The organism is Citrobacter sp. wls829 (genome assembly GCF_005280825.1).
Lineage (GTDB): Bacteria > Pseudomonadota > Gammaproteobacteria > Enterobacterales > Enterobacteriaceae > Citrobacter > Citrobacter gillenii.
Genome location: NZ_SZWP01000042.1, coordinates 1 through 56,665 on the forward strand (window position 1 = coordinate 1; position 56,665 = coordinate 56,665).

General features: G+C 52.9%; 57 protein-coding genes, 1 tRNA gene and 1 pseudogene (1 of these 59 cut by a window edge). 29 read left to right on the forward strand and 30 right to left on the reverse strand.

What is annotated here, in order from left to right; genetic code table 11:
• The 10 genes from FDW88_RS05580 to FDW88_RS05625 all read left to right on the forward strand — a co-directional run.
• On the forward strand, positions 1-323 hold a 323-nt coding region (locus FDW88_RS05580), incomplete at its 5' end, for a type VI secretion system contractile sheath small subunit (protein WP_137362181.1).
• Positions 324-388: 65 nt separating this feature from the next.
• Positions 389-1,921 carry a type VI secretion system contractile sheath large subunit gene (tssC, locus tag FDW88_RS05585; RefSeq protein WP_096755688.1) on the forward strand — a complete coding sequence of 511 codons (1,533 nt, stop codon included), beginning with the start codon at positions 389-391 and terminating at the stop codon, positions 1,919-1,921.
• A gap of 23 nt (positions 1,922-1,944) precedes the next feature.
• Positions 1,945-3,282 (forward strand): type VI secretion system baseplate subunit TssK, encoded by a 1,338-nt coding sequence (tssK, locus tag FDW88_RS05590; RefSeq protein WP_137362182.1) that lies wholly within the window; start codon positions 1,945-1,947, stop codon positions 3,280-3,282.
• 5 nt (positions 3,283-3,287) lie between these two features.
• A complete protein-coding gene (tssL, locus tag FDW88_RS05595) occupies positions 3,288-3,929 on the forward strand; it encodes a type VI secretion system protein TssL, short form (RefSeq protein WP_137362183.1) in 642 nt (213 codons plus the stop codon).
• A 3-nt stretch (positions 3,930-3,932) separates the two neighbouring features.
• Positions 3,933-5,597, forward strand: coding sequence for an OmpA family protein (locus FDW88_RS05600; RefSeq protein WP_137362184.1), 1,665 nt, complete (start codon positions 3,933-3,935; stop codon positions 5,595-5,597).
• Positions 5,598-5,614: 17 nt separating this feature from the next.
• Positions 5,615-6,106 carry a type VI secretion system tube protein TssD gene (tssD, locus tag FDW88_RS05605; protein WP_117342662.1) on the forward strand — a complete coding sequence of 164 codons (492 nt, stop codon included), beginning with the start codon at positions 5,615-5,617 and terminating at the stop codon, positions 6,104-6,106.
• 161 nt (positions 6,107-6,267) lie between these two features.
• On the forward strand, positions 6,268-6,738 hold the full coding sequence (locus FDW88_RS05610; protein WP_137362185.1) for a type VI secretion system baseplate subunit TssG: 471 nt from the start codon (positions 6,268-6,270) through the stop codon (positions 6,736-6,738).
• Positions 6,713-7,246, forward strand: coding sequence for a type VI secretion system lipoprotein TssJ (tssJ, locus tag FDW88_RS05615; RefSeq protein WP_096755711.1), 534 nt, complete (start codon positions 6,713-6,715; stop codon positions 7,244-7,246). The genes FDW88_RS05610 and tssJ overlap by 26 nt, the downstream gene beginning before the upstream one ends.
• Complete coding sequence (gene tssE, locus FDW88_RS05620; protein ID WP_137362186.1) at positions 7,246-7,689, forward strand: type VI secretion system baseplate subunit TssE; 444 nt, start codon at positions 7,246-7,248, stop codon at positions 7,687-7,689. Before tssJ ends, tssE begins: the two co-directional genes overlap by 1 nt.
• A 1-nt stretch (position 7,690) precedes the next feature.
• Positions 7,691-9,061, forward strand: coding sequence for a VasL domain-containing protein (locus FDW88_RS05625; protein WP_137362187.1), 1,371 nt, complete (start codon positions 7,691-7,693; stop codon positions 9,059-9,061).
• 75 nt (positions 9,062-9,136) lie between these two features.
• Here the strand turns inward: FDW88_RS05625 and FDW88_RS05630 are convergent.
• A tRNA-Phe gene (locus FDW88_RS05630) sits at positions 9,137-9,212 on the reverse strand.
• Between the two features lie 105 nt (positions 9,213-9,317).
• The gene (locus tag FDW88_RS05635; protein WP_096755730.1) at positions 9,318-10,025 is read right to left on the reverse strand and encodes a DUF554 domain-containing protein; all 708 of its coding nucleotides are present in this window, start codon (positions 10,023-10,025) and stop codon (positions 9,318-9,320) included.
• Between the two features lie 468 nt (positions 10,026-10,493).
• On the opposite strand from FDW88_RS05635, the gene FDW88_RS05640 reads away from it, so the two are divergent.
• Positions 10,494-12,629: an ornithine decarboxylase gene (locus FDW88_RS05640; protein ID WP_117342646.1), complete on the forward strand. Its 2,136-nt coding sequence runs from the start codon at positions 10,494-10,496 to the stop codon at positions 12,627-12,629.
• Positions 12,630-12,705: 76 nt separating this feature from the next.
• Here FDW88_RS05640 and FDW88_RS05645 read toward each other — a convergent pair whose 3' ends face one another.
• The 4 genes from FDW88_RS05645 to mutY all read right to left on the reverse strand — a co-directional run bounded on the left by FDW88_RS05645 (position 12,706) and on the right by mutY (position 16,696).
• On the reverse strand, positions 12,706-13,962 hold the full coding sequence (locus FDW88_RS05645) for a nucleoside permease (RefSeq protein WP_096755733.1): 1,257 nt from the start codon (positions 13,960-13,962) through the stop codon (positions 12,706-12,708).
• A gap of 212 nt (positions 13,963-14,174) precedes the next feature.
• Complete coding sequence (gene mltC, locus FDW88_RS05650) at positions 14,175-15,260, reverse strand: membrane-bound lytic murein transglycosylase MltC (RefSeq protein ID WP_137362188.1); 1,086 nt, start codon at positions 15,258-15,260, stop codon at positions 14,175-14,177.
• Between the two features lie 86 nt (positions 15,261-15,346).
• Positions 15,347-15,616 carry an oxidative damage protection protein gene (locus FDW88_RS05655; protein ID WP_003027126.1) on the reverse strand — a complete coding sequence of 90 codons (270 nt, stop codon included), beginning with the start codon at positions 15,614-15,616 and terminating at the stop codon, positions 15,347-15,349.
• Between the two features lie 27 nt (positions 15,617-15,643).
• Complete coding sequence (mutY, locus tag FDW88_RS05660; RefSeq protein ID WP_096755735.1) at positions 15,644-16,696, reverse strand: A/G-specific adenine glycosylase; 1,053 nt, start codon at positions 16,694-16,696, stop codon at positions 15,644-15,646.
• 160 nt (positions 16,697-16,856) lie between these two features.
• Here mutY and trmB point away from each other — a divergent pair, with 160 nt between their 5' ends.
• The 4 genes from trmB (at position 16,857) to ansB (ending at position 19,906) form a co-directional block, all read left to right on the forward strand.
• Complete coding sequence (trmB, locus tag FDW88_RS05665; RefSeq protein WP_096755736.1) at positions 16,857-17,576, forward strand: tRNA (guanosine(46)-N7)-methyltransferase TrmB; 720 nt, start codon at positions 16,857-16,859, stop codon at positions 17,574-17,576.
• On the forward strand, positions 17,576-17,902 hold the full coding sequence (locus tag FDW88_RS05670; protein WP_096755737.1) for a YggL family protein: 327 nt from the start codon (positions 17,576-17,578) through the stop codon (positions 17,900-17,902). Before trmB ends, FDW88_RS05670 begins: the two co-directional genes overlap by 1 nt.
• A gap of 49 nt (positions 17,903-17,951) precedes the next feature.
• Positions 17,952-18,671 (forward strand): DUF2884 domain-containing protein, encoded by a 720-nt coding sequence (locus FDW88_RS05675; RefSeq protein WP_096755738.1) that lies wholly within the window; start codon positions 17,952-17,954, stop codon positions 18,669-18,671.
• Between the two features lie 188 nt (positions 18,672-18,859).
• Positions 18,860-19,906 (forward strand): L-asparaginase 2, encoded by a 1,047-nt coding sequence (gene ansB / locus FDW88_RS05680; protein WP_096755739.1) that lies wholly within the window; start codon positions 18,860-18,862, stop codon positions 19,904-19,906.
• Between the two features lie 121 nt (positions 19,907-20,027).
• Here ansB and hemW read toward each other — a convergent pair whose 3' ends face one another.
• The 5 genes from hemW to FDW88_RS05705 are packed head-to-tail and all read right to left on the reverse strand — an operon-like array spanning position 20,028 to position 23,334.
• Positions 20,028-21,164: a radical SAM family heme chaperone HemW gene (hemW, locus tag FDW88_RS05685; RefSeq protein WP_137362189.1), complete on the reverse strand. Its 1,137-nt coding sequence runs from the start codon at positions 21,162-21,164 to the stop codon at positions 20,028-20,030.
• Positions 21,157-21,750 carry an XTP/dITP diphosphatase gene (locus FDW88_RS05690; protein WP_137362190.1) on the reverse strand — a complete coding sequence of 198 codons (594 nt, stop codon included), beginning with the start codon at positions 21,748-21,750 and terminating at the stop codon, positions 21,157-21,159. Before FDW88_RS05690 ends, hemW begins: the two co-directional genes overlap by 8 nt.
• 7 nt (positions 21,751-21,757) lie before the next feature.
• Complete coding sequence (gene yggU / locus FDW88_RS05695) at positions 21,758-22,048, reverse strand: DUF167 family protein YggU (protein ID WP_003027101.1); 291 nt, start codon at positions 22,046-22,048, stop codon at positions 21,758-21,760.
• On the reverse strand, positions 22,045-22,611 hold the full coding sequence (locus FDW88_RS05700; RefSeq protein ID WP_096755742.1) for a YggT family protein: 567 nt from the start codon (positions 22,609-22,611) through the stop codon (positions 22,045-22,047). The genes yggU and FDW88_RS05700 overlap by 4 nt, the downstream gene beginning before the upstream one ends.
• An 18-nt stretch (positions 22,612-22,629) precedes the next feature.
• The gene (locus tag FDW88_RS05705) at positions 22,630-23,334 is read right to left on the reverse strand and encodes a YggS family pyridoxal phosphate-dependent enzyme (RefSeq protein ID WP_137362191.1); all 705 of its coding nucleotides are present in this window, start codon (positions 23,332-23,334) and stop codon (positions 22,630-22,632) included.
• A 17-nt stretch (positions 23,335-23,351) separates the two neighbouring features.
• Between FDW88_RS05705 and FDW88_RS05710 the strand changes: the two genes are divergently transcribed.
• Positions 23,352-24,332 carry a type IV pilus twitching motility protein PilT gene (locus tag FDW88_RS05710; protein ID WP_137362192.1) on the forward strand — a complete coding sequence of 327 codons (981 nt, stop codon included), beginning with the start codon at positions 23,352-23,354 and terminating at the stop codon, positions 24,330-24,332.
• Between the two features lie 9 nt (positions 24,333-24,341).
• Here the strand turns inward: FDW88_RS05710 and ruvX are convergent, their stop codons facing one another.
• The 5 genes from ruvX to endA form a co-directional block, all read right to left on the reverse strand.
• Positions 24,342-24,758 (reverse strand): Holliday junction resolvase RuvX, encoded by a 417-nt coding sequence (gene ruvX / locus FDW88_RS05715; RefSeq protein WP_096755745.1) that lies wholly within the window; start codon positions 24,756-24,758, stop codon positions 24,342-24,344.
• On the reverse strand, positions 24,758-25,321 hold the full coding sequence (locus FDW88_RS05720) for a YqgE/AlgH family protein (protein WP_096755746.1): 564 nt from the start codon (positions 25,319-25,321) through the stop codon (positions 24,758-24,760). The genes ruvX and FDW88_RS05720 overlap by 1 nt, the downstream gene beginning before the upstream one ends.
• Positions 25,322-25,496: 175 nt before the next feature.
• Positions 25,497-26,444 carry a glutathione synthase gene (gene gshB / locus FDW88_RS05725; RefSeq protein ID WP_117342642.1) on the reverse strand — a complete coding sequence of 316 codons (948 nt, stop codon included), beginning with the start codon at positions 26,442-26,444 and terminating at the stop codon, positions 25,497-25,499.
• Between the two features lie 12 nt (positions 26,445-26,456).
• Positions 26,457-27,188: a 16S rRNA (uracil(1498)-N(3))-methyltransferase gene (gene rsmE, locus FDW88_RS05730; protein WP_135911436.1), complete on the reverse strand. Its 732-nt coding sequence runs from the start codon at positions 27,186-27,188 to the stop codon at positions 26,457-26,459.
• Between the two features lie 74 nt (positions 27,189-27,262).
• On the reverse strand, positions 27,263-27,970 hold the full coding sequence (endA, locus tag FDW88_RS05735; RefSeq protein ID WP_115257516.1) for a deoxyribonuclease I: 708 nt from the start codon (positions 27,968-27,970) through the stop codon (positions 27,263-27,265).
• Positions 27,971-28,207: 237 nt separating this feature from the next.
• On the opposite strand from endA, the gene FDW88_RS05740 reads away from it, so the two are divergent.
• Complete coding sequence (locus tag FDW88_RS05740; protein WP_137362193.1) at positions 28,208-29,083, forward strand: dihydrodipicolinate synthase family protein; 876 nt, start codon at positions 28,208-28,210, stop codon at positions 29,081-29,083.
• A 12-nt stretch (positions 29,084-29,095) separates the two neighbouring features.
• On the opposite strand, the gene FDW88_RS05745 is transcribed toward FDW88_RS05740, so the two are convergent.
• The 3 genes from FDW88_RS05745 to metK form a co-directional block, all read right to left on the reverse strand.
• A complete protein-coding gene (locus FDW88_RS05745) occupies positions 29,096-29,617 on the reverse strand; it encodes a SprT family zinc-dependent metalloprotease (protein ID WP_137362194.1) in 522 nt (173 codons plus the stop codon).
• A gap of 78 nt (positions 29,618-29,695) precedes the next feature.
• Complete coding sequence (galP, locus tag FDW88_RS05750; protein WP_096755752.1) at positions 29,696-31,090, reverse strand: galactose/proton symporter; 1,395 nt, start codon at positions 31,088-31,090, stop codon at positions 29,696-29,698.
• 380 nt (positions 31,091-31,470) lie between these two features.
• Entirely contained in the window at positions 31,471-32,625 is a 1,155-nt protein-coding gene (gene metK, locus FDW88_RS05755) for a methionine adenosyltransferase (protein WP_115257519.1), read from the reverse strand.
• Between the two features lie 425 nt (positions 32,626-33,050).
• Here metK and FDW88_RS22775 point away from each other — a divergent pair.
• The 4 genes and pseudogenes from FDW88_RS22775 to speB form a co-directional block, all read left to right on the forward strand.
• Positions 33,051-33,152, forward strand: a pseudogene (locus FDW88_RS22775) (hypothetical protein); the annotation flags it as partial.
• Between the two features lie 185 nt (positions 33,153-33,337).
• Positions 33,338-33,469, forward strand: a complete 132-nt coding sequence (gene yqgB / locus FDW88_RS05760) for an acid stress response protein YqgB (RefSeq protein ID WP_115257520.1) — start codon at positions 33,338-33,340, stop codon at positions 33,467-33,469.
• Between the two features lie 8 nt (positions 33,470-33,477).
• Complete coding sequence (speA, locus tag FDW88_RS05765) at positions 33,478-35,454, forward strand: biosynthetic arginine decarboxylase (protein WP_096755755.1); 1,977 nt, start codon at positions 33,478-33,480, stop codon at positions 35,452-35,454.
• Between the two features lie 142 nt (positions 35,455-35,596).
• Positions 35,597-36,517 carry an agmatinase gene (gene speB / locus FDW88_RS05770; protein WP_096755756.1) on the forward strand — a complete coding sequence of 307 codons (921 nt, stop codon included), beginning with the start codon at positions 35,597-35,599 and terminating at the stop codon, positions 36,515-36,517.
• 110 nt (positions 36,518-36,627) lie between these two features.
• Here speB and FDW88_RS05775 read toward each other — a convergent pair whose 3' ends face one another.
• A complete protein-coding gene (locus FDW88_RS05775) occupies positions 36,628-37,386 on the reverse strand; it encodes a M48 family metallopeptidase (RefSeq protein ID WP_096755757.1) in 759 nt (252 codons plus the stop codon).
• 279 nt (positions 37,387-37,665) lie between these two features.
• On the opposite strand from FDW88_RS05775, the gene tkt reads away from it, so the two are divergent.
• Positions 37,666-39,657, forward strand: coding sequence for a transketolase (gene tkt, locus FDW88_RS05780; RefSeq protein WP_137362195.1), 1,992 nt, complete (start codon positions 37,666-37,668; stop codon positions 39,655-39,657).
• 53 nt (positions 39,658-39,710) lie between these two features.
• Here the strand turns inward: tkt and FDW88_RS05785 are convergent, their stop codons facing one another.
• Genes FDW88_RS05785 through FDW88_RS05805 form a run of 5 tightly spaced genes read right to left on the reverse strand, consistent with a single transcriptional unit; the run spans position 39,711 to position 42,765 of the window.
• Positions 39,711-40,370, reverse strand: coding sequence for an ABC transporter ATP-binding protein (locus FDW88_RS05785; protein WP_137362196.1), 660 nt, complete (start codon positions 40,368-40,370; stop codon positions 39,711-39,713).
• Positions 40,364-41,041, reverse strand: a complete 678-nt coding sequence (locus FDW88_RS05790) for an ABC transporter ATP-binding protein (RefSeq protein ID WP_135911439.1) — start codon at positions 41,039-41,041, stop codon at positions 40,364-40,366. Before FDW88_RS05790 ends, FDW88_RS05785 begins: the two co-directional genes overlap by 7 nt.
• On the reverse strand, positions 41,029-41,736 hold the full coding sequence (locus FDW88_RS05795; RefSeq protein WP_137362197.1) for an energy-coupling factor transporter transmembrane component T: 708 nt from the start codon (positions 41,734-41,736) through the stop codon (positions 41,029-41,031). Before FDW88_RS05795 ends, FDW88_RS05790 begins: the two co-directional genes overlap by 13 nt.
• Entirely contained in the window at positions 41,737-42,315 is a 579-nt protein-coding gene (locus FDW88_RS05800) for an ECF transporter S component (protein ID WP_137362198.1), read from the reverse strand. It lies immediately after the preceding gene.
• Positions 42,316-42,339: 24 nt separating this feature from the next.
• Entirely contained in the window at positions 42,340-42,765 is a 426-nt protein-coding gene (locus FDW88_RS05805; RefSeq protein ID WP_137362199.1) for a PPC domain-containing DNA-binding protein, read from the reverse strand.
• A gap of 375 nt (positions 42,766-43,140) precedes the next feature.
• On the opposite strand from FDW88_RS05805, the gene epd reads away from it, so the two are divergent.
• The 7 genes from epd (at position 43,141) to FDW88_RS05840 (ending at position 50,285) form a co-directional block, all read left to right on the forward strand.
• Complete coding sequence (gene epd, locus FDW88_RS05810; protein ID WP_096755770.1) at positions 43,141-44,160, forward strand: erythrose-4-phosphate dehydrogenase; 1,020 nt, start codon at positions 43,141-43,143, stop codon at positions 44,158-44,160.
• 48 nt (positions 44,161-44,208) lie between these two features.
• Positions 44,209-45,372, forward strand: coding sequence for a phosphoglycerate kinase (gene pgk, locus FDW88_RS05815; RefSeq protein ID WP_096755771.1), 1,164 nt, complete (start codon positions 44,209-44,211; stop codon positions 45,370-45,372).
• Between the two features lie 97 nt (positions 45,373-45,469).
• The gene (fbaA, locus tag FDW88_RS05820) at positions 45,470-46,549 is read left to right on the forward strand and encodes a class II fructose-bisphosphate aldolase (RefSeq protein ID WP_096755772.1); all 1,080 of its coding nucleotides are present in this window, start codon (positions 45,470-45,472) and stop codon (positions 46,547-46,549) included.
• A 191-nt stretch (positions 46,550-46,740) separates the two neighbouring features.
• Positions 46,741-47,601, forward strand: coding sequence for a small-conductance mechanosensitive channel MscS (locus tag FDW88_RS05825; protein WP_096755773.1), 861 nt, complete (start codon positions 46,741-46,743; stop codon positions 47,599-47,601).
• A gap of 190 nt (positions 47,602-47,791) precedes the next feature.
• Positions 47,792-48,427, forward strand: coding sequence for an arginine exporter ArgO (gene argO, locus FDW88_RS05830; protein WP_096755774.1), 636 nt, complete (start codon positions 47,792-47,794; stop codon positions 48,425-48,427).
• A 93-nt stretch (positions 48,428-48,520) separates the two neighbouring features.
• Positions 48,521-49,267, forward strand: coding sequence for an oxidative stress defense protein (locus FDW88_RS05835; protein ID WP_115257527.1), 747 nt, complete (start codon positions 48,521-48,523; stop codon positions 49,265-49,267).
• A 121-nt stretch (positions 49,268-49,388) separates the two neighbouring features.
• Positions 49,389-50,285, forward strand: coding sequence for a LysR family transcriptional regulator (locus FDW88_RS05840; RefSeq protein ID WP_137362200.1), 897 nt, complete (start codon positions 49,389-49,391; stop codon positions 50,283-50,285).
• Here FDW88_RS05840 and FDW88_RS05845 read toward each other — a convergent pair.
• The 5 genes from FDW88_RS05845 to argP all read right to left on the reverse strand — a co-directional run.
• Positions 50,282-51,748 (reverse strand): acetyl-CoA hydrolase/transferase family protein, encoded by a 1,467-nt coding sequence (locus tag FDW88_RS05845; RefSeq protein ID WP_137362201.1) that lies wholly within the window; start codon positions 51,746-51,748, stop codon positions 50,282-50,284. The genes FDW88_RS05840 and FDW88_RS05845 overlap by 4 nt on opposite strands.
• 24 nt (positions 51,749-51,772) lie before the next feature.
• Entirely contained in the window at positions 51,773-52,558 is a 786-nt protein-coding gene (gene scpB / locus FDW88_RS05850) for a methylmalonyl-CoA decarboxylase (RefSeq protein ID WP_096755778.1), read from the reverse strand.
• A gap of 10 nt (positions 52,559-52,568) precedes the next feature.
• The gene (gene meaB / locus FDW88_RS05855) at positions 52,569-53,564 is read right to left on the reverse strand and encodes a methylmalonyl Co-A mutase-associated GTPase MeaB (RefSeq protein WP_135911443.1); all 996 of its coding nucleotides are present in this window, start codon (positions 53,562-53,564) and stop codon (positions 52,569-52,571) included.
• A complete protein-coding gene (gene scpA / locus FDW88_RS05860; protein ID WP_096755780.1) occupies positions 53,557-55,701 on the reverse strand; it encodes a methylmalonyl-CoA mutase in 2,145 nt (714 codons plus the stop codon). The genes meaB and scpA overlap by 8 nt, the downstream gene beginning before the upstream one ends.
• Before the next feature lie 232 nt (positions 55,702-55,933).
• Positions 55,934-56,665, reverse strand: partial view of a DNA-binding transcriptional regulator ArgP gene (argP, locus tag FDW88_RS05865; RefSeq protein ID WP_003825477.1) — the 3' portion only. The gene runs 162 nt beyond the window's last position; only the last 732 of its 894 coding nucleotides appear in the window; its start codon lies off the right edge, out of view — the gene reads right to left on this strand; the stop codon is at positions 55,934-55,936.

Here is a 56,665-nt window from a genome sequence, read left to right on the forward strand (position 1 = left end):
TGACCTGCTTATTCGCACCTTCCTTAGCAAAGTTCTCTCCAACCGTGAACCTGAGTGTGGAAAATACGTTAGCGGGTGACGGTTTAAATGAAGAGATTAATCTTACTTTTAAGAATATCCGTGACTTTGAACCGGAGCAGGTAGCGAGAAATATCCCACAACTCCGCGTGCTATTGGCAATGCGTAATTTACTGCGCGATTTGAAATCTAATTTACTTGATAACGCCGCTTTTCGCCGTGAGCTGGAAATCGTCCTTAAAGATCCTGCCCTGAGTCAGGAGTTGCGTGATGAGTTGGCAACAATGATGCCAGAAGAGATTTAACGCTATACAGGGTTTCCTCCGCTTAAGCGGCTGGAATAGTAAAGGATCATTAAAGGAATATGTTGATGTCTGTTCAGGAACATACCTCTTCAGCTGCGGCTACCACCACGACGGGTGAGCGCAGTGTTTATCAGTCCCTCTTTGACAAAATTAATCTTGCTCCGGTTTCTTCATTGAAAAATGTCGATGCGTGGCAGAGTGATGAAGCGCTTTCCGATGCGGCTCCGGCTGAACGTGTGACCGCTGCCATTCAGGTTTTAGTCTCATGTCTGGCAGATGCGACACAACCACTGGAGCGTCTGGATAAAACGCTACTTGATGACCAAATTGCGCGTCTGGACAAACAGATTAGCGATCAGGTCAATGAAGTTATGCACCATGCTGAATTCCAAAAGCAGGAATCGCTCTGGCGCGGTTTGCATTCGATGATTATGGGTATCGATTTTCGCCGTAACGTTCGCGTCGAAATGATGGATATCAGTAAAGACGCATTACGCGATGACTTTGACGATGCGCCGGAGCTCATCCAGAGTGGGTTGTATCGTCATGTTTATATTGAAGAATACGATCAGCCTGGCGGTGAGCCTATTGCTGCAATGATCTCCGCGTATGAATTCGACAACAGCCCGCAAGATATTGCGCTTCTGCGCAATATTTCTGGTGTCTCAGCGGCTTGTCATATGCCATTCATTGGCGCAGTCGGTCCGAAATTCTTCCTGAAAGATAATATGGAAGACGTCGCCGCGATTAAAGATATCAACGATTATTTTGAACGTGCTGAATACATCAAGTGGAAAGCATTTCGTGATAGTGATGATTCCCGCTATATCGGGCTGACAATGCCGCGGGTACTTGGCCGCCTGCCGTATGGCCCTGATACCGTGCCGGTACGTAGCTTTAACTATGTCGAAGAGGTTAAAGGTCCCGATCACGAAAAATACCTGTGGACCAGTGCATCTTTCTCTTTTGCTGTGAACATGGTGAAAAGTTTTATCAAGAATGGCTGGTGCGTACAGATTCGTGGCCCACAGGCAGGCGGTGCGGTTAAAGACTTACCGATCCATTTGTACGATTTGGGTACCGGTAATCAGGTGAAGATTCCGTCTGAAGTGATGATCCCTGAAACCCGTGAATTTGAGTTTGCTAATCTTGGCTTTATTCCTCTTTCTTATTATAAGAATCGAGATTACGCCTGTTTCTTTTCTGCTAACTCGGCGCAAAAACCGGCTCAGTTTGATACTCCAGAAGCGACAGCGAACAGCCGAATTAACTCACGCCTACCGTATATCTTCCTGCTTTCCCGCATTGCGCATTACCTGAAAATTCTGCAGCGCGAGAATATTGGTACGACAAAAGATCGTCGCTTGCTCGAACTTGAACTCAACAACTGGCTACGCAGTCTGGTAACCGAAATGACGGATCCAGGTGATGATTTGCAGGCCTCACATCCGCTTCGTGATGGGCGAGTTGTGGTGGAGGACATTGAGGATAATCCAGGGTTCTTCCGTGTGCGCCTGTATGCCATTCCTCACTTCCAGGTTGAGGGGATGGACGTCAGCTTGTCGTTGGTTTCACAGATGCCGAAGTCGAAATCTTAACGATACCGAGCACAGGAGGTGCGATGAAGATTTATCGTCCATTATGGAGCGAAGGGGCCTTTCTGGCCCCCCAACAGTTTCAGCAACAAACACGCTGGGATGCTTATGTGGCTGACGTTGTTGCCCGTATGTCACTGTCATCTCCGTGGGGAGTCATCAGCGCAGAGTTTGACGAAAGTGCACTGGCTGTTTTTCGCTTAAATCCGGTCAATCTGGTCGTGCGTTTCCCTGACGGTACGTTAGTGGACACGAGTGTTTCAGACAACCTGCCTCCGGCGTGTGATTTATCTCATCTCACTGGCTACAACAACGTTGATGTCGTGCTGGCATTGCCGCTGCTTTCTGCAAACGGCGGCAATTTGTCATTAGGGGGCGGTGTCAGTCGCCCTTGTCGCTGGCAACAGGAGTGGTTACCCGTCCAGGACTTATCCGGCCAGGAACGGACTGATATGGCGGTATTACGGAATGCTATTACGCTGCGGTATGCCCATGATGATAACAGTGCTTATCTGACCTGTCCGGTCGCTTGTCTTATTCGAAATGCCCAAGGGCAATGGGAGTTAGGGGGGGATTTTTTACCGCCTTCACTTTCACTCACGGCAAGCCCCTTATTGATGAATTTACTGAGCGATTTGGTGCACCGCATCCGGGCCAGATGCCGCCGTTTGATGGCGTTGCGACGCGAAAGTAACGAACGAATGGCAGATTTTGCCGTAGCAGATGTATCGCTTTTTTGGTTGCTAAATGCGCTCAATAGCGCGGAGCCCGTGCTGAGTGAAATGCTAGAAAATCCCGGACGACATCCTGAACTACTGTGGCGAGAACTGGCGCGACTGGCAGGCAGTCTCCTGACGTTTTCATTGGATCATGATGTCAATGCTGTACCGCCTTATCAGCATACCCATCCAGATCGCGTATTCCCGCCATTGTTTGCCCTGCTGGTAGAACTGCTGGAAGCCAGCCTGCCTTCTCGTGTTGTCTCTATTGAACTGATACAGGAGCGACAGTTCTGGTATGGCGTTCTGGCGGATGCCCGATTGCGTGAAGGGGCTGATTTTTACCTTTCTGTCCGTTCGGATCTTCCTGCGCATTTACTCCTGACGCAGTTTCCACAGCTTTGCAAAGCAGGGAGCCGAGCCGATGTGTCTGATGTCGTCAATGTGGCGCTCAGTGGTGTGCCTTTAAAACCGTTGACTCATGTACCTGCGGCTATCCCGTTACGACTGGAAAACCAATATTTTGCGCTTGAGATTAATCATCCTGCTGCCCAGGCAATGCTGGAGGCGGGTAATTGCGCCTTCTATGTCCCAGGAACGCTAGGAGACATTCAACTTGAGCTGTTCGCAGTATTAAGGGATTAAACGACATGAAGAAGGACATCGATCAGGTTTTCTGGCCGGCCTGGCTTGCCGTAAGCCAGCTACGTAGTGGCGCCGACGTAGACGATGGGGCCGCGCTCTATCGGCGCGCCTGTCAGTGGGTTGATTCTGCGCGTGAAGCCTTACGTGAAATGGGATACAGCGATCATAGCGTTGAACACATGCTGTATGCGCAATGTGCATTACTGGATGAAAGCGTATTGAACCGTAATCGGCAGGACAGTGGTTATATCACTTGGCTGGCCACACCATTGCAAGCCCGCTATTTCAATACCACCAACGCCGGAGAAGAGCTTTGGGAACGTATCCGTACGGTACTTCGGGAGCCCGTTCCCGATATCGCGGTATTAACCTGTTTTTATCGTGCGGTCACGCTCGGTTTTGTTGGCCGTTATCGTGAGCAGGGAGATGAACGTCGTGAGGATGTGCTTGAAGCGCTGGCGGCTCAGGCTATGCCTTTTAAATTAAAGCACGATGCTCCTGTGGTCATTCGGGCCTCAGGTTTTTCTGGTGGGCAGCGTCGCTGGTGGTCGGCCTGGGTTGTGGGGGCGGTGACGTTAGGCGCCATGTGGCTGGTATTTTCTCACGTCCTGCAGGAGCAGGTTACTCTGCTTATTGGACAAGGTTAAGACATGATCCAGTTGCGAGGGATCGTGAACTACGTGCTGGCAACCGTGTTGGCATTGTTGTTGATCTGGGGATTCAGCCCGGTAAGTACCGGTGTGCGAGGCGGTCTTAGCGTTCTGATTTTGGTGTTGGCCATTCCAGGGATCGTTTATGGCTGGCGTCACTATAGCCAACTTGCATCTGATCATTCGGGTATTGACGTGCCTCTACCCCCTGAAAGTTTTCAAGGGCCGGTGGTATTGGTGTGTGGTGATAGTGAGCGATTGTTTGTCGCACGGGGGGCTTCTTGTGAAAGCTCACAGGGCTGGTATCTATGCGTCCAGACACCGGAACATTTTGCGGTTCTGGTTCGCCAAATAGCGGTACAACGTCCGGGTCTTCTGATGCGGGTTTCCGTTATGTTGGCGTTGACCCCGGAACAGCATAACGATGAAGACGCGCTTAAGCACATGCTGCTCAGTTGGCGGCGTGTGGTAATGCAGAGTCGGCGTTGGCTATCAGGAATACCACCGTTATGGTTGTGCTGTTGGTTGAATTATCCTGAGTGTAAAGAAACTGCGCGCTGGTTTATTCGTACGCCTCAGGATGCGGAGGTGCAGTCTGCCACGGGCTTAGACGATTTTTCCCCATTCTCTTCGGAAGAGCGTCCGGCTCGCCATTTTCATCTTACCCATGCCATATGGCTGGATAACTTATTGAATTGGCTAGAAATCGTGCAGGATGATGCCGGGCGTAATGTTCCGTCTCTTTTTTCAGCTTTGCGCGTGGTGTGCTTCACTTCTTTAAGCGGCAGAGAAAATAATCTGTGGCAGCAGCATATTGCCAGTCAGACAACGCTTTCTCCTGCAGTGTCTTCTGAATCCGTTTTACTGCCATTTCCGGATCTGGCTTTGTCTTTTTTATCTCGTCGCCGGGCATTAACGGCATTTCAACGCACAGTAGGCGTGAGTGGCTTGCTGTGTGGTGTTTTTGTTGGTCTGGCGATGCTGTTCAGTTTTATCAATAACCAGCATCTGATCAGAGTCACAAACGATCATCTGACTTTATATAGCCGTCTGACTGGCAATCCCGTCGAACCTAAAATTCAGGCTCAGGACCAACTGCGGCGTGATGTCGAGCGACTTGATCGTTGGTACCAGCGTGGTGAACCGCTTTCTCTTTCAATGGGCCTATATCAGGGTATGAGACTGATTCCTCCGCTTCGGGCGGCTATCAGTGACTGGGTGCCTCCTGCAAAACCGAAGATCGCAGCACCGCAAACCGTCCGTCTCGACAGTATGTCGCTGTTTGATACCGGCAAATGGGCCTTAAAAGCGGATTCAACAAAAATTCTCATCGCCGCACTGGTCAATATCAAAGCCAAACCGGGTTGGCTGATTGTTGTCGCTGGGCATACCGATGATGTTGGCGATGAGAAATCAAATCAGCAACTTTCTCTCAAACGCGCGGAGTCCGTTCGTGACTGGATGCGTGACACCGGCGATGTACCTGAGAGTTGCTTTGCCGTTCAGGGCTACGGTGAATCGCGCCCTGATAAAACAAACGATACGCCGGAAGGCCGGGCTGCCAACCGTCGTGTAGAAATCAGTCTGGTGCCGCAGGCTGATGCCTGTCGGACGCCGGGTATGAAGGAACCGTCACCGGAAGGCGGTGACGCATTAGCGAAGTAAAAAATGGAGAAAGAATTATGGCTATTCCAGTCTACTTATGGCTGAAGGACGACGGCGGCGCGGACATCAAAGGTTCTGTTGATGTGAAAGATCGTGAGGGCAGTATCGAAGTGGTGGCTCAGGAACATAACCTGTACATCCCTACCGATAATAACACCGGTAAGCTGACCGGGACGCGTATTCATACGCCGTTCATGTTCACCAAGGAAATCGATGCATCCAGCCCGTATCTGTACAAGGCTGTTACCACGGGTCAGACCTTGCGCCAGGCGGAATTTAAATGGTATCGCATCAATGATGCGGGTCAGGAAGTGGAGTACTTCAATACGACTTTGCATAACGTCAAAGTCGTGAAAGTAAACCCAGTGATGCACGACATCAAGGACCCTGCCAAGGAGAAGCACAACCACCTGGAGCAGCTTGAGCTGCGCTACGAGAAGATCGTCTGGACATACAAGGATGGCAATATCATCCATTCAGACGCCTGGAACGAGCGTACTACCGCGTAATACCCAAACGGATGAGGATTTCCTCATCCGTTTTTTTTTGCTCTCTGCTGAGCGCTTGGAAAGCACGTTCAGCAGAGAGTGACAACGTCAATATTACCTTATGGGCATTGGATTACGGCCAGGGGCGGTAGCGTGTCTGGATACAGGGAGTCAGGAAGCAAATGGAACATCAGTCAGCAGTGTTATTACGGCGCCTCAAGGCGTTAACAATGCGCTCACGACAACCTGTTAGCCTCTATTCCCGCCCAGTGATGGGACAAAGCGCCGTGGATGTTAACAGTCAGGTGCTGATTACGCTGACCACGGATAACCGCGAGGAGATACGTGACTGGCTACCTGGTGGTCAGCTAAACGGTGATTTTTTAGCGCTAATGCATGTTTATTTAGGTGCCAGAGTAAACGCGAGGCTGCAATTACGCATTCCTCGCTCGGCACTTGCGGATGCTCAACTGACCAGTAGCAAAAGTGAACGAGCCGTACAACTCGGTCGTACAGCGGTGATGCGGCTGGATAATACGAATAACGCAGAAGCAATGAATCAACTTATAACCATTAAACTTGGACTCTGGCAGAGTCTTAAACAAAATATTCAGCGGAGGGAAGCCGATGAGACTGGCGATTATCGCTATTAACGTTGCCGTAATAACCGGAATAGCCAGTTTACTAACCGGATGTGGTTTGACGCAAACGGTATCTGAAAGCACGGTATCATTAACTAAGTCAATTTTTTATAAGGAAATAAAAACGCTGCATTTAGATTTTCTGGCAAGAGAAGCGGTAAATAAAAATGCGCAGGGTATCGCACTTTCAACGGTTGTACGTATTTATCAACTAAAGGATCGTAAGGCATTTGATTCTGCAAATTATCAGTCATTATTTGCAGAGGATAGCACTGTGGTGAAAGCAGATTTAGTGGCACAAAAAGATATCAGAGTCCGTCCGGGTGAAAGCGTTACGCTCGATATTCCATTAGAAACAGAAGCACAATATATCGCTGTAGCAGGCATGTTTATTTCCCCCGAACAATCTGAAGATTCATGGCGAGTAGTATTAAGCCGTGAGGACCTTGATCCTGATAAGGCGCGGATTATTGAATTGAAAACTCAGGGACTGGCGCTCATGCCACTGGAGGACGAATAATGGTCAGACAACCTTCTCTGTATGACATTTTACTCGGGAATTTCGAGGGGGGGCTGCCTTTGCAGGCGGTCAGCGAAAACACACAGGTCATTCTGTCTGTTCTGGACAATATGCAACGCATTCTGAACACTCGCGCTGGCAGCCTCAAGCATCTCCCCGACTACGGCCTGCCAGATATGACGAAGATCCTCCAGGGTATGCCGGGGACAGCCCACCAACTTATCGGCACGCTTTCTCAGGTATTACTGAAGTATGAGCCACGACTCAAAGGTATTCAGGTCACGATGCAGGAACAGGAAGCGCCGGGGCATTTACGTTATTCCATCGATGCTGAACTTCATGATCTTGGCGTTGTTCGCTATGGCACAGATTTTACCCCTGAGGGGCGGGTACTGATTCGTCACTTAAAAAGGCAGGGTTGGCTTGATTCTGGAGTTTATTAACATGGATAAAAACCGAATCAGTACGGGCAGCGATCCGCGTACTTTCGCAGAGTATGGGTTGCTGCGGGATGAAATCAACAAGCTGACGCACCCTGCGCGTCCGGATGTTGACTGGCAAAAGGTTGAGCAGTTAAGCCTGGCGTTGTTCCGTAACAATGGGATCGAACTACAAACCCTTGCCTGGTATACCGTCGCCAGAATACGTAATGCGGATCTTATAGGGCTTGCTGAAGGTTGCGAACTCCTTGAAGCTTTACTCACGTATCACTGGACTACAATATGGCCGCAACAAACCCATGCGCGCATTGACATACTGGCCTGGCTGTCGACCCGACTACAGCAAGAATTGCGTACATTGACGCTGTCATATGCTGATCTCGCGACGGTGTATCGGGTTGAAAAAAGTTTGAAACAGGCCTGTGAAGTATTGCAACGCCTTGAATTGAAGGCGCTAAGCAAACTGGAAACCGTTGTTGCCTGGATGCACAATGCGGCTTTGCGACTGGAGACGTCTGAAGCAGAGTCGGGAGCCGCAGTCGTGATGGCATCCGCACCTGCCTCTGGCGAGCATAAAGAAATGTGCGCTGTTACGGTAAATAATATCTCGACTTCCTTACCTCAACTGGTATTTGTGGTCAATGAAACTGCACCATCCGAGCAAGTGAATACCGCAGGTTTTACCACTCATGTTTCTTCCGGGCGCCGACAGATGTTGCAGGGTTTTGCGACTGGCGTGCTGTTCGCCGCTGTGGTGAGTGTTGGTATTGTTTGGGGGATCAACGCTATGCAGGCTTCGCAGTATGACGTGGTGCAACCGTTACCGATGTCACTGACGCCTGCACAGTTGTCGGTCTTGAAGCAATCTTCAGACCTGGATGAGAAAAAACAGAATGTTTTGGCTTCTACGCAGAAGCAGCTCGATGTTTTACATCACCAGCAACCTTTGTGGTCAAGGGAATATGCCTCAGCGATCGCGCAGCAGGCAGCTACTCTGTGGCCAGAAGAAGCACAGGCTGCTGAGCTCGTCAGCGGATTATATAAACAGTGGGCTACCGAAGCGTTGCCGGATGGCGCATTACAGAACTGGCATCATGCACAGCTGGGGCTGGAGACGTTAACTGCCCAGCTAAATGCGCTTGATGAGCGTAAGGGGAAATATTTAACCGGTTCGGAATTGAAGTCCGCGATTTTTGCTATTCGCCGTCAACTGGATGAAACGCCACCGCCAGAAGAATTACTGCGTAAAATGGACGTAGAATTGAAAACACAAGGGAGTATATCGCCAGCTTTATATCAGCAGCTTGATATGCGCCTGAATCAGCTTCTCAATCGTTATGCGTTGTTGAAACAAAGCGTTAAACGGAGCGAATAATCGCACGACGTTTAATGAATAGCCTGTAGTCCCAGAAAGCAAAAAACCAGCCCGTAGGCTGGTTTTTCTAAATACTGGTGCCCGGACTCGGAATCGAACCAAGGACACGGGGATTTTCAATCCCCTGCTCTACCGACTGAGCTATCCGGGCAACGAGGCGCATTAAAACCGATTCGCTTCTTTTCGTCAACGAAATTTCTTCAAATCAATGCAGACTGCACAATCTATCACCACATTGCTGGTATTGCACGCATTCTCAGGCAAAAAATGCCGTCCACGCGGCGGAAAGCGGCATGGCCAATAGCAGGGCAGGTAGCATATTCACGACGGCAAACATTTTAATTCCGCAGATGCGCAAGCCGGTTGCCAGCAACAGCAAGCCACCTACGGCGCTAAAGTCAGCCATCATGGCAGGCGTCGTCAAAGGCAAGATCAGCGCGGCGCAGGCAGCGAGCGTCAGCTGGATTGCCAGCATCGGCACACAAATGGCGGATACCGCAATCCCCAGCGAACAGGCGAAGATGATAGCGGTGAAGAAATCGAGAAACGACTTCGCGATTAAAATATTCGGATCGCCGGTCATTCCTTCATGTATCGCCCCAAAGATCCCGGTTCCGCTGGCACAAAACAGCACAATGATGGCGACAAAGCTTTGAATAAACGATTCGTGCGTTGCATTGGCATCTGACTTTGAGAAAAGCTGCTGCGCTTTGGCGACCGCCGCATTAATCCCTTTTTCCAGATGGCACAATTCGCCAATCAGTGCGCCGACCAGCGTTGCCAGCACCATAACCGGCAGGTTGGCGCATTTGATTACCAGCAAGATACCAATGCCCAGAGAAGCCAGTCCGAAAATAGAGGTCATTGAGACCCGAATGCGTTCGGGTAAATGCTGGCTGAGCAGCGTGCCGAGAACGCCACCAAGTAAAATAGCGCTGGCATTAATAAAAGGTCCGATTACCACATGAGCTCCTGCATACCCGTTATCGTCTTGATGACGAAGGCAATTTTCGGGGTATATTTATGTTTTCAGATTGCATTATTATGACGCTATTGTCCGGCAAAATGCTTGTTTATCTGTGGGGATATGCATAGGATTTTGTCTTGCGCCTGGTAGTGAAAGGTGCCATGATTGCGCGAATTTTCTCCTGTCTGAATGGGGTTGCCTGGGATGAATCAATTCCCCCTACATCACCTTCAACATCGCCTTTTTGCGCGACGTTCTCCCCTTTCTACGACACATCCTCATTCTCCCTCCATGCGGTGACGGCGGCGTACGCTCACTGCAGGATAACAGTAAGATCAGAGGCTATCTGCTTTTACTGATGTCTGGCGGTCGGGGCTGGTAACCAGTTTGACCAAACATTTCGTGGGATAACGCCGTGTGGCATTGTCCGGGACTTTGACTTTCCCGAAACGGGTTTTTGCGCTTATGAAATCAATGAAAATTGCCGCCAGTGGTGAACTGGTCTCTTGTCTGTCTACCCATCGTCAGGTGGTGTCACTGGACGGTACCGATTTTACTGATGTTGCGGCAGTCGTCATTACCGTTGCGGACAGCCGCAGCGGGATCCTCGCGTTGCTTAAACGCACAGGTTTTCATTTACCGGTGTTTATTTTCTCAGAGGTTACTGTCGAATTGCCTGCGGGTGCAGAGGCGGTTATTGGCGGTAACGCACAGGACTGGTTGGAGCTGGAGTCTGCCGCATGTCGTTATGAGGACGATCTGTTGCCACCATTTTATGACACGCTGACGCAGTATGTCGAAATGGGCAACAGTACTTTTGCCTGCCCAGGCCATCAGCACGGTGAATTTTTTAAGAAACATCCTGCCGGACGGCATTTTTATGAGTTCTTTGGCGAGAATTTGTTTCGCGCGGATATGTGCAATGCTGACGTCAAGTTGGGCGATTTGCTCATTCATGAGGGGTCGGCAAAGCATGCGCAGAAGTTTGCGGCAAAAGTGTTTAATGCAGATAAAACATACTTTGTGCTGAACGGCACCTCTGCTGCCAATAAAGTCGTGACCAACGCGTTACTGACGCGTGGCGATCTGGTGCTGTTTGACCGTAACAATCATAAATCAAACCACCATGGTGCGCTGATCCAGGCCGGCGCTACACCAGTCTATCTGGAGGCGGCGCGTAACCCGTTTGGCTTTATTGGCGGCATTGATGAGCACTGCTTTAATGAAGCGTATCTGCGCGGGCAGATACGCGACGTCGCACCACATAAAGCCGACCAGCCGCGCCCGTTCCGTCTGGCGATTATCCAGTTGGGAACCTATGATGGGACCATTTATAACGCGCGACAGGTGATCGACAAGATCGGCAGTTTGTGCGATTACATTTTGTTTGACTCTGCCTGGGTTGGTTACGAACAATTTATCCCGATGATGGCGGATGGTTCGCCATTGCTACTGGATCTCAAACCCAACGATCCCGGGATTTTTGTCACCCAGTCGGTGCACAAACAGCAGGCCGGGTTCTCACAAACCTCGCAGATCCACAAAAAAGATAACCATATTCGCGGCCAGGCGCGTTTTTGCCCGCACAAACGGTTGAACAATGCCTTTATGCTGCACGCCTCCACCAGCCCGTTTTACCCGCTATTTGCCGCGCTGGACGTTAACGCAAAAATCCATGAAGGTGAGAGCGGACGCCGGTTATGGGCGGAATGCGTGGCGTTAGGAATTGAGGCACGTAAAGCCATTATCGATCGCTGTAAGCTGATTCAGCCCTTTATTCCCCCGATGGTGGGGGGGAAGCCCTGGCAGACATACCCGACGCAGGTTATTGCCAGCGAGCGTCGCTTCTTTAGCTTTGAGCCGGGAGCAAAATGGCATGGTTTTGACGGCTATGCGAGCGATCAGTATTTTGTCGATCCGTGCAAACTGCTGCTGACCACGCCGGGAATTGATGCGCAAACTGGGCAGTATACTGACTTTGGTATACCAGCGACGATCCTCGCACACTACCTGCGAGAGAATGGTATTGTGCCGGAAAAATGCGACCTCAATTCAATCCTGTTCCTGCTGACGCCAGCAGAAAGCGCAGAGAAAATGGCGCAGCTGGTGGCGATGCTGGCTCAGTTTGAACAGCACATTGAGAACGATACGCCGCTGGCAGATGTGCTGCCCACAATCTTCAACAAATACCCGATGCGCTATCGGGATTACACGCTGCGTGAACTGTGTCAGGAAATGCATGACCTGTACGTGAGCTTTGATGTGAAGGATCTGCAAAAAGCGATGTTCCGTCAGGAGAGCTTACCCGCTGTTGCCATGAACCCGCAGGATGCCAACAGTGCTTATATCCGGGGAGATGTTGAGCTGGTGCGCATTAGTGATGCTGCCGGTCGTATCGCGGCAGAAGGTGCGTTGCCTTATCCTCCCGGCGTGTTGTGCGTAGTACCCGGTGAAGTGTGGGGCGGAGCGGTACAGCGTTACTTCCTGGCGCTGGAAGAGGGCGTTAATCTGCTGCCGGGCTTCTCACCTGAACTGCAAGGGGTTTACAGTGAAACGGACGCCGACGGCATTAAGCGTCTGTATGGATATGTTCTGAAATAAAAAACGGATCGCGCGGCCGATACATTTCCGGCAAAAAAAGGGTCACCGTCAGGGGACCCTTTTTAATCAATGAAGATTAGTGTGCGATAGTCTGTGTGCCAGCCGGAGTGCGAACGTGTTTGTACTTAAACAGTGCGACGAAGGCAAAGGCCAGGAACAGTGAGTAGCCCGCGAAGATCAGCCATACGCTCTGCCAGTCAGTAATGCCGTTCAGTGTGAAGTGTTCCACCACTTTACCGCTCACCAGACCACCCAGAATACAGCCAAAGCCGTTGGTCATCATCAGGAACATACCCTGTGCACTGGCGCGAATTTCCGGACGAACTTCTTTTTCCACGAACACCGAACCCGAGATGTTGAAGAAATCGAAGGCGCAGCCGTAAACAATCATCGACAGAACCAGCAGCACGGTACCGAACGGAGTCGGGTCGCCGTAGGCAAACAGACCAAAACGCAGCATCCACGCCACAATACTGATCAGCATAACGTTCTTAATACCGTAACGGCTTAAGAAGAACGGGATGGTCAGGATAAACAGGGTTTCTGAAATCTGCGAGATGGACATCATTACTGACGCATGCTCGACGATGAAGCTACCAGAGAACAGCGGGTTATTATCGAAGCTGTGCAGGAAGGTATTACCGAACATGTTGGTAATTTGCAGTTCTGCGCCCAGCATCATCGAGAAGATGAAGAAAATTGCCATACGCTTGTTTTTAAACAGGGCGAAGGCATCCAAACCCATCATTGATGTCCAGCTCTGATTTTTCTGCTGATTAGCAACCGGAATATGCGGCAGCGTCAGGGTGAACAGTGCCAGCACCACGGACAGAATTGCGCCGATATACAGCTGCATATGGCTCAGTTCAAAGCCTGAGAAGCTTACCGCCCACATGGCCAGAATAAACCCGATGGTGCCCCAGATACGGATTGGCGGGAAGTCGGTGACAATATCCATCCCGGCAGACTGCAGGCGATAGTAAGAAATAGTGTTGATTAACCCCAGCGTTGGCATATAGGCCAGGGAGTTAAGCAGGATCACAAAGAACATGGCTCCAGGCGTGGTGACCTCGGCGGCAGCGAACAGCGTACCCGCACCCACCAGGTGGCAAAGAGCATAAACCCACTTCGCACTGATCCATTTGTCGGCGACGATACCTAACAGCGTAGGCATAAATACGGCGGCAATCCCCAGCGAGCTATAGACTGCGCCAATAGAGGCACCGTCGAATTTAAGGGTGACAAACATATAAGAGCCGAGGGTCGTGAGCCAACTACCCCACAGGCAGAACTGCAGAAAGGAAAGGACTTTCAGCTGCAGCTTAAGATTCATGTTAATTTCCTCACATCGTAATGCGGATGGATGTTTTAAAAAGCACATTTGCCGTTTCAATATGATGTGATTCTATCAATGAGAAGGGGTGTTTTTTTGTTAGCTGTGACAAATATTTGCAAACAATTTCCAATTGCAAAGCAAAATAGTGACGGAGTTAACACTTTTACCCTCTTCTGCCACCAGCTTCACGCGGCCGAAGAGGGTAAACATTACCGACGTCGATAGGATTTTTGTGCAGAATTGACCTTATAAAGGTAGCGGCGTGATTCCGCCGACGGATGTCGGGTGGTTAATGTTTGATAAACGTCTCCCGGCGACATGCTGTTGATGATATTTGCTGCCTGAACTTTATCGCTGGAGAACACGCGCAGCACGCTGCCTGCCCCACCGTTATACGCGGTAATGACGGCGTAACGACGTGAGGTTGGGTTATCGATTCCGCCCAGGTAGACATTGTTGAGCATCGCCAGATAGGCGGTACCGGTATCAATGTTGTTGGCCGGGTCAAACAAGAAGCTACGGCTTGGCGTACCGGAACGGCCCTGTGAGCGGAATACATCCTTCCCGGCACTGTGCTGCACGACCTGCATCAGGCCCAATGCATCAGCATGGCTGACCGCATACGGGTTAAAGGAGGACTCGGTTTGCATGATGGCGAGGATCAGCGCCTCGTCGACGCCATACTTACGCGATGCCTGACGAACCATGCCGATATACTTATGCGCACGCTTATCAAGGTGGTTTGGCACCAGGTTAATTGTCACGCTGTATATAATGCGCAGGCCGTTACTCCGGCTCTTCAGTCGCGTTTGCAGCAGGTAGTTGGCGAAGTTTGTCGCGCGCCCCTCCCAGCGAATAGGCTGACTGGTATTATCAACGACCTGCCCGTAGAGGAACGGCTCTTTGGAAATCTTGATATCGTCGACATCGGAATAGAGATCGATGGAACCCGGATCGTCTCCCATCAGCAAGGTCTTGATTATTGCCCGTCGTAAATGCCCGGCAGGATCTGTCCCGGCGATGGTCTCCACGGTTATGGTACCGTCATCAAAGTTGATGTGGCTGCGGGTTTGATACTGATCGGTATACTTGACGTAGTCCTTCGGACCCGCGATCAGCACTTCTTTAAATCCCCACAAATTCTCAATATTATGGGCAAATTGCCCCATCAGAATATCAAAACCGTTGGTATCCTTGACCCAGGCTTCGTTATAGGAATCGCCTTTTTTGGTCGAACTGGAACAGGAGATGAGCAACGGCGCAATAACGGCAAGCGCGAGAAATTTTTTCATCATTCCGGGGGTGCGTGTTGTGTTGGTTATTTGCAAGGACCAGATTAAATCGTCGGCCGGATAAGCGCAGTGCCATCCGGCAACGGTTCTTATGACTCTGGCGTATAGCCTTCAATGTGCACGTCCTTGCCTTCAAACAGGAAGTTGATCATCTCCTGTTCCAACAGCTTGCGGTGCTCGACGTTCATCATGTTGAGTTTCTTCTCGTTAATCAGCATGGTTTGCTTGTGCTGCCACTGTGCCCATGCTTCTTTCGAAATCTCGTTATAAATGCGTTTTCCCAGATCGCCTGGGTACAGCTGAAAATCCTGACCTTCTGCTTCACGTTGCAGGAAAGTACAAAAAATCGTTCTGCTCATAAAAAATCCTCTTTATCGACCGGCACGTTAAACCTGCGCACCGACGCGTAATTGCTGTAACAAACGCTCCACAGGAGCCGCCAGTCCGACCGACGGCGGTTGCGCTAAGTTATACCAGAGCGCGTTGCCTTCATCCATGCAGGTGGTGAATGAGGACACGGGAAGCCACATAGGCACAATATCTAAGTGGAAATGACTAAAGGTATGGCGAAATGCAGTAAGCTGGGTCAGATTATCTGCGTTAATTTGCCGTTGCGCCAGCCACTGATGCAGTCCATCTTCATCTTCAAACTGCGGAAAACAGTATAATCCGCCCCATAAGCCGCTAGGTGGACGCTGCGCGAGTAACACCTCATCGTTATGCTGCATCAGTAAAAAATAGCCTGTGCGCTCCGGTAACGTCTGCTTGGGCTTTTTACCCGGGTATTGTGCCCAACTTGCATTGGCGGTAGCCACACAGCCATTTTGTAATGGGCACAGGGCGCACTTAGGTTTTGAACGCGTACAGACTAGCGCGCCTAAATCCATCATCGCCTGATTAAATCGTTCAACGCCGTGGGCGGGTGTAACCTGCTCACTCAACGCCCACAGTTTTTTCTCGACCTCTTTTTTCCCCGGCCAGCCGCTGACAGCATAACAGCGTGCCAGCACGCGTTTGACGTTGCCGTCGAGAATCGGAAAATGCTGACCCAAAGAGAGCGAAAGGATCGCGCCTGCGGTAGAGCGTCCAACGCCGGGCAGGGCGGCAACTTCATCAAAGGTTTGCGGGAAGGTGCCGCCATGCAGCGTCGCCACCTGCTGAGCGGCTTTATGCAGATTGCGCGCACGCGCGTAATACCCCAGCCCGGTCCACAAATGCAGGACTTCATCAAGCGGGGCATGGGCTAAATCGGTTATCGTTGGAAAGCGCGCCATAAAGCGTTCAAAATAAGGAATAACGGTCGCAACCTGAGTTTGTTGCAGCATGACTTCAGAAAGCCATACTTTGTAAGGCGTCTTGTCAATTTGCCAGGGCAGCGTTTTCCGCCCGTATTTGTCGTACCAGCTCAACACCTGAGCTGAAAATTGAGACGCTTGCATGATTACCGTTTCATTATTGCTGGGGGCAAGATTGCAGCACAGAGGTCGAAGGGTGTAAACCGGAACTTTCCGCAGCTGACTCTCTTCCTTTACTTGCATCCGGCAACTAACTTTGGATAATGCCCGTTTTCAGAACTCAAACACAGCAGACTAAACTTTTATGAAGAACGACGTCATTTCACCGGAATTTGATGAAAACGGTCGCCCGCTGCGCCGGATTCGTAGTTTTGTTCGTCGCCAGGGGCGACTGACTAAAGGGCAGGAACACGCACTGGAAAACTACTGGCCGGTGATGGGCGTTGAGTTCAGCGAGGCGCCGGTCGATTTTGCTGCGCTGTTTGGCCGTGACGCACCGGTGACGCTTGAAATAGGTTTCGGTATGGGCGCTTCGCTGGTGGCGATGGCCAAAGCGCGTCCGGAACAAAACTTCCTCGGTATTGAGGTTCACTCTCCGGGCGTTGGCGCCTGCCTGGCTTCGGCGCATGAAGAGGGCGTCGAAAACCTGCGCGTGATGTGTCATGACGCCGTTGAAGTGCTGCACAAAATGATTCCTGACAATTCTTTATCGATGGTTCAGCTCTTTTTCCCTGACCCGTGGCATAAAGCACGTCATAATAAACGCCGTATCGTTCAGGTACCGTTTGCTGAGCTGGTGAAGAGTAAGCTGAAGTTGGGCGGTGTTTTCCACATGGCTACCGACTGGGAAGCTTATGCGGAGCACATGCTTGAAGTGATGTCCTCCATTGACGGGTATAAAAACCAGTCTGAGAGTAACGATTATGTACCGCGCCCACCATCGCGCCCGGTAACCAAATTTGAACAACGTGGCCATCGTCTTGGCCACGGCGTATGGGACTTAATGTTCGAGAGGGTGAAATAATGGCAAAGAACCGTAGCCGTCGTCTGCGTAAAAAAATGCATATCGACGAATTCCAGGAAGTCGGATTTTCGGTTGCATGGCGTTTTCCGGAAGGCACATCTGAAGAGCAGGTCGATAAAATCGTTGATGACTTTATCAATGAGGTTATTGAGCCGAACAAGCTGGCCTATGACGGCAGTGGCTATCTGGCCTGGGAAGGTCTGATCTGCCTGCAGGAAATCGGCAAATGCACTGAAGAACATCAGGCAATCGTGCGTAAGTGGCTGGAAGAGCACAAACTTGAAGATGTGCGCACCAGCGAACTTTTCGATATTTGGTGGGACTAAGTAGCACAGGGTCGGCAAATGCCGGCCCGATTTGTATTGAGGGATAGATATGATGCGTAAAACGCTGCTGGCGGCAGTTCTGACGTTCACGGCGATGGCCGCACATGCTGATTATAAGTGCAGCGTCACCCCGCGTGACGATGTGATTGTGACTCCGCAAACGGTGCAGGTGAAGGGTGAAAACGGCGATCTGGTGATCACGCCAGCCGGGAATGTTACCTTCAACGGTAAGCAGTACACCTTAAGCGCCGCACAGCGTGAGCAGGCGAAAGATTATCAGGCGGCGTTGCGTAGCAGCCTGCCGTGGATTGACGACGGCGCCAGAGCGCGCGTCGAGAAAGGTCGCATCGCGCTGGACAAAATTATCGCCAAAGAAGTCGGTGAAAGCAGCAACATGCGCGGTCGTTTAACCAAGCTTGACGCCCAATTGAAAGAGCAGATGAACCGGATCATCGAGCATCGTACTGACGGTCTGACCTTCCATTATAAGGCAATTGATCAGGTCCGTGCTGACGGGCAGCAGTTGGTGAATCAGGCGATGGGTGGCATTCTGCAGGACAGCATCAACGAAATGGGTGCCAAAGCGGTGCTCAAAGGTGGCGGTAACCCACTGCAGGGTGTGCTCGGTAGCCTCGGCGGTTTGCAAACCTCCATCCAGAATGAATGGAAGAACCAAGAGAAAGACTTCCAGCAGTTTGGCAAAGATGTTTGCGCGCGCGTCGTGACGCTGGAAGATGACCGTAAGGCATTGGTTAACGGTCTAAAATAGCATTTACCTCTCTTTAACGGCACAGAAACATTCTGTGCCGTTTTGCTTTGCATTTTCCTTGTTTTTTGATATCCATCTCTAAAAATAACAAATTTATAAATATATAAGTCTGGTTAATTGGAAGAGGTCACATTATTCATCTGTCAGGTTGACATAATGCGGCAAATTCAAATAACCGGAGTAATAACATGGATTTTTTCAGAAAAACGGCACTGGCAGCACTGGTTATGGGGTTCAGCGGCGCAGCGCTCGCATTACCCAATATCACCATTCTGGCTACCGGCGGGACGATTGCTGGTGGCGGTGATTCCGCAACAAAATCCAACTACACGGCGGGTAAAGTTGGCGTAGAAAATCTGGTCGATGCGGTGCCGCAACTGAAAGATATTGCCGTCGTTAAAGGCGAGCAGGTGGTGAATATTGGCTCGCAGGACATGAATGACGACGTCTGGTTAACGCTGGCGAAGAAGATCAACACCGAATGTGATAAAACCGACGGCTTCGTGGTGACCCATGGTACGGATACTATGGAAGAAACCGCGTATTTCCTCGATCTGACCGTCAAGTGCAACAAGCCAGTGGTGTTGGTCGGCGCAATGCGTCCGTCTACGGGTATGAGCGCCGATGGCCCGTTCAACCTGTATAACGCCGTGGTGACCGCGGCGGATAAAGCGTCTGCTAACCGCGGTGTGCTGGTGGTGATGAACGACACTGTCCTGGATGGCCGTGATGTGACCAAGACCAACACCACGGATGTCGCGACCTTCAAAGCCGTCAACTATGGCCCGCTGGGCTATATCCATAACGGTAAAATTGATTACCAGCGTACGCCTGCGCGCAAGCATACTTCCGCAACGCCATTCGATGTCTCTAAGCTGACCGAGCTGCCGAAGGTAGGCATTATCTATAACTACGCTAACGCCTCCGATCTGCCGGCAAAAGCGCTGGTCGATGCCGGATACGCCGGGATTGTGAGTGCTGGTGTGGGTAATGGTAACCTGTATAAAACCATTTTCGATACGCTGGCAACCGCTGCGCACAAAGGCACCGTGGTCGTGCGTTCTTCCCGCGTACCTACTGGCTCCACCACGCAGGATGCTGAAATCGATGATGCGAAGTACGGATTTGTGGCGTCTGGCTCGCTGAACCCACAAAAAGCTCGCGTGCTGCTGCAATTGGCGCTGACACAGACCAAAGATCCTAAACAGATCCAGGAAATGTTTAATCAGTACTAATCGATGAAGGTGGCTGCGCTTATCGACCTAACCCTGTAGGCCTGATAAGCGCAGCGCCATCAGGCAATCCGAATGGTGGCTCAAAGCCTTATCAGGCCAACATTCATTACGGTTTTCCGCGTTACTCCGCCAGAAACAGCTCCAGCAGTGAGTTTAAAAACAGCTTACCGTGCTGGGTAATCTGCCAGTACTCATCGCTCTGCGTCAGATATCCCTGGGCGATAGCCTCATCAATCTGTGCCCGAATCACCTCTTCGGCAAGCCCGGTATAGTGGGTGAATTCCACACGCGGTGCGACCTCCAGCAAGCGGAAGCGGTTCATAAAGAACTCAAATGGCTTATCAGCCTCGGCGACATCACGCTCGCTTTCGAGATAACGTCCCTGCATGTAACCGCGCGGATGTCGGGTTTTGGTGGTGCGCAGGATACGTCCGTCCGGGAAGGTGACCTTGCCGTGAGCCCCGCAGCCAATGCCAAGATAGTCGCCAAAACGCCAGTAGTTCAGGTTGTGCTGGCACTGATATCCCGGTTTTGCATAGGCCGAGGTTTCATATTGCTGATACCCGGCGGCGGTCAGCAACCGGTGGCCTTGCTCAAAAATATCCCACAGGGCGTCATCATCCGGTAGCACCGGCGGGCGCGAACCAAACAACGTGTTGGGCTCAATAGTGAGCTGATACCAGGAGAGATGCGGGGGGTTAAGCTCAATGGCCTGCTGTAAATCGCCCAGCGCTTCTTCCAGCGTTTGATCCGGCAGGCCGTGCATCAAATCGAGGTTAAAGCTGCGCAATCCCAGACCGTCAGCCAGATTCGCCGCGCGTTTGGCTTCTTCTGGCCCGTGAATACGCCCCAGTCGCTCAAGCTTGGCGGTGCTAAAACTTTGCACGCCAATCGAGATGCGGTTAACTCCAGCGCGTTGATAATCGACAAACCGATCGGCTTCCACCGTACCGGGATTGGCTTCCATCGTGATTTCGGCATCCGCCGCCAGATTCAGACGCGCACGCACGCCATCCAGCAGCGTTTGCATTGCCGGGCCAGAGAGCAGGCTCGGCGTACCGCCACCAATAAAAATGGTCTTTACTTCGCGTCCCTGCGCGTAGGCGACGTTGGCATCCAGATCGCTCAGCAGATGCCCAACGTAATCGTCATGGGGAACTTCGCCCTTTAACGCATGCGAGTTGAAGTCGCAGTAGGGGCATTTCTGCACGCACCACGGGATGTGGATATAAAGACTCAGCGGTGGCAACTTAACCATTACGCAGCGCATCCAGCAGCAGTTTTAGTGCCTGTCCACGGTGGGAAATAGCACTCTTTTCTTCGCGGGTCAGTTCGGCTGCGGTTTTACCCTCAGACGGTACAAAGAAGATAGGGTCGTAGCCAAAACCACCGTCTCCGGCAGGCTCACGAGCGATCACGCCCGGCCAGCGTCCGTGACATACAACAGGGGTTGGGTCATCTGCGTGGCGCATATACACCAGTACACAATGGAACTGTGCCTGACGTTTTTCGTCTGGGATATCCTGCAGGGTGTGCAGCAGTTTATCCAGATTTTGTCTGTCAGTCGCATCTTCACCAGAATAGCGAGCAGAATAAATCCCCGGTGCCCCGCCGAGGGCGTCAACGGCCAGGCCGGAATCATCGGCAATGGCCGGCAGACCGGTGATTTGCGCGGCATGACGCGCCTTCAGAATGGCGTTTTCAATAAACGTCAGGCCGGTTTCTTCTGCGGAATCAACGCCCAGATCCGTTTGGGCAACGACATCAAGCCCGAAGTCGCTCAGGAGAGAGGCGAGTTCACGCACTTTACCGGCATTGCCGGTCGCGAGGACAACTTTTTGCATGGGATACCTAATCAGTTAGCGCCGCAATTTCTGGCGGGATCTGTTGCGGATGAATGATTTTAACCTGTTTGTGGCGGCCAAGCTCGCCCTTCTCAATAACGACCTGGCTTTTCGCCACGCGGAACTGTTTACCGAGAAACTTCACCAGATGGCTGTTGGCTTGCCCATCGACCGGTGGGGCGGTAATGGCGACTTTTACTTCGTCGCCATGTAAACCCACAATACTGTCACGGCTGGCTTTAGGCTGAATGTAGAGCCGTAAAACCAGACCGTCATCGCAGGGTGTTACGGCACTCATAGCGCCATCCACAGCCCCGGCAGCAGCATGTTGCCTGTCGCTTGTAACACTTCTGCGATCCCCATGTTGATGACATAGAGCAGCAGCACCAGGATCATCGGGGAGAAGTCGATCCCGCCCATTCCTGGTAGGATACGACGAATAGGACGCAGCAGCGGATCCGCCAGTTGAATCAGTACGTATTCTACAGGGCTGCGGCCCTGGCTGACCCAGCTCATGATGGCCATCACCAGCAGTACCCAGAAAATCAGCAGCCCGATAGTCTTCAGGACGATCAGTACGGCGGCGATCCAGATAATGGGTTGGAACGTGACCACTTTGAACAGCACAATAGCTTTGATAAAGCTGAGCACTAACGCGACCAGTAACGATGCGCTATCAATCGGCCCCATCGGGGGAATAATTCGGCGTAACGGCCCAATAATAGGCTGAGTGATTTTTACAATGAACTGCGAAAACGGATTGTAAAAATCGCAGCGAGACCACTGCATCCACACGCGCAATAGCAGCGCCATGGTATACAGCTCAATTACCGTTGAGAGCAGGAAGGTCAACGTATTCATGGTGTTCCTCAGTTTTCCTTAATTTTTTGTGTAATCACGAGCACCAAAAATGGCAGTGCCAATGCGCACCATCGTGCTACCCGCCGCGATGGCGGCATCCATATCATCAGACATTCCCAACGAGAGCGTATCGACTGTCGGGTAGCGTGTTTTCAACCCGGCAAATGCTACAGCCATTTGCTGTGCAACTTCAAACTGCCTTACATAATCTGACTCAGGCGCCGGGATTGCCATCAGTCCACGCAGGGTAATGCGCGGCAGAGCGGCGACGTCTGCGGCCAGGGCATCAAGCTCTGCCAGCGGAATACCTGACTTGCTGTTCTCATCGCTGATGTTTATTTGAATCAGCACATTTAGCGGCGGTAGGTCTGCCGGGCGCTGTTCGCTGAGTCGGGTGGCGATGCGCAAACGGTCTATCGTGTGGCACCAGTCAAAATGTTCAGCCACCAGACGGCTTTTGTTGGACTGCAACGGGCCGATAAAGTGCCACTGCAGTCCAGTCACGCCGTTTTCGCTGAAGTAGCGGATCTTATCCACGCCTTCCTGAACATAGTTTTCCCCAAAGGCATGCTGCCCGGCAGTAATGGCTTCTTCGATGGCGCTCGCAGGTTTGGTTTTGCTCACTGCAAGCAACGTAACGTCTTCTGAAGACCGCCCGCAACGCGTCGCGGCGGCTGAGATTTTCTCCCTGACATGTGCCAGGTTATGCGCGATATCGTTCATTTTCCGAGGATGTTCATATGAATATGGAAGAAATAGTGGCCCTTAGTGTAAAGCATAACGTGTCGGATCTACACCTGTGCAATGCATGGCCTGCGCGCTGGCGCATATGTGGAAGGGTAGAAATTGCCCCGTTTACCGCGCCTGACGTGGAGAAGCTGCTGATGTTATGGCTCAGTGAGCAACAACAGGTACAGTGGCGGGAAAAGGGTCAGGTTGATTTTGCTATCGCACTGGCGGATTCCCGGCGTTTACGGGCCAGCGCATTTACGCATCAGCAGGGAACGTCACTGGCGCTGAGACTGCTGCCGCTTGATTGCCCGTGCCTGGATGATCTCCAGACGCCCGCTGCGTTGCCAGAACTGCTGCACAGCGAAAACGGGTTGATTCTGGTGACCGGGGCGACGGGCAGCGGTAAGTCGACGACGCTGGCGGCGATGGTGGACTCTCTCAATCAGCACGTTGACGGGCATATTCTGACCTTGGAAGACCCGATTGAATTCCGCTATACCAGCCAGCGTTGTCTGATCCAACAGCGTGAGATTGGCGTGCACTGCCTTTCTTTTGCTGCCGGCCTGCGGGCGGCATTGCGTGAAGATCCTGACGTGATTTTACTGGGGGAACTGCGCGACAGCGAGACGATTCGTCTGGCACTGACGGCGGCGGAAACGGGGCATCTGGTGCTGGCAACGCTGCATACGCGCGGTGCGGCGCAGGCGGTGGAGCGGCTGGTGGATACGTTCCCTGCACAGGAAAAAGACCCGGTGCGTAATCAACTGGCGGGTAGCTTGCGGGCGGTGCTCGCACAAAAACTGGAAGCCGACAGGCAGGGTGGGCGGGTGGCGTTATTTGAACTGCTGGTCTATACGTCGGCTGTGAGTAATCTGATCCGTGAAGGGAAAACCCACCAGCTACCCGGCGTGATACAAACCGGGCAACAGGCGGGTATGCAAACATTTTCCCAGAGCCTGCAGCAGCGTCAGGCGCAAGGCAGGCTGTAAATATGAGCCTTAGTAACCTTGTTCGAAATAGCTTTCGAGAATAACGACGGCAGACGCGGAGTCTACTTTGCCTTTATTCAGCGCGCGGTACCCGCCTTGCTCAAACAGGCCGGAACGTGCTTCGACGGTGCTCAGACGTTCGTCGTGCAGCGTGACCGTGACGCCAAAGCGGCCATGAATACGGTTGGCAAACTTGCGCGCGCGCGCAGTAAGCGGCTGCTCGGTGCCGTCCATATTGAGCGGCAGACCGACAATGATTTCATCCGGTTGCCACTCTTTTAGCAGGCGTTCAATCACGTTCCAGTCTGGCGTGCCGTCCTGCGCTTTGATGGCAGGCAGCGGTCTGGCAGTACCTGTAATGCGCTGACCAATCGCCACGCCAATACTTTTGGTCCCAAAATCAAAGGAGAGTAATGTTTCGCTCATTATGCGTGTCCCGCCACGCCAGGCATGGTCAGGATATCGATCCCGATAAGTTTGGCCGCGTCGCGCCAGCGGTCGGCAATCGGCGTTTTAAACAGAATATTGAGATCCGCGGGGGCGGTGAGCCAGGCGTTATCCAGCAACTCTTGCTCCAGTTGGCCTTTTTCCCATGATGAATACCCCAGGGCGACCAGCACCTCGGAAGGTTGTTCCTGAGTGCCTAAGGTTTCCAGTACATCGCGGGAAGTAGTGATAATGGTGTTGTCCGAAATACGAATGCTGGAGGCGAAGCGTGAAGGAGGGGTATGCAAAATAAACCCACGCTCTTCTGCTAACGGGCCTCCGAGCATCACGGCTTTATCCAGGCGAATCGCCGGATCGCGTGTCTCAGGGGTAATCTTCAGCTTTTCCAGAATCCCTGCAATCTGTAAGTTTTCCAGGGGTTTATTGACGATAATCCCCATTGCGCCATTTTCATTATGTTCGCAAATGTAGACCACGGAACGGCGGAAAATCGGATCCTGGAGAGCAGGCATGGCAATAAGAAAGTGATGCTGTAAATTCATTGTCAGAGGTTCTGTTTCCTGGTTCAAAAAAGCAACAACGGTCAGTATGCGAGGAAAGTGTTAAGTTGTCACCCTCTGAAAATAACATTGCCGGATATCGGCTTCGCCTTATCCGGCCAACGGGGTGCAATTGTAGGCCGGATAAGACACCGTGGCGTCGTCATCCGGCGCAGGCTTACTTGGCTAAGCGAGCTTCAATGGCATCCATCAGCATACCGGTAATGGACACCGGGAACTCCGCCTCAATTTCGCGAATACAGGTTGGGCTGGTGACGTTAATTTCCGTCAGGCGATCGCCGATAATATCCAGACCGACAAAAATCAGTCCTTTAGCTTTCAGCGTTGGCCCGATACGACGTGCAATTTCCCAGTCGCTGTCGGTCAGCGGACGAGGTTCGCCACGGCCACCGGCCGCCAGATTACCACGGGTTTCACCGCCCTGTGGAATGCGTGCCAGGCAGTAGGGAACGGGTTCGCCATCGACCACCAGTACGCGTTTGTCGCCGTCTTTAATCGCCGGCAGGTAGTTCTGCGCCATGCAGTAGCGGGTACCGTGTTCGGTCAGCGTTTCGGCAATTACACCGAGGTTCGGATCGCCTTCCTTCACGCGGAAGATCGATGCACCGCCCATGCCGTCCAGCGGCTTGAGAATGATATCGCTGTGTTTTTGCCAGAAGGCTTTCAGCTGCGCTTTGTTACGCGTGACCAGCGTTTCTGGCGTCAGGTCCGCGAACCAGGCGGTGAACAGCTTTTCGTTACAATCGCGCAGGCTCTGCGGTTTGTTCACGATCAGCGTCCCTTGCTCTTCTGCACGTTCCAGAATATAGGTGGCGTAGATGAATTCGGTATCAAACGGCGGATCCTTACGCATCAGAATGACGTCCAGGTCAGCCAGTGGTAGATCTTGTTCGCTGTTGAACTCATACCATTTGTCGTAGTTCTGCTCTACGCTCAGGGTACGCGTGCGGGCGCGGGCTTCACCGTTAATCAGATAAAGATCGGCCATCTCCATATAGTGAAGTTCGTAACCACGACGTTGTGCTTCCAGCAGCATAGCAAAGCTGGAATCTTTCTTGATGTTGATGCTTGCGATGGGATCCATCACGATGCCGAGCTTGATCATTGTTCTTCTCCGTTAGCCCAGATCGCCAAATCGCACCTGTAGCGCGGTAATGGCGGTGAGCGCAGTTGTCTCAGTACGCAGAACGCGAGGTCCTAACAGAATATCAGTAAACTGATAGCGTGCAGTCATGGCAATTTCATCTGCCGACAGCCCGCCTTCCGGGCCAATCAGCAGTCGGATGCGCTCTACCGGCAGCGGAAGCGTGTTAATACTGGCGCTGGCGCGCGGGTGCAGGTTCAGTTTTAGCCCCTCGTCCTGCTCGGCACACCAGGCTTCCAGATCCATTGCCGGGCGAATTTCAGGCACCCGGTTACGACCGCATTGCTCGCAGGCGGCAATCGCAATTTTCTGCCACTGCTGGAGCTTCTTGTTCAAGCGTTCACTGTCCAGTTTAACGCCGCAGCGCTCAGAAAAAAGTGGCGTAATGAGGCTTACACCCAGTTCAATCGATTTCTGGATAGTAAATTCCATTTTTTCACCGCGCGACATCACCTGCCCAAGATGAATATGCAAGGGAGATTCGCGATCGTCGAGTTCGGCGCTCAGTATCTTCACATCCACGCTTTTCTTGCTGGCGTGGGTGATCTCGGCGTCAAACACCTGGTTGCTGCCGTCAAATAGTTGAAGAGCCTGGCCCGGTCCCATGCGCAGCACGCGACCGATATGGTTGGCGGCATCTTCATACAGTGAAATTTGGCTGCCTGCCGTGAGTGGTTCAGGGTGATAAATGCGAGGAATGCGCATAGTTAACCATCCGCGTCATGGCCCTGGCCGACAAAACGGCAGGGCATGGGTTAAAATATTGACGCTAGTGTAGGTTAGCTCTTTTGCGCCTGGCAAGCGCGTTGCACGTATGGGTTATGGTTGCCCTGTACCTTCGCAATACGTTCGTCGCGTTCGCACTCCCAGTCGGTCACTGGATACTGTTTATTCCAGGCGTTAAAAAGCTGGGTTTGCTGACGGGAAAGCGTCAGGTTGTACTGGTCGCGCATGTAAAAATAGGTGCGCGCGATGGCGCCGCGAGCGCGCGCAGGCGGCTCAGCCACTTTTTCTTTGAAATCGACCTTCATGTCACACTGCCCATACTGGCCTTCGCCGCCGTTCCACTGGCTGTACATAAAGTTCGCGCGATCGCCATTTACTTCACCCACTGCCGGTTGCAGGTTGTGCATATCGCTTTCCATCTTGCGATAGACCGGATCTTTGGCGCAATTTTTACGTCCACCGTCCTGCCAGCACTGGCGTTGATGACCAAATTGCCAGGCCGGAACCACGTGTTCCCATTCAATACGGCTGGCGCGGTTTTCGTTTTTCCGCACTTTATAGCCGCAGGACTCGAGATCCACGACCCCTTTTTTGCCCTGCCAGTTAATTTTACAGCCACAGTAGAAATCGCCGGGCGCATCGACATTAACTTTTACACCAGCGGCTTTCGCCTGGGAGAAACTGTTGATACCTTCGGCGAATGCCGGGCCAGAGAGTGCAGTAGCCAATAACGCCACTGCCATAGAAAGATTACGGTACATCACACACTCCGTGTCAAAACGAGCCCGCAACGTAACGAAAGCGTCGGGCAGATGCAATCAGCTAAATCATATAAGTTCCAGAAATTACTTTTGAGTAACAAGGCGCTATCGGCGGATTATTGTTTGCTTGTTTAGCGCGCCTGCTCATACAGTAGCGTGTCACGAGCGCGAACCAGGGCGTTGCGCAGATTGCCCAGATAACAGCCGTTTTTATCGAATTAATGACCGGGGAAAAAGATGAAGAAAGGGTTGAGCGCGTTTCCGCTTACGCCGCTGAGGGCGGGTGAGGTTGATGAAAATACATGGCTTTCTCTGATTGAGAATATTGCCGGTGCCGGCGTTGATTCCATCGGTGTGCTGGGTTCTACCGGGAGCTATGCCTACCTGACGCGTGAACAGCGCCTACGCGTTACCCGGCTTGCGCTTGAGGCGGCATCTGATATCCCCGTTATTACCAGCATTGGCAGCGTACGAGTCGAAGAAATTCTGCATCTTATGGATGATGCGCAGCAGGCGGGTGTCAGCGGCGTTTTGATGGCCCCGGTCTCTTACCAGCGGCTGAACGTGGATGAAGTTTTTGATCTGTACGATCGAGTCACTCGCGAGCTGTCGGTGCCGCTATGTATTTATGATAATCCCGCCACCACCGGGTTTGAATTTAGCGATGACCTGCTTATCGCGCTGTCAAATTTACCGGCTATTGGTTCGATTAAACTGGCTTCATTCACCTCTGAACGGATCACCAAGCTAAAAAACAGTCTTCCGGCAGGCGTCTCTATTGGTGTCAGTGGCGACGGTCAGGCTGCCTCAGGGCTGTTAGCCGGAGGCGATGTCTGGTATTCCGTCCTGGCAGGCTTGTTCCCGCATTATTCACGTGTTTTAGCCAATGCCGCGTTGACGGGAGATCACGTCAAAACCCGGCAACTGGATAGCGCGCTCCAGCCTCTGTGGGCCTTTTATCAACGGCACGGTAGCCTGAGGGTGATCGCGACGGTGGCAGAAATGATGGGGAAAGTGTCTGCGCCTTGTCTCCCCTTTCCGCTGCAAACGCTGAAGGGGGAGGAAAGGCTCTTATTGCAGGAAACGTTGAGTTCATTATCTTTTTTGGATTGATGAACGAGGATGTCAGGCCTTCGCCGGGTTTTCCTGCGGCCCGGGAATCAACGGTTCGCCACAGTGGACGCAGCGGTAGGTGGCCTCACCACGCACAATGCGGTTATGTCGGCGGACGGTCAACTGATGCTCCTGGCACTTGCAGCGGTAAGTAAAGGTATTGCGCTGCACGGATTGCAGTTCGAACTGATGCGTACGCCGGGCCGGAACGCCCAGCACGCTCTTCATCATCCATTTCCACTCTTTCCCGTGAGGCGGTACGCGGCCAAAGTGCTTCCACACCAGCAAATGTGCCAGTTCATGCGGTACGACCTCGTTGATAAACGCCTCGACGTTTTCCATCAGCAGCACCGGGTTGAGGCGAATTTCATTGCTTTGCAGCCACGCAGTACCCGCAGCAGTGCCGCGCTGTTGGTACACAAGCTTAGGTTCCGGATAATTGCGTTCGAGCTTGAGATTGGCGAGGGCAAGTTTTTCCCGCAGGCTGCGCATAACGGCTTGCTGGATGGCGATGGGGAGACGAGAGGTTTTCATAACGCCAGAGGATAGTGCGACAGGAAAAGGACTGCAAGAGGCAGGCTTCCCCCCGCGAGGGGAGGAAGCCGCAGGTGATTAGTCGTGTGCGCCAATTTCGCGCAGTTTACGGCCTTTCATCAGGTTACGTTCAATGTGTTCCAGGGAGACGTTTTTGGTTTCCGGAATCAGCCACAAGGTCAGGAAGATGAACAGGACGTTCAGGCCGCCGTAGACCCAGAAGGTGTTGGCGCTGCCCAGCGAGTTCAGCATCGTCAGGAAGGTTGCGCCGACGATCATGTTGGCAATCCAGTTGGTTGCGGTAGAGCAGGTGATACCGAAATCGCGGCCTTTCAGCGGCTGGATTTCAGAGCACAGTACCCAAATCAGCGGACCGGCACTCATCGCGAAGCCAACGATAAACATCAGCAGCATCAGTACGGCAAAGTACTGGGCGGCAGCGGAGTGGATACCAATGTGCATCATTGTGCCCAGCACGCCCATACCGATAGCCATCACGATAAAGCCGAGGATCAGCGTCGGTTTACGGCCCCAGCGGTCAACCAGGCCAATGGCGATAAAGGTCGCCAGCACGTTGGTCAAACCCACGATAACGGTGCCCCACATCTGCTCAGTGGTGTTGGTATAACCCGCCAGTTCAAAGATTTTTGGTGCGTAGTACATGATGACGTTCATCCCGGTGAACTGCTGCATCACCTGTAACAGTACGCCAAGGAATACCGCGCGGCGGAAGTTGCTGTTTTCTTTAAACAGCGCCCAACCGCTTTGTTTTACCTGCAGGCTTTCACGAATTTCATCCAGCTCGCGTTTCGCTTCTGCACTGGTATCACGCAGACGCAACAGCACGCGTTCGGCATCGACGAAGCGACGTTTAGCGGCGAACCAGCGCGGGCTGTCCGGCAGGAAGAATACGCCAACCAGCAGCAGCAGGGCAGGAATGATGATCACGCCCAGCATCCAGCGCCATGCACCGCTATAGCTAAAGGCGGTATCGGATAGATAGGCCCCGAGGATCCCGATGGTAATCATCAGCTGATACATGGAAATCATACTGCCACGAATTTTTTCCGGTGCAATTTCAGACAGATACAGTGGCGCAGTGTAAGACGCAACGCCCACGGCCAGACCCAGCAGGATACGGGAGAGAAGCAGTACTTCTACGTTAGGCGCCGCGGCGGAGAACAGCGAGCCGGCGACAAACAGGATCGCGCCGATCATCAGGCTTTTTTTTCGTCCAAGCTTGAAGGAGAGCCAGCCGCTGCCGACAGCACCTACAGCTGCGCCAAACATCATGGAGCTGACCACCCATTCCTGAGTGTGCGGGGTAATTTGAAACTCGTCGGTGATGAACGGTAATGCACCGGCAATCACGCCGATATCCAGGCCAAAAAGTAATCCTGCCAGGGCGGCAAGAAAGCAGACAAAAAATGTCATGGCTTTGTTGGAACGCCCCTGTTTTTTATTCCCAGGCATGATGCCCTCCAGGTTGGGTAACTTATTTTTGTTGATGTTAAGGGTAGGTGAGTACGGGGTGAAAAAATGAGATTAATATCACATTAGTGTAATCGCTTACACTGGCATTCACGGCTGTTATAAGTTAATTATTTGAAAAATATGCAGTTTCATAAAAATGAAAAATGAGTGATTGCCTGGAATTAAGACGATACTGAAAAGTAATGTAACAATAATGAAAATGTAGAAATTAAGGGATGTAAAATCAATTCATTATGATAATTACTGGATGTAATCGCTTTCATTTGCATTGAAAGTCAGGGAGGAGAGGGACGTTAAGGTACAGCTAAAAAAAAGACCAGCCTTAAGGCTGGTCCTGGTAAGCGGGGGTATTCAGTAAATTACTTCAGTCCGGCAGCTTCGCGCAGCTGTTGCGCTTTGTCGGTTTTTTCCCATGGGAAATGTTCGCGACCAAAGTGGCCGTAGGCTGCGGTTTCTTTATAGATCGGGTGCAGCAGATCCAGCATCTGGATCAGGCCGTATGGACGCAGGTCGAAGAACTCACGCACCAGCAGGGTCAGCTGTTCAGTTGGCACTTTCTCGGTACCGAAGGTTTCGACCATGATAGAGGTAGGTTCTGCCACGCCAATAGCGTAGGAAACCTGAATCTCACAGCGGTCAGCCAGACCGGCAGCCACGATATTTTTCGCAACATAGCGGGCTGCGTAGGCTGCAGAACGGTCAACTTTAGACGGATCTTTACCTGAGAATGCGCCGCCACCGTGACGCGCCATGCCGCCGTAGGTATCAACGATAATCTTACGACCGGTCAGACCGCAGTCACCCATTGGGCCACCGATAACGAAACGGCCGGTTGGGTTGATGAAGAATTTGGTCGATGCGCTCAACCACTCGGTCGGCAGTACCGGCTTGATGATCTCTTCCATCACTGCTTCTTGCAGTGTTTTCTGGTCAACATCTTGAGAGTGCTGAGTAGACAGAACCACCGCATCAATACCGACAATTTTGCCATCGTCATACTGGAAGGTGACCTGGCTTTTCGCATCTGGGCGCAGCCACGACAGGGTGCCGTTTTTACGCACTTCAGCCTGACGTTGTACCAGACGGTGAGCGTAAGTGATTGGTGCCGGCATCAACACGTCGGTTTCGTTGGTGGCATAACCAAACATCAGACCCTGATCGCCCGCGCCCTGTTCCAGCGGATCGGCCCGGTCAACGCCCTGGTTGATATCCGGGGACTGTTTACCGATAGCGCTCAGTACTGCGCAAGAGTTAGCGTCAAAGCCCATGTCGGAATGCACATAGCCAATTTCGCGAACCGTATTACGCGTGATCTCTTCGATGTCGACCCATGCGCTGGTGGTGATTTCACCGCCAACTAAAACCATACCGGTTTTGACATAGGTTTCGCAGGCGACGCGTGCTTTCGGATCCTGTTCGAGGATTGCATCCAGCACGGCATCAGAGATTTGGTCAGCGATTTTGTCAGGATGCCCTTCTGATACGGACTCGGACGTAAAAAGGTGTTTTGCCATATTTAATTTCACCTAAGGAGAATTTGGTTAGCTCAAACTGTCGAGTGGAATAGCCATGTGTAGAAGATTCTACCATGAGTCTGCAGATTTCGGACACTGGCAGTCTGAGTGTTAATCGGTATAGATGGATTAACATCTGGACGGCTATTTTAGGACAGTTCTTCGCCCGATTTCCAGCTTTTTTTGACTACGGTCGCATTGTACCGAAAATGTAACTGGAAATTTTTCCTGACGGTGCTGGCAATGCGCGCATTTATCTTTTGCTTTTTCGTACTCTTATCGGTATAAAACGCGGCGCGCGGCTTATACAAAAAGCACACGACGTTTTCATCGTGTCGCCACTTCCAGCCGGGTTAACACTTTAGCTTTAGCTTTGGCTTGTGGGTTCGTTCCGTCTGGAGCGACCGTGGAGGTGATACGAGATAATGAACCGTTGTATTCTGCTGAATCTGCCACACCGTTCAGGTGTGCATATGTCCCCCGCAATCTGCATCTCTGCTTTGCATACCTGTCGATGTTATATACATAAAATCATTCATGCTGCGTCGAGGCTGCATGAAGGATGAAGTGTATACCCATCCCGGCGTATCTCAGGACTCAAGAGCCGGTAACGGTCACTAAGGACTGAACAAGGGCGCTCTTGGTAAACAAGAGTTTTCTCGTGGTTTCGCCGAACTGTCAGTATTACGTTCGGTAACGTGTTTACAATGAAATGATAAAGAAACCGGTCGCACAGTCGGAGCGTCAGCACTATCTGCTGGAAAATCTGCCTGTTTATGGGTTGTTATCGCTTCTTCGGATTGCGATAGTAGTCAACTGTTTTACACTTGTTAATAAAATTTGAGGTTCGCTATGTCTGACGACATTTCTATGGGTTCGCCTTCGTCAGCAGGCGGACAGGGTGTACTACGCTCCATGCAGGAGGTTGCAATGAGTTCCCAGGAAGCCAGCAAGATGCTGCGTACCTACAATATTGCCTGGTGGGGTAATAACTACTATGACGTCAACGAACTCGGTCACATTAGCGTGTGTCCGGACCCTGACGTCCCGGAAGCACGTGTTGATCTTGCCGAGCTGGTAAAAGCTCGCGAAGCGCAGGGGCAACGTCTGCCTGCGCTGTTCTGTTTCCCACAGATCCTGCAACACCGTCTGCGTTCGATTAACGCCGCATTCAAACGCGCCCGCGAATCTTACGGCTACAAGGGTGATTATTTCCTCGTTTATCCGATCAAGGTTAATCAGCACCGTCGTGTGATTGAATCGCTGATTCACTCCGGTGAGCCGCTGGGACTGGAAGCCGGTTCTAAGGCCGAACTGATGGCGGTTCTGGCGCATGCGGGCATGACCCGCAGCGTGATTGTCTGTAATGGTTACAAAGACCGCGAATACATTCGTCTGGCGCTGATTGGCGAGAAGATGGGCCACAAGGTCTATCTGGTCATTGAGAAGATGTCTGAAATCGCGATCGTGCTGGATGAAGCCGAACGGCTGAATGTGGTCCCGCGTCTGGGCGTGCGTGCGCGTCTGGCCTCGCAAGGTTCTGGTAAATGGCAGTCCTCCGGTGGTGAAAAATCCAAGTTCGGCCTGGCGGCGAACCAGGTACTGCAACTGGTGGAAATTCTGCGCGAACGCGGTCGTCTGGACAGCATTCAATTGCTGCACTTCCATCTCGGTTCACAGATGGCGAACATTCGCGATATCGCCACCGGCGTACGTGAATCTGCGCGTTTCTACGTTGAGCTGCACAAACTGGGCGTAAACATCCAGTGCTTCGATGTGGGTGGTGGCCTCGGCGTGGACTATGAAGGGACACGCTCGCAGTCTGACTGTTCGGTCAACTACGGTCTGAACGAATACGCCAACAATATTATCTGGGCGATTGGCGATGCCTGTGAAGAACACGGTCTGCCGCATCCGACGGTAATTACCGAGTCCGGTCGTGCGGTAACCGCGCACCATACCGTGCTGGTGTCTAACATCATCGGCGTTGAGCGTAGCGAACACACCGAAGCTACGCCTCCGGCTGACGATGCGCCGCGTGCCCTGCAAAGCATGTGGGAAACCTGGCAGGAGATGCACGAACCGGGCACCCGCCGTTCGCTGCGTGAATGGCTGCACGACAGTCAGATGGATTTGCACGATGTTCACATTGGCTATTCATCCGGAACCTTCAGCCTGCAGGAGCGCGCGTGGGCAGAGCAGCTGTATCTGAACATGTGCCATGACGTGCAGAAACAGCTCGACCCGAGCAACCGCGCGCACCGTCCGATCATCGACGAACTGCAGGAGCGTATGGCGGATAAGATTTACGTCAACTTCTCACTGTTCCAGTCGATGCCGGATGCGTGGGGGATCGATCAGCTGTTCCCGGTCATGCCGCTGGAAGGACTGAACCAGGTCCCTGAGCGCCGTGCGGTGCTGCTGGATATTACCTGCGACTCTGACGGTGCTATTGACCACTATGTTGACGGCGATGGTATTGCTACCACCATGCCGATGCCGGAGTACGATCCTGAGAACCCGCCGATGCTGGGCTTCTTTATGGTTGGCGCGTACCAGGAAATCCTTGGCAACATGCACAACCTGTTCGGCGATACCGAAGCGGTCGACGTATTTGTCTTCCCGGATGGTAGCGTTGAAGTTGAGCTGTCTGATGAAGGGGATACCGTCGCGGACATGTTGCAGTACGTGCAGCTGGATCCAAAAACGTTGCTGACCCACTTCCGCGATCAGGTTAAACAGACCGATCTGGACGATGCGCTGCAACAGCAGTTCCTCGAAGAGTTCGAGGCTGGACTGTACGGCTATACCTATCTCGAAGACGAGTAAGGTTGTTCTGGGTCGCTTGAACCTGGACAAATTAGCGGCGATAATTCGCCCATACACGTAGTCACGTAAATCAATCCCTTCCTCGTCGGGCTTAACGACGCGGAGGGGATTTTTTTTAACCGATTTTATAAGAGGTCAGTACATGAGCACCTTAGGTCATCAATACGACAACTCCTTGGTTTCTAACGCCTTTGGTTTTTTACGTCTGCCGATGAATTTCCAGCCCTACGACAGCGATGCCGACTGGGTTATTACCGGCGTACCGTTTGATATGGCGACGTCTGGTCGTGCGGGTGGGCGTCATGGTCCGGCAGCGATCCGTCAGGTGTCGACCAATCTGGCCTGGGAGCACAACCGCTTCCCGTGGAATTTTGACATGCGTGAACGCCTGAACGTCGTGGACTGCGGCGATCTGGTGTATGCGTTTGGCGATGCGCGTGAAATGAGTGAAAAATTGCAGGCGCATGCTGAAAAGCTGCTTTCTGCCGGCAAGCGCATGCTCTCCTTCGGCGGTGACCACTTCGTCACGCTGCCGCTGCTGCGCGCGCACGCTAAGCACTTTGGTAAAATGGCGCTGGTGCACTTTGATGCCCACACCGACACCTATGCTAACGGCTGTGAATTTGACCACGGCACCATGTTCTATACCGCGCCGAACGAAGGCCTGATCGATCCGAACCATTCCGTGCAGATCGGTATTCGGACCGAGTTTGACAAAGACAACGGCTTTACCGTACTGGATGCCTGCCAGGTGAACGATCGCAGCGTGGATGACATCATTGCGCAGGTGAAGCAGATTGTCGGTGACATGCCGGTTTACCTGACCTTTGATATCGACTGCCTGGATCCGGCGTTTGCTCCGGGTACGGGTACGCCAGTGATCGGCGGTCTGACGTCGGATCGTGCGATCAAACTGGTGCGTGGCCTGAAGGATCTAAATATTGTCGGGATGGATGTAGTCGAAGTGGCCCCGGCCTACGATCAGTCTGAGATCACCGCGCTGGCAGCAGCAACGCTGGCACTGGAGATGTTGTATATCCAGGCGGCGAAGAAAGGCGAATAACGGATTTCGGACAATTTTGCCGGATGTCGCTGACGCTAATCCGGCCTACATTGTTGTTGAATCTGTAGGCCGGATAGGCGTTTACGCAGCCATCCGGCACTGTTTGAAGATTACTTAATTCCGTCTGCGCTCATGCGGTCGCGAATATGTTGCGCACGTTCGGCGGAGGCTGGATGGTCGTCAAACATTGAGCTTTGACGACCGGCTTCCAGTTTTGCCAGTTTCTCAAAGCTGGTGGCTAAGCCTGCCGGATTAATACCGCGTTTGCGCAACAAATCATACGAGTAATCATCCGCTTCGGATTCCTGACGTTGGGAGAACTGCGAGTTCACCAGTTTTTCTCCCAGATCGCCAAGCTGAGACTGCGACAAGCTGCCGACGATGCCGCCCGCAGAGGCCGCTGCGGCACGCACGGCGTTGGTTCCCAGCGCAACTTGCATTCCTTTCTTCACGTGACCCAGCGCAACGTGGCCCATTTCGTGACCAATAACCGCCTCAACTTCGTTATCGGTCATCATATCCATCAGGCCGCTGTACACGCGGATGCAGCCATTTGCCATCGCAAACGCGTTAACGTCTTTCGCCACATAGACTTTGTAATTCACCGGCTGGCCGTTGATGTTATCGCCTAGCGCAGCGGCGATTTTGCTCAGTCGTTTGGTATATTCACTGCTGGCAGGAGCAATGGTCGCTTTGCTGTCCATATCCTGGCAGGCTTGGTTGCTCAGCGCGATGACCTGAGCATCGCTCAGACTGTAGGCCTGGAAAGCACCTGCGCCAGATGAAAGTAGTCCGTTGGAGTCCATATTCTGGCAGCCGGTCAATGCCGTTGCCATGCTCATAGCAAGCAGTAAAGCGCGAATTTTCATTTTTTCTCTTCCGCACGAAGTCAGGATTATTCTAAAAAATGCGTCGTTTGCAGGTAATGCGACGCTCAACCTAAGTATAAAGAAAAGAACAACAAGCGGGCGAGAAGATTGCGCAACATGCGTGCAGGATCCAGAGATTTCTGAAGCGGTAAAAGGATGCTCCATGTACATGGCACGCGGCTTGGGTTACATTGTTGGCACTTTTTTCCGGCGTAGCCCAAAACGCTCTGTCGTCAAGTCGTTCCGGGCACAGCCTTCATTATCCGATCTGGAGTCAAAATGTCCTCACGTAAAGAGCTTGCCAATGCTATTCGTGCGCTGAGCATGGACGCAGTACAGAAAGCCAAATCCGGTCATCCGGGTGCCCCGATGGGTATGGCTGACATTGCCGAAGTCCTGTGGCGTGATTTCCTGAACCACAACCCAAATAACCCGTCCTGGGCTGACCGTGACCGCTTCGTGTTGTCAAACGGTCACGGCTCAATGCTGATTTATAGTTTGCTGCACCTCTCCGGCTACGACCTGCCGATGTCTGAGCTGCAGAACTTCCGTCAGCTGCACTCCAAAACGCCGGGTCACCCGGAAGTGGGTTATACCGCGGGTGTGGAAACGACTACCGGTCCGCTGGGTCAGGGCATCGCTAACGCGGTGGGTATGGCTATCGCTGAAAAAACGCTGGCGGCGCAGTTTAACCGTCCAGGTCACGACATTGTTGACCACTTCACCTACGCCTTCATGGGCGACGGCTGCATGATGGAAGGTATCTCTCACGAGGTATGTTCTCTGGCTGGTACGCTGAAGCTGGGCAAACTGATTGCGTTCTACGATGACAACGGTATTTCTATCGATGGTCACGTTGAAGGCTGGTTCACTGATGACACCGCGAAGCGTTTCGAAGCTTACGGCTGGCACGTGGTGCGTGGCGTTGATGGCCATGATGCTGATGCGATTAAGCGCGCAGTAGAAGAAGCCCGCGCAGTGACCGACAAACCGTCCCTGCTGATGTGCAAAACCATCATCGGTTTCGGTTCCCCGAACAAAGCTGGCACCCACGACTCTCACGGTGCACCGCTGGGCGACGCAGAAATTGCACTGACCCGCGAGCAGCTGGGCTGGAAATACGCGCCGTTTGAAATCCCGTCTGAAATCTACGCACAGTGGGATGCGAAAGAAGCAGGTCAGGTTAAAGAAGCGGCGTGGAACGAGAAATTCGCTGCTTATGCGAAAGCCTTCCCGCAGGAAGCCGCTGAATTTACCCGTCGTATGAAAGGTGAAATGCCATCTGACTTCGATGCGAAAGCGAATGAGTTCATTGCTAAACTGCAGGCCAATCCGTCCAAAATCGCCAGCCGTAAAGCATCCCAGAACGCTATTGAAGCGTTTGGTCATTTACTGCCAGAATTCCTCGGTGGTTCCGCTGACCTCGCCCCATCTAACCTGACTATCTGGTCTGGTTCTAAAGCCATTAACGAAGACGCTGCTGGTAACTACATCCATTACGGTGTTCGTGAATTTGGTATGACCGCTATCGCTAACGGTATCGCGCTGCACGGTGGTTTCCTGCCGTACACCTCTACCTTCCTGATGTTCGTTGAATATGCCCGTAATGCGGTGCGTATGGCGGCACTCATGAAACAGCGTCAAGTGATGGTCTATACCCACGATTCCATCGGTTTGGGCGAAGATGGCCCGACTCACCAGCCGGTAGAGCAGGTTGCTTCTCTGCGCGTGACCCCGAACATGAGCACATGGCGTCCATGTGACCAGGTTGAATCTGCGGTAGCGTGGAAATACGGCGTTGAGCGTCAGGACGGTCCGACCGCGCTGATCCTCTCCCGTCAGAACCTGGCACAGCAGGAGCGTACTGAAGAGCAGCTGGCAAACATCGCACGCGGTGGTTATGTGCTGAAAGATTGCGCCGGCCAGCCTGAGCTGATCTTCATTGCTACCGGTTCTGAAGTTGAACTGGCGGTGGCTGCATGGGACAAACTGACGGCGGAAGGCGTTAAAGCGCGCGTGGTCTCCATGCCGTCTACCGATGCATTCGACAAGCAGGATGCCGCTTATCGTGAATCCGTGCTGCCGAAAGCTGTCTCTGCTCGCGTGGCAATTGAAGCGGGCATCGCGGACTACTGGTTCAAATACGTGGGCCTGAACGGCGCTATCATCGGTATGACCACCTTTGGAGAGTCTGCTCCGGCTGAGCTGCTGTTTGAAGAGTTTGGCTTCACCGTAGACAACGTGGTTGCGAAAGCCAAAGAACTGCTGTAATTACGATTACAACGGTATAACGGGTCGCTCAGGCGGCCCGTTTTTTTTGTGCGTCAGATTTTTTCTTGGCGTAGCTGACCCGTTTCAAGGCGCACTACGCGAGAAAAATGACGCTGCGTAAATGCAACGTCATGGCTGATCGCGACCACGCTAGTGCCTCGTGCGCGGCACACCGCGAGCCAGTTCTCAAATATCGCCAGCCAGTGTGCGTCAAAATCCCGGCTCGGTTCATCAAGCAGGAGAAGGGCCGGTGCCATGGCTTCAAGGCTGGCGACGGCGACCATACGTCGTTGCGCGGTGTGCAGATCCAGCGGATGAGCGTCGGCGACGTCCGCTAACTGACATAACTGCAGGGCTGCTGCAGTACGTTGCGCAATCTCCGCGGCGGGACGCTTTTGCAGTCGCAATCCAAAGGCGACTTCCTCTACGACCTTGCTGTGAAAAATTTGGTTTTCGGCTTCCTGAAACAATACGCCGAGCACCTTAGCTCTTTCGCGGTTTTTCAGTTGCGCAATCGACCTGTCACTCAAGGTTATCGTGCCAGATGAGGGGGGCAGAAGGCCCGCCATGATGCGCAGCAGCGTGGATTTTCCCGCGCCATTATCGCCCGTCAGCGCCAGCCATTCACCGGCGTTAAGATTAAGCGAGATGTTGTGCAGGCAGTTATAAGAGGCATTCGGCCAGCGATACGTCACCTGGTTAAGCGTTAGCATTGTGGGGATAGCGCTCCGTCACGCAGTTGCCATGCCTGCTGACAATGGCTGATAAAAGGGGTGTGGTCTCGTTCGAAAAGCACAATCAACGCCTGTTGCTCCTGCGCCCATTGATGCAACCGATCCAGCAACATACTGGTGGCCTGCGCCGTCAGACGACTGAATGCTTCATCCAGAATCAATATTCTGGGTTGCATGGCTAGCGCGCTGGCAATGACCACCCGCTGTGTTTCTCCGCCGGAAAGCGTTCCTGGATGGCGATGGCGCAACGACTGGCATTCCGTCAGTGTGAGTGCGGCGTCAATTCGACGCATAATTTCAGCCTCCTGCAGGCAGAGGTTCTCCGGGCCGAATGCCACTTCTTCCTCCACGCTGAATGTGCAGCCAGAAAGCTGCAGATAAGGCGATTGCTGCACCAGTTGGATGGTACACGACTGCTCGACGAGTGACAGTTGTCCGACAGGATTTCCCAGCAACTTTCCTTTCCCTTCAATCTCTCCGGGAAGAAAATCGGGGTACCAGCCTGCCATCAGCTGTGCCAGCGTACTTTTTCCGCTGCCGTTATCACCGAAAATTGCCACCATTCCGGGTTCTGCATAGTGGAAGTCAAAGCAGGCTGGTGGGCGCGTGGCGTGCGTCGGGAGATAGCGAAACTGCTCTAGCGTAACCATATCCACACTCCTGTTTCGACCAGCATGGCGAGTACCATCGTGTAGCGGGCAATGCGTTGTAAGGTGCTGTCCTCCGGTGCCCATAACGTTGTGCGTCTACGATGCAAACGAAAGGCCCGCATGTCCAGTGCCGCCCCGCGAACCACCAGATCGTTAAGCGCATTATGCGTGAGTGGCACGATCAGCGCCGGCGTGGCGCGCAGCCGTTGATACCAGTGCTCGTCCAACGGCACGCCGCGCGCGCGCTGGGCTTCGTGAATAATCGCCAACTGGCGTTTGAGTTGCTCAACAACCAGCAGCGGGCCTGCAAACAGGTAGGCAACGCCGGGTGGCAGGCGGGAGGCAAACAGGGCGCGAATAAACCGCGATACCGGCACGTACTGCATCCACAGCTGTGACGTTGACACAATTGCCAGGATCCGCAACCACAGCGTGATGGCATCGGCCCACCGTTGTGGCGTGCGCGGTTGTCCGCTTATCCATTCGGTCAACCAGCCACCGTGGACCAGCCACAATCCAACGCCCAGGGGCACCATCAACCAGACGACATATTTCGCCCGGGGACGCGTGGCTGGCATACAGAGTAAGAACAGGAACACGACCGTGCTGTAAACGGTAAGCGGTATTCCCGCGGGTAGCAGCAATGTGGAACATGCGGCCAGCGCCCACAGGGTTAACGAGGTAAACGGGTGCATTTAGCGCACAGCAGACATCGTTGGAAAATGACGTGTGGTGCGCAATGGAAGCTGGCGCAACAGTACCCAAACAATCACGGCGGTGAGAATTTTATCTACCAGATTGGCGCCAATCACCGTGACAGCCACCGACTCAACCAGACCCTCGCCAACCGAGTGCATCCAGGCAACAAATAAATCAGCGCCGCTGCCGGTCACGCCGCCAAACAAGGTGGTGCGGATAGGTACGGCAACGACAGTGACGGCCAGGGTAATGATCACGCCGCTGAACACCACTTTCGGTAAGGTACGAAACCATCCTGCTCGTGCTAGCCATCCTGCGACCAGCCCGATAACCATGGTTACCGGCGCGAAGGCGGCAGCGATCGGATCGGTGAGTAACCCCCACAGCAGGTTGGTGAGTAATCCCGTTAACATTCCCACAATCGGGCCTAATAGCACCGCGCTGATAATGGTGCCGATGGAGTCGAGAAAAATAGGCAGTTTCACCATGCTGATGAGCTGTCCACCGACCATATTGATGGCAATGGCAATAACAATCAGTACCAGTGACTGGCTGGAAAATTGGCGACGCGCCATAGAAAACCTCTTTAAAGTGAAGCGTTAACGGGATGTGATAACCAGTTCGTCATAGCCGGAAACGACACAAGGTTGGCGGCTAAACGCCAGCTCTGTAAGATCGCCAATCACCAGTTCCAGCGTGGTGCGCACGGTACAGCCTGGCATCATGTGGCCTCCCAACATCGCGCCCTGTGGGTCAGAAACCGCAAGATGCAGGTGCTCGCCGGTCAGTTCCAGCGTGCCGTTCAGGGAGATAATTTCCCAGGTGCCGGTGAGCAATGTGGTTTCTTCCTGACCCGCGAAGCGTAAGGCAACGTGGGTTAAACTTCCGGTACAACCGGCAATCCAGGCGGCATGTAATTGATGCTGTTGGATAAAATCGTGCAGTCGGGAAAAGACTTCCTGGCCAGGGAGTAAACGCAGCGCATGAAAGCGAGCTGCAGAGGCGTGAGGAGAGTATGTGACCATAGGTTGAGGGACTCCGAGACTCGGACGTAGCGCTGATAATATAGACGCTGGCTAGGGTGCTTTCTGATATAAATCAGGATTTGTGACACGGCAACGAAATAATCTTGCTACGCTTATTCGCAATTCTGGAATATGGAATAAATTTAGCGGGGCAGAGCGTTAAAATGTGATGTAAGTCAGATAACGGTGTTCTGTTGCTGGACAATCATTCCTTTTATTCCTTGTTTCGCTTATTCTAGCTGAAGCGTTTCAGTCGATTAAATGTTCGACAATTAATCAAACAGTCGCAGTTTGCGACAGGTAAGGTTTCCCTGAGCGATTTGCTGCATTACTCTGTCAGCCACATCGTTTCTGAGAAATCCTTGCAGGAGACCTATGACCGTACGCGTAGCGATTAATGGTTTCGGTCGCATCGGGCGCAACGTGGTTCGTGCTTTGTATGAATCCGGGCGTCGGGCGGAAATCACCGTGGTGGCCATCAACGAATTGGCGAGTGCTGAAGGCATGGCGCATTTGTTGAAATATGACACCAGCCATGGACGTTTTGCCTGGGATGTTCGCCAGGAACGCGACCAGCTCATTGTTGGCGACGACGCGATTCGCATTCTGCATGAGCGAACACTCGATGCGCTTCCGTGGCGCGAACTGGGTGTTGACGTCGTGCTGGACTGTACGGGGGTCTTCGGTAGCCGCGAACACGGCGAAGCGCATATTGCCGCAGGTGCAAAAAAAGTGCTCTTTTCACATCCTGGTAGTCACGACATCGACGCAACCGTTGTGTTTGGCGTTAATCAGGATCAGCTGCGCGCTGAAGACCGGATCGTTTCCAACGCCTCCTGCACCACGAATTGCATTATTCCTGTTATTAAATTGTTGGATGATGCTTACGGCATCGAGTCCGGCACCGTTACGACGATCCACTCCGCGATGCACGATCAACAGGTTATTGATGCCTATCATCCCGACCTGCGTCGTACGCGAGCAGCCAGTCAGTCGATTATTCCCGTTGATACCAAACTGGCGGCGGGGATCACACGAATTTTTCCACAATTTAACGATCGTTTTGAAGCGATTGCGGTGCGTGTACCGACCATAAATGTGACGGCGATCGACTTAAGCGTGACGGTGAAAAAACCAGTAAAAGCGAGTGAAGTCAACCAGTTGCTGCAAAAAGCAGCACAAGGTGCATTTCATGGTATAGTTGACTATACGGAATTACCGTTGGTCTCTGTAGATTTTAACCACGACCCGCACAGCGCCATCGTTGATGGTACGCAAACGCGCGTAAGTGGTGCTCACCTGATCAAAACATTGGTCTGGTGCGATAATGAATGGGGCTTTGCTAACCGCATGCTCGACACAACGTTAGCGATGGCTGCTATTGGTTTCAGGTAAGGCGCGTGAGCGCTTGCAAAACTTTAAGAATCAACGAGAGGATTCACCATGTCTGTAATTAAGATGACCGATCTGGATCTTGCTGGTAAACGTGTTTTTATCCGTGCGGATCTGAACGTACCAGTTAAAGAAGGGAAAGTAACCAGCGATGCGCGTATCCGTGCGTCTCTGCCGACCATCGAACTGGCCCTGAAACAGGGTGCAAAAGTGATGGTAACTTCCCACCTGGGTCGTCCTACCGAAGGCGAGTACAACGAAGAATTCTCTCTGCTGCCGGTTGTTAACTACCTGAAAGACAAACTGTCTAACCCGGTTCGTCTGGTAAAAGATTACCTCGACGGCGTTGACGTTGCAGCCGGTGAACTGGTGGTTCTGGAAAACGTTCGCTTTAACAAAGGCGAGAAGAAAGACGACGAAGCACTGTCTAAAAAATACGCTGCACTGTGCGATGTATTCGTCATGGATGCTTTCGGTACGGCTCACCGTGCGCAGGCTTCTACTCACGGTATCGCGAAATTCGCTGACGTTGCTTGCGCGGGTCCGCTGCTGGCCGCTGAGCTGGACGCACTGGGTAAAGCTCTGAAAGAACCGGCTCGTCCGATGGTTGCTATCGTTGGTGGTTCTAAAGTTTCTACCAAACTGACCGTTCTGGACTCTCTGTCTAAAATTGCTGACCAGCTGATCGTCGGCGGTGGTATCGCCAACACCTTCGTTGCCGCGCAAGGCCACAACGTGGGTAAATCCCTGTACGAAGCAGACCTGGTTGATGAAGCCAAGCGCCTGCTGACTCTCTGCGACATCCCGGTACCGGCTGACGTTCGCGTAGCAACTGAGTTCTCTGAAACTGCGCCTGCAACGCTGAAATCTGTTAACGACGTGAAAGAAGACGAGCAGATCCTGGATATCGGTGACGCATCTGCACAGCAACTGGCTGAAATCCTGAAGAATGCAAAAACCATTCTGTGGAACGGCCCGGTTGGCGTGTTTGAATTCCCGAACTTCCGCAAAGGGACTGAAATCGTGGCTAACGCCATTGCCGACAGCGAAGCATTCTCTATCGCTGGCGGCGGCGACACCCTGGCGGCTATCGACCTGTTCGGCATCGCTGACAAAATCTCCTACATCTCCACTGGTGGCGGCGCATTCCTCGAGTTCGTGGAAGGCAAAGTTCTGCCAGCAGTAGCCATGCTCGAAGAGCGTGCTAAGAAGTAATTCAGTTCAGGCGGGGTGACCCGCCTGTTTTTCAGCGCGCTTAAACGCTCGCGAACCTTCTTCAACGGTCGAAGATACAGATACAGGACTACGTAACATGTCTAAAATTTTTGATTTCGTAAAACCGGGCGTCATCACTGGCGACGACGTACAGAAAGTTTTCCAGGTAGCAAAAGAAAACAACTTTGCACTGCCAGCCGTTAACTGCGTCGGTACCGACTCCATCAACGCCGTTCTGGAAACCGCTGCAAAAGTTAAAGCACCGGTAATCGTTCAGTTCTCCAACGGTGGCGCTGCATTCATCGCGGGTAAAGGCGTGAAGTCTGACGTTCCTCAGGGCGCGGCAATCCTCGGTGCTATCTCTGGTGCGCATCACGTTCACCAGATGGCTGAACATTACGGTGTTCCGGTTATCCTGCACACTGACCACTGCGCGAAGAAACTGCTGCCGTGGATCGACGGTCTGTTGGACGCGGGTGAAAAACACTTCGCAGCAACCGGCAAACCGCTGTTCTCTTCTCACATGATCGACCTGTCTGAAGAGTCTCTGGAAGAGAACATCGAAATCTGCTCCAAATACCTGGCGCGCATGTCCAAAATGGACATGACTCTGGAAATCGAACTGGGTTGCACCGGTGGTGAAGAAGACGGCGTGGACAACAGCCACATGGACGCTTCTGCACTGTACACCCAGCCAGAAGACGTTGATTACGCGTTCACCGAGCTGAGCAAAATCAGCCCGCGTTTCACTATCGCGGCATCCTTCGGTAACGTACACGGCGTGTACAAACCAGGTAACGTGGTTCTGACCCCGACTATCCTGCGTGACTCTCAGGACTATGTTTCTAAGAAACATAACCTGCCGCACAACAGCCTGAACTTCGTCTTCCACGGCGGTTCCGGTTCTACTGCTCAGGAAATCAAAGACTCCGTAAGCTACGGCGTAGTGAAAATGAACATCGATACCGATACCCAATGGGCGACCTGGGAAGGTGTTCTGAACTACTACAAAGCAAACGAAGCTTACCTGCAGGGTCAGTTGGGTAACCCGAAAGGCGAAGATCAGCCGAACAAGAAATACTACGATCCGCGCGTATGGCTGCGTGCTGGTCAGGCAACCATGATCACCCGTCTGGAACAGGCTTTCAAAGAACTGAACGCGGTTGACGTTCTGTAATTTACGCCGTTCAACATGACATCAGGCCCGCAAATGCGGGCCTTTTTTATTGTCATTTCTCGCGGTAGTCGACAGAGAATTATGTGATCTATTTGGCAAAAATGGCGTTTATTGTTTACCCTTGTCAAATTGCCCGTCCCGGTGGGGCGGCTTTCTTTCTCCCGTTTGGGTAAGCAAAAAAGGAATAGTGAATGGAAGATTTGAATGTTGTCGACAGCATAAACGGTGCGGGTACCTGGCTGGTGCGTAACCAGGAGCTGCTGTTGAGCTATGCCGTCAACATCGTTGCGGCTATCGCTATTGTCATCATCGGGATGATTGTGGCTCGGGTTGTGTCCAACACCATTAACCGTGTGATGGTGGCGCGTCAAATTGATGCGACCGTGGCTGATTTTCTCTCTGCGCTGGTGCGTTACGGTATTATTGCCTTTACGTTGATTGCTGCGCTGGGCCGCGTGGGCGTGCAGACAGCCTCTGTTATCGCCGTGCTCGGTGCCGCCGGTTTAGCCGTCGGTCTGGCTTTGCAAGGCTCGCTGTCTAACCTCGCCGCAGGCGTTCTGCTGGTGATGTTCCGTCCGTTCCGCGCAGGCGAATATGTCGATCTTGGCGGCGTAGCGGGTACCGTGCTCAATGTGCAGATTTTCTCTACCACCATGCGTACCGTAGACGGAAAAATTGTGGTGATCCCCAACGGGAAAATCATTGCCGGTAATATCATTAACTTCTCTCGTGAACCGGTTCGTCGCAACGAATTTATTATTGGGGTGGCGTATGACTCTGATATCGACCAGGTTAAACAAATCCTCACCGATATCATTCAGTCTGACGAGCGTATCCTGAAAGACCGTGAAATGACAGTGCGCCTGAATGAGCTCGGGGCGTCCTCGATTAATTTCGTGGTGCGCGTCTGGAGCAACAGTAGCGATCTGCAAAGCGTCTACTGGGACGTACTGGAACGCATTAAGCGTGAGTTTGATGCTCACGGCATCAGCTTCCCGTATCCGCAAATGGATGTGAATTTCAAGCGCGTGAAAGCAAACGCGGCAGAATAATCACGAGCCCGGTGGCGCTACCGCTTACCGGGCCTACAAAACCTGTAGGCCGGATAAGGCGTCAGCCGCCATCCGGCGTTTTCCCTCCGGGTATTAATTCCTCTTATACCTGATTAATATTATCAATTTCCGCTAATGATTATCCCGCGTTATAGTCTGCGCTTAAGAGAAACAGTTCGGGATATTCAACGTGTTATCATATTATTTTCAAGGGCTTGCGCTTGGCGCAGCGATGATACTTCCGCTCGGTCCGCAAAATGCTTTCGTGATGAATCAGGGTATTCGTCGCCAGTATCACATTATGATCGCCTTACTTTGTGCCATCAGCGATTTACTGCTGATCTGCGCGGGGATCTTTGGCGGCAGCGCCTTGCTGATGCAATCGCCATGGCTGATGGCGCTGGTAACCTGGGGCGGCGTGGCGTTCTTACTCTGGTACGGTTTCGGCGCGTTAAAAACGGCGATGAGCAGTAATCTGGAGCTGGCCAGTGCCGAGGTGATGAAGCAGGGGCGCTGGAAAATTATCGCTACGATGCTGGCGGTGACGTGGCTTAACCCGCATGTCTATCTCGATACCTTCGTGGTGCTGGGCAGTCTTGGCGGTCAACTGGACGTCGAGCCGAAGCGCTGGTTTGCTCTGGGTACTGTTAGCGCATCGTTCCTGTGGTTCTTTGGCCTGGCGCTGCTGGCGGCCTGGCTGGCGCCGCGTCTACGCACCGCCAAAGCACAACGAATCATCAATACGCTGGTGGGACTCGTGATGTGGTTTATTGCTTTTCAACTGGCAAAAGAAGGCGTTGCGCACGTAGATGCGCTGTTCAACTAAGTGTTGTCTGATGGACAACAGGCTGAGATCCGCTAAGCTTGCCTGCATGCGCCCTGAGTTTCGGGGTAAATAATGAAACATGGAGGAACGACAGTGAAGTTCAAAATAATGGCCCTGGCGGCATTAGTCGGATTCAGTGCACTCTCAGTACAGGCAAATGAATTGCCGAATGGACCGCACATCGTGACTTCCGGAACGGCAAGCGTGGACGCGACACCTGATATTGCGACGCTGGCAATTGAAGTCAACGTGGCGGCAAAGGATGCGGCCTCAGCAAAGAAACAGGCTGACGAACGCGTCGCGCAATACCTTTCCTTCCTGGAACAAAACCAGATAGCGAAAAAAGACATCAGCTCTGCAAACCTGCGTACCCAGCCGGATTACGATTACCAGAATGGTAAAAGCGTACTCAAAGGCTATCGTGCGGTGCGCACCGTTGAGGTGACTCTGCGTCAACTGGACAAACTCAACGCGCTGCTGGATGGCGCGCTGAAAGCGGGTCTGAACGAGATTCGTTCAGTGTCGCTGGGTGTTGCCCAGCCGGATGCCTACAAAGATAAAGCGCGTAAAGCGGCCATTGATGATGCGATTCATCAGGCTGAACAACTGGCGGCGGGCTTTAACAGCAAACTCGGCCCGGTTTACAGCGTGCGCTACCACGTGTCGAATTATCAGCCAAGCCCAATGGTACGGATGATGAAAGCCGACGCAGCGCCTGCAGCATCGGCGCAGGAAACCTACGAGCAGCCGGTCATTCAGTTTGACGATCAGGTCGATGTGGTCTTCCAGATAGAGCCTGCGGCAAGTCAGCCAGCGGCAACACCTGCCAAAACGCAGTAATCTTTTCAGACCCGGCTTTTCAGCCGGGTTTTTTATGTGATCAACTGTAAAAATGCGACCGCGTCGTGCGTCTTTTTTGGGGCTGCATGAGGATATGCCATAGTGATTTTATGAGGTGACTATGGATATTTTTATCTCGAAAAAGATGCGTAATTTTATTCTGCTGGCGCAAACCAATAATATCGCCAGAGCAGCAGAAAAAATCCACATGACCGCATCGCCCTTTGGCAAAAGCATTGCTGCACTGGAAGATCAAATCGGCTATACGCTGTTTACCCGTAAAGACAACAACATCAGTCTCAACAAAGCCGGGCAGGAGCTGTATCAAAAACTGTTTCCCGTCTATCAGCGTTTGTCCGCCATTGATAACGAAATCCATACTTCCTCGCGTCGTTCGCGTGAAATCGTTATTGGCATCGACAATACCTATCCGACCATCATTTTCGACCAGTTGATTAGCCTTGGTGATAAATATGAAGGCGTGACGGCTCAGGCCGTTGAATTCAGTGAGAATGGGGTGATTGATAATCTGTTCGACCGACAGCTGGATTTTATTATTTCGCCGCAGCATGTTTCTTCGCGCGTCCAGGAGCTGGAAAATCTGGCGGTGAGCGAACTGCCTCCCCTGCGCCTGGGGTTCCTGGTGTCCCGTCGTTACGAAGAAAAGCAGCCTCAGGATCTGCTGCGGGAATTACCCTGGCTGCAAATGCGCTTCCAGAACCGCGCCAATTTTGAAGCCATGCTGGATGCCTACATGCGGCCCAGTGGGATCAATCCAACCATTATCTATCGTCCATATAGCTTTATGGCTAAGGTGAGTGCGGTGGAGCGCGGACATTTTCTGACGGTGATCCCCCATTTTGCCTGGCGGCTGGTGAATCCGGCAACGCTGAAATATTTTGATGCGCCCGGCAGCCCGATGTTCATGCAGGAATTTCTCTATTCGCTGAAAAATCATCGTTATACCGCCACGATGCTCCAGCATATTGCTGAAGATCGTGACGGTACGGCAGATTAACCCAGCATTGATCCTGTTTCGAGCAGGTTGCGGTGCAGATCAAATGCGTGGCTGAGATCGTGATGAATATGCCCGCCGGGTGCCTGTTCCAGATAGCGATGCAGGTAGTCGCGGTACAGCGGGTGCGCGCAGTTGTCGATGATGGTGTGCGCTCGTTGCAGCGGCGATAACCCACGAAGATCGGCAATCCCTTGTTCTGTAACGATCACTTTGACGCTGTGTTCGCTGTGATCGACGTGGCTGCACATCGGGACGATCGTCGAGATTTTCCCGTCTTTGGCAATCGACGGGGCCATAAAAATAGACAGATAGGCGTTGCGCTCAAAATCCCCGCTGCCGCCGATGCCGTTCATCAGGTTTACCCCTGCAACGTGCGTGGAGTTGGCATGGCCATAGATATCAAACTCCAGGCCGACATTCAGCGCAATCACCCCCAGCCGGCGGATGATCTCCGGGTTATTGGAGATCTCCTGCGGGCGCAGCACAATGCGGCTGGCGAAGAAATCCATATTGGCATAAATCTTCTGCAGTGAGGCGGCGGAAATCGTCAGGCTGGAGGCGCTGGCACCGGTAATCTTGCCCGTTTCCAGCAGATTTACGACCGACTCCTGCAGTACCTCGGAGTACATCATAAAGGGGGGAATTTCCGGATTCTCGCCCAGTCGCGCCATCACCGCGTTATTAATATTGCCGACGCCGCTTTGCAAGGGAAGAAACTCAGGTGGAATACGTTTGTGCGCCATTTCCGCCAGCAGAAAGCTCACCACGTTATCGGCAATTTTCTGGCAGAGCGGATTGGTTTTATCCGACGCACTGCCGGCATCGGGCAGGTTCGTTTCCACCAGAGCGACGATTTTTTTCGGGTCTATCTGGACGCACTGGCTGCCGATGCGATCCATGGTATGAAAAATGGGGACGCTGTTACGACGCGGCGGCGCGCCTGGTATCACAATGTCGGCCAGTTCCGCTACGCGTGGATTGTGATAATGATTCAGCTCAATAATGACTTTTTTCGCCCGTAGCAGCCAGGTTGGCGCATTGCCGATCCCGCTGGTCAGCCAGATCCTGCCGTCCGGCGCAATGGCTGAGGCCTCTATAACAGCAACATCAATCTCGCCAAAGAAGCCGTAATTAACCATCTGTGCGACTTCACTGAGATGGAGATCGACAAACCGCACCTGGCCTTGATTAATTTTCTGACGCAGGCCTGATGAGGTTTGATAAGGCGCGCGCCAGGAAACGGCATCCGCCTCAGAGAGCGCGTCATCTGCGGCAGCGCTAATTGACGCGCCGGTCAGCAGGCGGATCTGAAAAGGCTGCCCGACCTGATGCAGTTCGCTGGCTTGCCGGGCAATCGCTGCGGGTAACGCCTTTGGTGAACCCGCAGGTGTAAAGCCGCTGAACGCCACCATATCATCATGCTGAATAATTTCTGCCGCCTGTTCGGCGCTCATCCGTTTCATGGCTTTTCCTTTAGCTGACCGCGATTAATGGCCGACGAAATTCGGTTTCCGTTTTTCTAAAAACGCATTCATCCCTTCCTGATAGTCATTGCTGTCGTAAACCGCACGGCGCATGCCCTGGATGCGTTCAAATTCATCGGAATTCATGGTGTGCGCTTCGCCCAGCACGCGCAGTTCTTCTTTGATCACGGCAATCGCCAGCGGCGCTTTTTCTGAGATGTGATGCGCCATTTGCAGAGTAAAATCTTCCAGCTCGTCGACGGCGACCACATGGTTGAGAATACCTACCGCCAGCGCGCGCTGGGCGGTAATCGGTAGGGCGGTGAAAATCAGCTCTTTGACGATATGAAAACCCGCATCACGGGTCAGGTTGTGAATACCCACCAGGTTATATGGCACGCCGAGATTGACCGGCGTCATCGAGAACGTCGAGGTCTCGGCAGAGATGATGAGATCGGAACTCATGATCATCTCGAATGCACCGCCCCAGACGCTGCCTTCAACCATCGAGATAATAGGTTTCGGGTACTTTTGGATCATGCGGGTGATCTGGCGCAGCGGATCGTCATAGGACAGCGGATCGCGACGTCCGGTAGGGAGTTCATGAATATCATGTCCAGCAGAGAACACTTTGGCCCCGCTCGGTGCGCGCAGAATAATACAGCGAATTTCTGGACGATTGAGATCGTTCAGCGCCAGCATAAGATCGTCAATAAACACTTTGCTCAGGGCGTTAAGCTTGCGGGCATAGTTGAATTCAATGACCGCGACTTTCTGGATGATGACGACGTTGACGTATTGATAGGACATAATGTTCTCTTTAATCAAAGTAATGATGTTGGATAAATTCGCTGATGTGTCGCAGGCCGGTACGTGGCGAAAGGTCATTGTTCCTGACCGAGCGCAGCGTTTGCTGGAAATAGCGATCGAAATCAGTGCGGGAAAATAACAGGTGCAGCGCCTCTTCTTCGGCCTGTTTCTGTAACCAGTCCACCGCTTGCTGCTGGCGTACTTTTTCCAGCCGACCGCTGGCTGTAAGGCATGTTTTAAAATCGATTATGGCCTGCCAGATTTCTTCAATGCCGCGTTTTTCCAGCGCGCTGCAGGCCAGAGCCTGCGGCTGCCACTCGTCATACTTGCGGCGGAGAATGTGCAGGGCGGAATCATACATATGGCGGGTGATGGCGACGTTGGCGCGGTTGTCCCCGTCATCCTTGTTGATGATGACCAGATCCGCCATCTCCATGATGCCTTTTTTGATGCCCTGCAGATCGTCACCGCCACCGGCTATTTGCAGCGAGAGAAAGCAATCAACCATGCTGGCGACTTCTGTTTCGGACTGCCCAACGCCGACGGTTTCGACGATCACTACGTCGAAGCCTGCCGCTTCGCACAGCAGCATTAATTCCCGGGCGCGCTGGCTGGCACCGCCCAAATGCCCGCTGGAAGGAACCGGTCGAATAAACGCGGCATCCGCACGCGCCAGTTCCGTCATACGGGTTTTATCGCCCAGAATGCTACCGCCGCTGACCGGACTGCTGGGATCGACAGCGATCACCGCCACCCGTAATCCCTTACGGATCAGTAGCATGCCAAAGGCTTCCAGAAAGGTGCTTTTCCCCGCGCCCGGCGTGCCGGTAATGCCCAGACGCAGGGCGTTACCGGTGAACGGTATAATGGCGTCCAGCAGCTGTGTGCTGAGTAGCTGATGACGCGGATGCTGGCTCTCGACCAGCGTCATGGCCTGGGCGAGCGTGGCGCGCTCCCCCAGACGTAAACGCTGGATGCTATCAGCCAGCGTGGCGCTGCTAATCATGGTGCTGACCAATGCGGGTTAATACATCGCGTACGCTGTCGAGCATCGGCGTACCGGGACCATAAATAGCGGCGACACCTCGCGCTTGCAGGAAGGCGTAATCCTGCGGTGGGATGACGCCGCCGGCTACCACGCAAATGTCCTCGCGCCCCCAGCTTTTGAGCGCCGCCACCAGTTCGGGGATCAACGTTTTATGACCCGCCGCCAGTGAAGAGGCGCCAACCACGTGCACATCGTTTTCTACCGCCAGGCGAGCGATCTCTTCCGGCGTGGAGAACATCGGGCTGAGGTCAACATCGAAACCGAGATCGGAATAGGCGCTGGCGATCACTTTGGCGCCGCGATCGTGACCGTCCTGACCCATCTTAGCGACCAGAATGCGCGGGCGGCGGCCGTTATCGGCGAGAAATTTTTCAGTTTGCGCAACAATGGCGTCAAACTCGTCGGCGGATTTTTCAGACTGGTGGTAGCTTTGCGCAATCACTCCGGTGACACACTGGCTGGGTACTAGGTAACGGTCAAAAGCGGACTCCAGTGCGTCAGAGATTTCACCCAGCGTGGCGCGAACGCGCGCGGCATCTATTGCGGCGGCGAGCAGGTTTTCATTGTGCCGCGCTGCGTGGGTCAAAGCTTTCAGCGTGGCTTTCACCGCAATATCGTCACGGGTCGCGCGGATGTGTTGCAGCGAGGCAATCTGCTCGTTGCGCACCTTGACGTTGTCGATTTCCAATACCGACGTGGCGTCTTCTTTATCCAGCTTGTATTTGTTCACGCCAACGATAACGCGCTGACCCTGGTCGATGAGTGATTGTTCGCGGGCGGAAGCTTCTTCGATCATCCGTTTTGGTAACCCCGCTTCTATCGCTTTCGCCATTCCACCCGCTTCATCGATCTGTTCGATGATCGCCCGTGCTTGCTTAACGATCTGATCGGTCAGTGACTCCACATAATACGATCCGGCCAGCGGATCGACGGTGCGGCAGATCTCCGACTCCTCCTGAATGATGATCTGCGTATTGCGTGCGATGCGGGCAGAAAAGTCAGTCGGCAGGCCGAGCGCTTCATCAAAGGCGTTGGTGTGCAAAGACTGAGTACCGCCCAGGGTTGCACCCAGCGCTTCGATGGTGGTGCGCACCACGTTGTTGTACGGATCCTGCTCGGTCAGGCTCCAGCCGGAGGTCTGACAGTGGGTACGTAGCGCCAGAGATTTTGGGTTGGTGGCGCCAAAACCGCTGACCGCCTCGCTCCACAGATAGCGCGCGGCGCGCAGCATGGCGACGTTCATAAACAGATCCATGCCAATGCCGAAGAAGAATGACAGTCGTGGGGCGAAATCATCAATTTTCAGTCCGGCGGACAGCGCGGCCTTGATGTACTCAATCCCGTCGGCCAGGGTAAACGCCACCTGCTGCACGCAGTTGGCACCCGCTTCACCCATGTGATATCCGCTGATGCTGATGGTATTAAAGCGCGGCATATTGTCAGAACACCAGGCAATGATGTCAGCGATAATGCGCATAGAGGGCTTGGGCGGGTAAATATAGGTGTTGCGGCATAGGTACTCTTTCAGAATATCGTTTTGTATCGTGCCAGTGAGCAGCTCTGGCGCGACACCTTGCTCCTGCGCTGCCACGATATAAAACGCCATCACCGGGAGTACCGCGCCGTTCATGGTCATGGATACCGACATCTTATCCAGTGGGATCTGGTCGAACAGTACCTTCATATCTTCGACGGTATCTATAGCCACGCCCGCTTTGCCGACGTCGCCTGCCACGCGCGGGTTATCTGAGTCGTAGCCGCGATGGGTGGCGAGGTCAAAGGCGACGGAAAGCCCTTTTTGTCCGGCGGCGAGATTGCGGCGATAAAACGCGTTAGATTCTTTGGCGGTAGAGAACCCGGCGTACTGGCGAATAGTCCACGGCTGCGCGGTATACATGGTGGCGCGTGGGCCACGAACGTAAGGCGCCAGGCCGGGGAGGGTGCCCGTCACTTCCAGGTTGTCGAGATCAGCCTCGGTGTACAGCGGCTTAATGGCAATCCCTTCTGCCGTCTGTTTTACCAGCGAGTCGACGGTTTTTTCCCGTCGGCTGAGTTCTTTGTTGGCGAGCGTTTGCCACGCCTGCATATTGGCCATTTTTTGCTCCGTATTATGCAATAAGTTGAATCTTTGCGAATACGGTGAGCTTTTTCAGCTGGCTTGTCGCCAGCAAAAAATAGCCAATAAGACGTCGTTTTTTGCCGCGTGGCGTGTTTTATTTTGTGATGGATTTCAAAGACGTGGCGGGAATAGCATGAAAAGAGGGTATAAGGTTGTAGGCCGGATAAGGCGTTACGCCGCCATCCGGCACTCAGGGGCAATAAATGCTTTAATCCTGACGCAGCACATTGTGTCCGTAGGCCAGCAGCGCATCGGTGACGTTGCGCATCATGCGGCTTTCCGGTGCAAAGCGATGCCAATAGAGCATCCGACGCTGGAACAGGCCTGGCGTTAAGTCGATAAGCTCGCCGCTTTCCAGCTCTTTCTCGATCTGCAGGTGTGGGATCATGCAGCAGGTTGTCCCCTGGCGCGCCAGCTGCACAAAGGCTTCCGACGAGTTAACGATGTGGCACGGCACGCTGCCCGGTGGCAGATCGAAGTTTTGTTGCAGAAAAGCCTGATGCATGTCGTCGAGATGGTCAAACGCAACCGCCGGCGCTTTTAGCAGGGCAGAACGGGTGACGCCATTCGGAAAGTAGCGCTCGGCAAAAGGTTTTGAGCCGACAAACAGGTAGTCCAGCGCGCCGAGTTTATCCACCAGACAGCTTGGTAGCGCCTGATGTTGAATACTCACCGCGCCCACCACTTCACCGCGGCGCAGGCGTTCCTGAGTGCGTGTTTCATCTTCAACCTGCAGGTTCAGACGAATCGGTGAGTTTGCCAGCACAGGGGCCAGCGCCGGGAGTAGCCAGGTGGCCAGACTGTCGGCGTTGACGGCTAGGGAGAGCAGCAGCGGCGTCGAGCCGGTTTGTTCATCTCCCAGCCACTCGTCTTCCAGCAGTTCAACCTGACGCAACAGTGCCAGCAGCTTTTGCCCTTGCTCGGTTGGGCGAGGCGGTAC

What these genes read in the sequence shown, in the direction of transcription:
- tssC (WP_096755688.1), top strand. Translation starts at nt 389, where the DNA reads ATGTCTGTTCAGGAACATACCTCTTCAGCTGCGGCTACCACCACGACG.
- tssK (WP_137362182.1), top strand. Translation starts at nt 1,945, where the DNA reads ATGAAGATTTATCGTCCATTATGGAGCGAAGGGGCCTTTCTGGCCCCC.
- tssL (WP_137362183.1), top strand. Translation starts at nt 3,288, where the DNA reads ATGAAGAAGGACATCGATCAGGTTTTCTGGCCGGCCTGGCTTGCCGTA.
- FDW88_RS05600 (WP_137362184.1), top strand. Translation starts at nt 3,933, where the DNA reads ATGATCCAGTTGCGAGGGATCGTGAACTACGTGCTGGCAACCGTGTTG.
- tssD (WP_117342662.1), top strand. Translation starts at nt 5,615, where the DNA reads ATGGCTATTCCAGTCTACTTATGGCTGAAGGACGACGGCGGCGCGGAC.
- FDW88_RS05610 (WP_137362185.1), top strand. Translation starts at nt 6,268, where the DNA reads ATGGAACATCAGTCAGCAGTGTTATTACGGCGCCTCAAGGCGTTAACA.
- tssJ (WP_096755711.1), top strand. Translation starts at nt 6,713, where the DNA reads ATGAGACTGGCGATTATCGCTATTAACGTTGCCGTAATAACCGGAATA.
- tssE (WP_137362186.1), top strand. Translation starts at nt 7,246, where the DNA reads ATGGTCAGACAACCTTCTCTGTATGACATTTTACTCGGGAATTTCGAG.
- FDW88_RS05625 (WP_137362187.1), top strand. Translation starts at nt 7,691, where the DNA reads ATGGATAAAAACCGAATCAGTACGGGCAGCGATCCGCGTACTTTCGCA.
- FDW88_RS05640 (WP_117342646.1), top strand. Translation starts at nt 10,494, where the DNA reads ATGAAATCAATGAAAATTGCCGCCAGTGGTGAACTGGTCTCTTGTCTG.
- FDW88_RS05645 (WP_096755733.1), bottom strand. Translation starts at nt 13,962, where the DNA reads ATGAATCTTAAGCTGCAGCTGAAAGTCCTTTCCTTTCTGCAGTTCTGC.
- mltC (WP_137362188.1), bottom strand. Translation starts at nt 15,260, where the DNA reads ATGATGAAAAAATTTCTCGCGCTTGCCGTTATTGCGCCGTTGCTCATC.
- FDW88_RS05655 (WP_003027126.1), bottom strand. Translation starts at nt 15,616, where the DNA reads ATGAGCAGAACGATTTTTTGTACTTTCCTGCAACGTGAAGCAGAAGGT.
- mutY (WP_096755735.1), bottom strand. Translation starts at nt 16,696, where the DNA reads ATGCAAGCGTCTCAATTTTCAGCTCAGGTGTTGAGCTGGTACGACAAA.
- trmB (WP_096755736.1), top strand. Translation starts at nt 16,857, where the DNA reads ATGAAGAACGACGTCATTTCACCGGAATTTGATGAAAACGGTCGCCCG.
- FDW88_RS05670 (WP_096755737.1), top strand. Translation starts at nt 17,576, where the DNA reads ATGGCAAAGAACCGTAGCCGTCGTCTGCGTAAAAAAATGCATATCGAC.
- FDW88_RS05675 (WP_096755738.1), top strand. Translation starts at nt 17,952, where the DNA reads ATGATGCGTAAAACGCTGCTGGCGGCAGTTCTGACGTTCACGGCGATG.
- ansB (WP_096755739.1), top strand. Translation starts at nt 18,860, where the DNA reads ATGGATTTTTTCAGAAAAACGGCACTGGCAGCACTGGTTATGGGGTTC.
- hemW (WP_137362189.1), bottom strand. Translation starts at nt 21,164, where the DNA reads ATGGTTAAGTTGCCACCGCTGAGTCTTTATATCCACATCCCGTGGTGC.
- FDW88_RS05690 (WP_137362190.1), bottom strand. Translation starts at nt 21,750, where the DNA reads ATGCAAAAAGTTGTCCTCGCGACCGGCAATGCCGGTAAAGTGCGTGAA.
- yggU (WP_003027101.1), bottom strand. Translation starts at nt 22,048, where the DNA reads ATGAGTGCCGTAACACCCTGCGATGACGGTCTGGTTTTACGGCTCTAC.
- FDW88_RS05700 (WP_096755742.1), bottom strand. Translation starts at nt 22,611, where the DNA reads ATGAATACGTTGACCTTCCTGCTCTCAACGGTAATTGAGCTGTATACC.
- FDW88_RS05705 (WP_137362191.1), bottom strand. Translation starts at nt 23,334, where the DNA reads ATGAACGATATCGCGCATAACCTGGCACATGTCAGGGAGAAAATCTCA.
- FDW88_RS05710 (WP_137362192.1), top strand. Translation starts at nt 23,352, where the DNA reads ATGAATATGGAAGAAATAGTGGCCCTTAGTGTAAAGCATAACGTGTCG.
- ruvX (WP_096755745.1), bottom strand. Translation starts at nt 24,758, where the DNA reads ATGAGCGAAACATTACTCTCCTTTGATTTTGGGACCAAAAGTATTGGC.
- FDW88_RS05720 (WP_096755746.1), bottom strand. Translation starts at nt 25,321, where the DNA reads ATGAATTTACAGCATCACTTTCTTATTGCCATGCCTGCTCTCCAGGAT.
- gshB (WP_117342642.1), bottom strand. Translation starts at nt 26,444, where the DNA reads ATGATCAAGCTCGGCATCGTGATGGATCCCATCGCAAGCATCAACATC.
- rsmE (WP_135911436.1), bottom strand. Translation starts at nt 27,188, where the DNA reads ATGCGCATTCCTCGCATTTATCACCCTGAACCACTCACGGCAGGCAGC.
- endA (WP_115257516.1), bottom strand. Translation starts at nt 27,970, where the DNA reads ATGTACCGTAATCTTTCTATGGCAGTGGCGTTATTGGCTACTGCACTC.
- FDW88_RS05740 (WP_137362193.1), top strand. Translation starts at nt 28,208, where the DNA reads ATGAAGAAAGGGTTGAGCGCGTTTCCGCTTACGCCGCTGAGGGCGGGT.
- FDW88_RS05745 (WP_137362194.1), bottom strand. Translation starts at nt 29,617, where the DNA reads ATGAAAACCTCTCGTCTCCCCATCGCCATCCAGCAAGCCGTTATGCGC.
- galP (WP_096755752.1), bottom strand. Translation starts at nt 31,090, where the DNA reads ATGCCTGGGAATAAAAAACAGGGGCGTTCCAACAAAGCCATGACATTT.
- metK (WP_115257519.1), bottom strand. Translation starts at nt 32,625, where the DNA reads ATGGCAAAACACCTTTTTACGTCCGAGTCCGTATCAGAAGGGCATCCT.
- yqgB (WP_115257520.1), top strand. Translation starts at nt 33,338, where the DNA reads ATGATAAAGAAACCGGTCGCACAGTCGGAGCGTCAGCACTATCTGCTG.
- speA (WP_096755755.1), top strand. Translation starts at nt 33,478, where the DNA reads ATGTCTGACGACATTTCTATGGGTTCGCCTTCGTCAGCAGGCGGACAG.
- speB (WP_096755756.1), top strand. Translation starts at nt 35,597, where the DNA reads ATGAGCACCTTAGGTCATCAATACGACAACTCCTTGGTTTCTAACGCC.
- FDW88_RS05775 (WP_096755757.1), bottom strand. Translation starts at nt 37,386, where the DNA reads ATGAAAATTCGCGCTTTACTGCTTGCTATGAGCATGGCAACGGCATTG.
- tkt (WP_137362195.1), top strand. Translation starts at nt 37,666, where the DNA reads ATGTCCTCACGTAAAGAGCTTGCCAATGCTATTCGTGCGCTGAGCATG.
- FDW88_RS05785 (WP_137362196.1), bottom strand. Translation starts at nt 40,370, where the DNA reads ATGCTAACGCTTAACCAGGTGACGTATCGCTGGCCGAATGCCTCTTAT.
- FDW88_RS05790 (WP_135911439.1), bottom strand. Translation starts at nt 41,041, where the DNA reads ATGGTTACGCTAGAGCAGTTTCGCTATCTCCCGACGCACGCCACGCGC.
- FDW88_RS05795 (WP_137362197.1), bottom strand. Translation starts at nt 41,736, where the DNA reads ATGCACCCGTTTACCTCGTTAACCCTGTGGGCGCTGGCCGCATGTTCC.
- FDW88_RS05800 (WP_137362198.1), bottom strand. Translation starts at nt 42,315, where the DNA reads ATGGCGCGTCGCCAATTTTCCAGCCAGTCACTGGTACTGATTGTTATT.
- FDW88_RS05805 (WP_137362199.1), bottom strand. Translation starts at nt 42,765, where the DNA reads ATGGTCACATACTCTCCTCACGCCTCTGCAGCTCGCTTTCATGCGCTG.
- epd (WP_096755770.1), top strand. Translation starts at nt 43,141, where the DNA reads ATGACCGTACGCGTAGCGATTAATGGTTTCGGTCGCATCGGGCGCAAC.
- pgk (WP_096755771.1), top strand. Translation starts at nt 44,209, where the DNA reads ATGTCTGTAATTAAGATGACCGATCTGGATCTTGCTGGTAAACGTGTT.
- fbaA (WP_096755772.1), top strand. Translation starts at nt 45,470, where the DNA reads ATGTCTAAAATTTTTGATTTCGTAAAACCGGGCGTCATCACTGGCGAC.
- FDW88_RS05825 (WP_096755773.1), top strand. Translation starts at nt 46,741, where the DNA reads ATGGAAGATTTGAATGTTGTCGACAGCATAAACGGTGCGGGTACCTGG.
- FDW88_RS05840 (WP_137362200.1), top strand. Translation starts at nt 49,389, where the DNA reads ATGGATATTTTTATCTCGAAAAAGATGCGTAATTTTATTCTGCTGGCG.
- FDW88_RS05845 (WP_137362201.1), bottom strand. Translation starts at nt 51,748, where the DNA reads ATGAAACGGATGAGCGCCGAACAGGCGGCAGAAATTATTCAGCATGAT.
- scpB (WP_096755778.1), bottom strand. Translation starts at nt 52,558, where the DNA reads ATGTCCTATCAATACGTCAACGTCGTCATCATCCAGAAAGTCGCGGTC.
- meaB (WP_135911443.1), bottom strand. Translation starts at nt 53,564, where the DNA reads ATGATTAGCAGCGCCACGCTGGCTGATAGCATCCAGCGTTTACGTCTG.
- scpA (WP_096755780.1), bottom strand. Translation starts at nt 55,701, where the DNA reads ATGGCCAATATGCAGGCGTGGCAAACGCTCGCCAACAAAGAACTCAGC.